The following is a 50595-nucleotide window of genomic DNA, read 5'->3' on the forward strand; positions in this document are numbered from 1 at the left end:
CCGATCTCCTGTTCTGTGGAGTGTTTTGGCCGGCGCCTCTGAACGCGGACACCAACGCAGGCGGCTGTCCATTCCGTTCACAACCACGTCATTCCTCCATTTTTGGACCGGAATTCGCTTTTGCGGGCTTTTCCCCGGCACCATCCCGCCCTAGGCAGACGAGCAAGACGACCATTCCGGCGTCCGGAAGGAACTGGCAGGTCGTCCGGATGGGCACTTCACGAAACAAATTGCAGAGCCGGCCGCACCGCATCCGTGCCGCGCACCGCCCCCTGACAGCACGGTGCGCGTCGCCATGAGCGCGCTTGCGGCCTATGGCGGCCTTTTCCTCGCGGCCTTTCTTGCCGCAACCCTTGTTCCCGCGCAGTCCGAGGCCGTGCTCGCCGGCCTGCTTGCCATCGGCCACTATTCGCCCGCCGCACTCATCTTCGTCGCCGGCACCGGCAACGTGCTCGGCTCCGTGGTCAACTGGCTGCTGGGACGCGGCATCGAGCGGTATCGCGAAGCGCGCTGGTTTCCCGTCAGTGCCAAAAGCCTGGAGCGCGCCGGGGACTGGTATCGCCGATACGGCTGGTGGAGCCTGCTCTTGAGCTGGCTGCCCATCGTCGGTGATCCCCTGACGCTCGCCGCCGGCATCATGCGCGAGCCTTTCCCGCGCTTCCTTCTGGTCGTCACCATCGCAAAATTCGGCCGCTACATCCTCCTCGCCGCAGTGGTCCTGTAGTGGCTTTGATTTTTTTGCCGTGATGATGGAATGAGCGCCGCGCAGCTTTCGTATACTGGGTCATGAACGGAAAGACACCCGGCTTCAACGTGATCGGACAGCTTGCGGCGCTCAGGCGCTATGCCCTGTCGCTCGTCCGCAATCCGGACGAGGCGGAAGATCTGGTGCACGATGCCCTGGTAAAGGCCTACGAGCGCCAATCGAGCTTCCGCACCGGCGCCAATGTGCGCAACTGGCTGATGTCGATCCTGCACAATGCGCATATCGACCGCCTGCGCCAGCGCCGCTCGCTGGAGCGACGCCACGATGCGGCCGCTGAGCTCGCCGAGCGCGCGATGCCGGCGAACCAGGACCATTCGGTGCGGCTGACGCAGTTGCGCGACGCCTTTTTCGGCTTGCCGGAAGACCAGCGCGCGGCGCTGCACCTCGTTGCCATCGAAGAGCTCTCCTACCAGGAGGCGGCCGATACGCTGAAGATCCCGGTGGGCACGCTGATGTCGCGCGTCGCCCGCGCCCGCGAGCGGCTGCGCACCTTCGAACAGAGCGGCCCATCCGCGACCGTAACCCATCTCAAAATCGTCGGAGGCACTGGCGATGACAAGCAATGACCCCATCCTCGAGGCCGATCTCAACGCCTATGTCGACGACCAGCTCGCCGTCGGCCGGCGCATCGAGGTGGAAGCCTATCTTTCCGAGCGTCCGGAAACCGCCGCGCAGGTCATGAAGGATCTGCGGGTGCGTGACGAGCTTCGCCTGGCGCTCGCCGATCATCGCACGGTGACGCGTCAGGAAACGCGCGAGGCCGCCCGCCTGCTCGAGCGCGCACTGTCGCGCCGCCGCGTCTTCGGTTTCCTTCGCCGCGCCGCGACCATCGCGCTGTTCGTCGCCGCCGGCTGGGTGGCGCACGCGGCTTTCGGTCCCTTCGGCGCAACCGAGGTCGTGGCATCGACGCCGCCACCCGCCTTCGTGGAGGAGGCGGTGCGGGCGCACAAGACCACGCTCCTGCGCGATTCCATGGCGTCGCAGCCGGAAACCGAAAGCTTCGACCCCGCCGAGATCCGTTCTGCGACGGCAATCGTGCTGCCGGACCTGCCGAAGGGTTGGGGTGTCGTCGATACGCAGGTCTTCCCCTCGGCCTATGGCCCGAGCGTCGAGCTGGTGCTGGAGCCCCGTAAGGACGAGCGCCTGTCGCTCTTTGCCGTGCGCCCCGGCTCCTTTGCCGTGCAGCACGTGCTGCTCTTCCACGCCGACAATGCCCGCGCCGCCTATTGGCAGATCGGCGATGTTGCCTATGCGCTGGTGTCGGAAAGCCGCAAGGCCGACGACCTGGCCGAAACCGCGCGGGATCTTTCCCGCACGCTCTACTGATCAACCGTTTCCAGAAGGAGATTTCAGATGGAACCCGTACAACAGCGATTTGGCTATGGCGCGCAGGCGCAGTCGGCCGCCCTCTTCGACGAGGGCCTGCGCCAGCACATGCTGCGCGTCTACAACTACATGGGCGCCGGCCTCGTCATCACCGGCCTCGTCGCCTTCATCGTCGGCTCGACGCCGGCGCTCTACGTGCCGATCTTCTCCTCCCCGCTCAAGTGGGTGGTGATGCTCGCCCCGCTCGCCTTCGTCTTCTTTTTCTCGTTCAAGATCCAGACGATGTCGGCCAGCACCGCACAGATGACCTTCTGGGCCTTCTGTGCCGTCATGGGCCTGTCGCTCGCCTCGGTGTTCCTCGTCTTCACCGGCATGAGCATCGCGCGCACCTTCTTCATCGCCGCCTCGATGTTCGGCGCCACCAGCCTCTACGGCTATGTGACGAAGCGTGACCTGTCGAAGGTCGGTTCGTTCCTGATGATGGGCCTGATCGGCGTCGTCATCGCCTCGATCGTCAACATCTTCCTCGGCTCGTCCGCCCTGCAGTTCGCGATTTCCGTGATCGGCATCGTCGTCTTCGTCGGCCTGACCGCCTGGGACACGCAGAACATCAAGGAACAGTATGCCGAAAACATCGATCAAGAATCGAGCCAGAAGATGGCCGTATTCGGTGCGCTCTCGCTCTACCTGAACTTCGTCAACATCTTCCAGCTGCTGCTGAATTTCACGGGCGAACGCGAATAGTTTTCGTGAATGAATTCAAAGGGTACGGCGGAGCTTGTCTCCGCCGTTTCTTTTTCCGCGCAGCGCAAAAACCGTAAGAAACTACTTACATAAACCAACCCCGTTGACAAATCGCCCCGCAGCGTTTTTGCTTAAGGCATTCACCAGGGGGGTCCCGACAAGGGGCTGAGATACTGCTGGCTTTCGCAGCGCAGTGACCCGTTGAACCTGATCCAGTTCATACTGGCGTAGGGACGGTGCAAGCGCTGTGGCAGGACATCCGAAAACCCGGAGTCCGCGTCCGGCGTCCTTCCATCATTCCGGCTCTAGGACTGGGTCTCCAAACGAAAACTTGGAGCCTTACGATGAATATTGCCGCCCAAAAGCTCACCCCAAGCGTCACGACCGGCCCCCTGCCCGCCTCCCGCAAGATCCACATTGCCGGTGAAGCGCATCCCGACATCCGCGTGCCGATGCGCGAGATTTCCCTGCACCCGACCTCTGGCGAACCGCCGGTCATCGTCTACGACGCCTCCGGCCCCTATACGGACCCGAACCACGTCGTCGCCATCGATGCCGGCCTGCCGCGGCTGCGCGAAAGCTGGATTGTCGCCCGCGGTGACACAGAGGGTTACGAGGGCCGACATGTGCGCCCCGAGGACAACGGTTTTGCCACCGGCGAGCGCCTGACGCCGGAATTTCCCGTGCGCAACCAGCCGCGCCGGGCAAAGGACGGCAAGGCGGTGACGCAGCTCGCCTATGCCCGCGCCGGCATCGTCACGGCGGAGATGGAATTCATCGCCATCCGGGAAAACCTCGGCCGAAAGGCAGCCAAGGAAGCACTTGCCCGTGACGGCGAAAGTTTCGGCGCGCATATCCCCGATTTCGTCACGCCGGAATTCGTCCGCCAGGAGGTCGCGAGCGGCCGGGCGATCATCCCCGCCAACATCAACCATCCGGAAGCCGAGCCGATGATCATCGGCCGCAATTTCCTGGTCAAGATCAACGCCAATATCGGCAACTCCGCCGTCACCTCCTCCATGGCGGAAGAGGTCGAAAAGATGGTCTGGGCGATCCGCTGGGGCGGCGATACGGTCATGGACCTCTCGACCGGCCGGAACATCCACAACATCCGCGAATGGATCATCCGCAATGCGCCGGTGCCGATCGGCACCGTGCCGCTCTACCAGGCGCTGGAGAAGGTCAACGGCATCGCCGAGGACCTGACCTGGGAGGTCTTTCGCGATACGCTGATCGAGCAGGCCGAGCAGGGTGTGGACTATTTCACCATCCATGCCGGCGTGCGGCTGCACTACATCCCGCTCACCGTCAACCGCGTCACCGGCATCGTCTCGCGCGGCGGCTCGATCATGGCCAAGTGGTGTCTGCATCACCACAGGGAAAGCTTCCTCTACGAGCATTTCGAGGAAATCTGCGACATCTGCCGCGCCTATGACGTGTCCTTTTCGCTGGGCGACGGTCTGCGCCCCGGTTCGATTGCCGACGCCAACGATGCCGCACAGTTCGCCGAACTGGAGACGCTGGGCGAACTGACCCAGATCGCTTGGAAAAAGGACTGCCAGGTCATGATCGAAGGCCCCGGCCATGTGCCGATGCACAAGATCAAGGAGAACATGGACAAGCAGCTGAAGACCTGTGGCGAGGCTCCGTTCTACACGCTCGGACCGCTGACGACGGACATCGCGCCGGGCTACGACCACATCACCTCGGGCATCGGGGCGGCGATGATCGGCTGGTTCGGTACCGCCATGCTCTGCTACGTCACGCCGAAGGAACATCTCGGCCTGCCCGACCGCAACGACGTGAAGGTCGGCGTGATCACCTACAAGATCGCCGCGCACGCGGCCGATCTCGCGAAGGGCCATCCGGCCGCGAAGATCCGCGACGACGCGCTTTCCCGCGCCCGCTTCGAATTTCGTTGGGAGGATCAGTTCAACCTCTCGCTCGACCCGGAGACGGCCCGCGCCTTCCACGACGAGACCCTGCCCAAGGAGGCGCACAAGGTCGCGCATTTCTGCTCCATGTGCGGCCCGAAATTCTGCTCCATGCGCATCTCGCACGATATCCGTGCTGAAGCGCAGAAGGAGGGGCTGGAGGCGATGGCCCAGAAATTCCGCGAGGGCGGCGATCTCTACATGCCGCTTGCGGGAGAATGACCATGCGCATCCTCGTCAAGGGCGCCGGCGTTGCCGGCCTGACGGTCGCCTGGCAGCTTTACCGCCACGGCTTCGACGTCACCATTCACGAACGGGCCGAGAAGGTCGGCCAGGGCGCCTCCGGTTTTGCCGGCGGCATGCTCGCCCCCTGGTGCGAGCGGGAAAGCGCCGAGGAACCCGTGCTGACGCTCGGCCGTCTCGCCGCCGACTGGTGGGAGGCGGCCCTCCCCGGCCATGTGCAGCGCCGCGGCACGTTGGTCGTGGCGAGCGGGCGCGACGCCGGGGAACTGGAGCGTTTCGCAGGGCGCACGAACGGCTGGGAATGGCTGGACGAACAGGCCATCGCAGCGCTGGAGCCCGATCTTGCCGGCCGCTTCCGCAAGGCGCTGTTCTTCCGGCAGGAGGCGCATCTCGATCCGCGCAAGGCGCTCTCCGCGCTGACGGCGGGGCTGGAGGAGGCGCGCATGTGCTTCCTCTTCGGCCCCGGCAGCCATGCTGCCCGCTATGACAGGATCGTCGACTGCACAGGCGCCGCAAAGATCGGGCGGCTTGCCAATCTGCGGGGCGTGCGCGGCGAAATGCTGCGGCTCGAAACCAGCGACATCACCCTTTCCCGCCCCGTCCGCCTGCTGCATCCGCGCCATCCGATCTACATCGTACCGCGCGAGCGCAATCGCTTCATGGTCGGCGCGACGATGATCGAAAGCGACGATGCCGGCCCTATTACCGCGCGGTCGCTGATGGAACTGCTGAACGCCGCCTACGCCCTGCATCCCGCCTTTGGCGAGGCCCGGCTGATCGATACAGGTGCCGGCATCCGCCCCGCCTATCCCGACAACCTTCCGCAGGTGACGGAAGACGGCGACACCCTGCATGTGAACGGCCTCTACCGGCACGGCTTCCTGCTCGCGCCGGCCATGGCGGGTGAAGTCGCCCGCCGGCTTCTGGCCGAACACGCGTCACCGGAAAGGATGGCCTCATGACCCTCATCATCAACGGCGAGGAACAGGAGGTAACCGCAGCAACCCTCGCCGACCTGCTGCACGCGCTCGACTACGAAGGCGACTGGCTGGCGACGGCGGTCAATGGCGAACTGGTGCACCGGGAGGATCGCGCCGTCTTTCCGCTGAGCATGCATGATCGCATTGAAATCCTCTCGCCCATGCAGGGGGGCTGACATGCTGAAGCTCTACGATACCGAGTTACAATCGCGCCTGCTGCTCGGCACTGCCCGTTACCCCTCTCCAGCGATCCTCGCAGAGGCGGTGCGGCGCTCGAAGACCCAGATCGTCACCGTCTCGCTGCGCCGTGAGACATCGGGCGGCAAGTCCGGCGGCGCCTTCTTCGAGCTGATCCGCGATCTCGGCGTGCGCGTGCTGCCCAACACGGCCGGTTGCCACAGCGTGAAGGAAGCGGTGCTGACCGCAAAGATGGCGCGCGACGTCTTCCGCACCAACTGGATCAAGCTCGAAGTCATCGGCCATCACGATACGCTCCAGCCCGATGTCTTCGGCCTGGTCGAGGCGGCCCGCATCCTCACCGGCGAGGGCTTTCAGGTCTTCCCCTATACGACGGATGATCTCGTCGTCGCCGAAAAGCTGCTGGAAGCCGGTTGCCGCGTGCTGATGCCCTGGTGCGCGCCGATCGGCTCGGCCATGGGGCCGGTCAACCCCACGGCGCTCCGGAGTTTTCGCGCGCATTTCCCTGACGTGCCGCTGATCGTCGATGCCGGCATCGGCCGGCCCTCGCATGCCGCCGACGTCATGGAGCGCGGCTATGATGCCGTGCTGCTCAACACCGCCGTCGCCGGTGCCGGCGATCCCGCCGCCATGGCCGAGGCTTTTGCGCTGGCCATCGCCGCCGGCCGGCTGGCGCACAAGGCCGTGCCGCTGGAGCCGCGCGACATGGCCGTTCCCTCCACGCCCGTCATCGGAAAGGCAGCCTTCTCGTGAAGCTCGACCCCTTCTATCTCATCGTCGATAGCGCCGACTGGATCGACCGCCTCGTGCCCGTCGGCGTCAAGCTCGTGCAGCTGCGTATGAAGCACGTGCCGGAGCACAGCCTGCGCAACGAAATCCGCCGCGCCAAGGCGACCTGCGCCGTGCACGGCTGCCAGCTCATTGTCAACGACTACTGGCAGATCGCCATCGAGGAGGCCTGCGATTTCGTGCATCTCGGCCAGGAGGATCTTGCGGAGGCCGACATTGCCGCCATCCGTGCTAACGGGCTGAAGCTCGGCCTCTCCACCCATGACGAAGCCGAGCTCGAAACGGCGCTTGCGGCAAAACCCGATTATATCGCGCTCGGCCCGATCTGGCCGACGATCCTCAAAAAGATGAAATGGGCGCCGCAAGGGGCGGAAAAGCTGCGAGACTGGAGGGAGCGGATCGCGCCGATCCCGCTCATCGCCATCGGCGGCCTCAACCCGGATCGCCTGCAAGCCGTCTTTGAAAACGGCGCCGACAGCGCGGCCGTGGTGACCGACATCACGCTGAACGCCGACCCGGAAGCGCGCACCCGCGAATGGATCGCCCGCACCGCGTGCTGGCGCTGATCAGAGCTTCCACAGCCGCCGGGCGTTTTCAGAAAACACGCGGCGCTTCTCCTCCAGGCTGACACCGGAGAGGAGCGCCTGCGTCGCGCCGATCCAGGTGGACAGGCCGCCGCCCAGCGTGCAGACCGGCCAGTCGCTGCCCCAGACCATGCGGTCAAAGCCGAAATTTTCCGCGACATGGGCGAAATAGGGTTTCAGGTCCTCCAGCGTCCAGTGTTGCGAGCCATAGGCCGGGATGCCCGAGAGTTTCACGGTCATATTCGGCCGGCGTGCTATCGCCGCAACCGGCCCTTTCCAGATATCGAAACCGCCGCCCTTGATGTCGGGCACGCCGCAATGGTCGAGAACGAAGGAGACATCCGGCGCGAGATCGGCCAGCGCGATCGCCCTGTCGATCTGGTGCGGCAGGACGCACAGATCGAAATTGAGGTCGGTGCCGGCCAGACGCTTGATGTTTTCGCGAAACAGCGCGCCTTCGGACAGAGCGTCCGGCACGACATGCAGCACGCGACGGAAACCGCGCACGAAGGGATTGGCGAGAACCGTCTCGAGATAGGCCGGGAATTCCGGTGATTCCGGCCGGCAGGCGGCGATGGCGCCGACAAGCAGGCTGCCCTCCGCGCCGGCCAGGTCCTTCACCATCGCCGTCTCGCGCGCAATGTCGCTTTCGGCCACATCGACTTCCATATGCAGCGCCGCGACGATGCCCAGTCGCCGCGCCTCGCGCGCATAAAGGTCCTGTGTGAAATCCGCATCGAGCGGCGGCACGCCGGAAAGCCAGGGATAGGAGAGCCGGTCGCGGTAGATGAGATGCAGGTGCGTGTCGACGATCATTCGGGCCTCCTCCGGAGCGCGAACACTGGCACAGAAGAATGATCCATTCAAATACGAATTACACAGATGTTCTGGCAATCGACCTGAGCCCCGCTAGATATTTCACAAACCAGAGGAGACCATCATGAAGATCAGCGCACGCAACCGCCTGAAGGGCAAGATTGTCGAAGTCATTCTCGGTGCCACCACCGCTCATATCCGCATCGATGTCGGTGGCTCCATCGTCACCGCCGCCATCACCAATGATGCGGTGAACGAACTCGGCCTCGCCGCGGGCCAGGAGGCCTATGCGGTGATCAAGGCTTCGGATGTGATGGTGGCCGTGGACGACTGAGGCGCTGAATAGCCATTAGTCCACCTTCTTGCACATATGCACCGCGCCGGTCTCGTCGTCGCCCTTCTGGCGCGGCGCGATCGGCTTGAAGAGCGTGCGATCCGGCTTGAGGTCGATCAGCGGCGTGCCGTCGAGGCAATCGAGGCCGCGCACAAAGAGCCTGTTGCCCTCGATTTTTTCCAGAAGCGTAATCGAGGTGCCTATCGGATTGGGTCGCACGGGCGAACGCAGCGAAAACGTGCCGTGCACCTCGCCGTTCGAGGCCGGGCTTTGCAGCACGAGGTCGCGGCGCGACTGGTGCAGCCAGTAAAGCACTTCCAGCCGTTCGTACCGATCGACGCCTGCCAGCGCCGGCACCCAGGGCTCAAAAACCTCGATCATGCAAACCGGCCCGTCCGGGCGCCCCTGCCGCGGTGTTTCCATGCGCGAGGTCCAGGGCGTCGAAATGCGGCCAATGAAGACGATCTCCGCATCGGCAGCCTCCGGCGCTGCAATTGCCACCTCGTTTTCGCGGATTTCGTTCAGCCGAACCACACGCATCTCCATCGCTGTATTCTTCTAAATACGACGATAGCGGCCCGCGAAATCTTTTGAAAGATATAAATCTCGATATATCTTGATTTCCGATATATCGAGATTTATATCGGAACCATGAAACACAGAATGGGATGCGGCCCTCACCGCCACTTTTCACCGCCCGACGATCGTTCGGGTTCCTTTCATCGCGGCCGGCACCATGGGCCCGGCCGGGGCGGCCGTCATGGCGGACGCCTCTTCGACTATGGCGAGCTGCGCCTTTTGCTGCTCGCCATCATCTCGGATGCGCCGAGCCACGGCTATGAGCTGATCAAGACCGTCGAGGATCGTTTCGGCGGCAGCTACAGCCCGAGCCCCGGCGTCATCTACCCGACGCTCTCCTGGCTCGACGACATGGGCTATGCGGCCATCGAACCGGCCGAGGGCGGGCGCAAGCGCTACAGCATCACGCCGGAAGGCAAGGCCTTCCTGGCTGCCAACCGCGCCGCCATCGACGACCTGATGGCACGGGCCGGCGGCGGAGGCCCCGGCGGCCGCGAGGGCGTGCCCGCCCCCGTGGTGCGCGCCATGGAAAACCTGAAACTCGCCTTGCGGCTGCGGCTCAGACGCGGCGATCTCGATGCGGCCTCGGCCGAAGCCATCGCCGCCGCCCTCGACCTTGCCGCCCAGACCGTGGAGAAAAGCTGATGACATCGAGCACGACCGCCATCCCGACCGAGCATGCCAGCAAATACCTGCAGCAGCTCTGCAAGCACTTTGCCCATAAGCTCGCCGTCACCTTCGATGAGCATGCCGGCTCGATCACCTTCTCCATCGGCGAATGCCGGTTGAAGACGGAGGACGGCGCGCTGCGCATCGACCTCACGGCGCCCGATGCCGAAGATATGCAGCAGCTGAAGGACGTGGTGATCCGCCACCTCGTGCGCTTCGCCTTCCGCGAAGAGCTGTCGCCGACCTGGCAGGATGCCTGATCAGATCGCGCCGGCGGCTTCCGAGTTCCGCCGGCGCCAATCCGAAGGCGAGGCCCCGGTGCGCTTGCGGAAGAACCGCGAAAAATAGGCCGGGTCCTCGAAACCGATCTCCCGGCCGATATCCTCCATGGGGCGAATGGTGAAGCGTAGTAGCCGCTTGGCTTCCAGCAGGCGCCGCTCCAGCACCATGTCCTTCACCGTCTGCCCGAAAACGATGCGCGCCGCCTTGTCGAGCAGATGCGGCGTCGTCGCCAGGGTCTCGACATAGCGCCCGACCGGCCAGTCATCGCGATAATGCCGGTCGATGGCACGGCGCAGCTCCAGCCCCAGCGCGACAACGGGTTCCGCCGCCGCAAAGCCGGCGTTGCCGCCGAGCCGCGCCATCAGCGACAGCACGACGCCGATCAGCCCCGCCATGATCCGCTCGCTCGCCCCCGCCCCGCCGCGATACTCATCCATCACCATGGAAAGCAGCGCGCCGATACGCGAAAACCCCGGCGCTTCGGCCTCGCCGGAGAGCAGCACGGGTGCTGCAAGCGACAGATCCACCTGCGATGCCATGGCGCGCAGCAGGTCGTCCGAGATCGACACGACGATGGCGTCGGATTGTTTGTCCACTTCGAACCCATGCACCACGTTGCTTGGCACGAAGCTGATCGCGGGAGCGGAAAAATTCCAAGTCCGGTCTTCGATCCGGTAGCGCCCCGCGCCCTTGAACCAGTAGGTGATCTGCCCCATCAGCGGATGTTTGTGCGGCGCCACCCGCCCGAAGTGCAGGCTCCTGCGCTCCATCACGGTTTCGACATGCAGGAAACCGACATCGAGCGCGCGGCTCGGCTCGCCGTAGACGAAAAAGGCTGGGACATCGCGGCTGGCGGTCATGCTGGAAAAAGTACCAGCGAATTACCCGCTTTGTCCATGGCGCATCTGGTGTCCCCGACCTAGCATTTGTCAGGATTTTTCAGGAGGAGACCACCATGCGCGCGGAAGATCATCGCAGCGAAAAGACCCGGCCGTTCACCGGCGCCGAATATCTCGCAAGCCTTCGGGACGGGCGCGAGGTCTATATCAACGGCGAACGCATCGCCGACGTCACCACCCACCCTTCCATGCGCAATTCCGCCCGCTCCATCGCCCGCATGTATGATGCGCTGCACGATCCCAAGCGTCAGGAACGGCTGACCTCGCCGACCGACACCGGCTCCGGCGGCTACACGCACAAATATTTCCGCGTCGCCCATTCCTCGGCCGATCTCGTCGCCCAGCAGGGCGCCATCGCCGACTGGGCGCGCATGTCCTATGGCTGGATGGGCCGCACGGCGGACTACAAGGCCGCCCTGATGAACACGCTCGGCGCGAATGCCGATTGGTACGGCCCCTTCAAGGACAACGCCCTTTCCTGGCATAAACGCGCGCAGGAAAGCGTGCTCTTCATGAACCACGCCATCGTCAACCCGCCCATCGACCGCCACAAGCCGGCGGACGCGGTGAAGGACGTCTTCGTGCACATCACCAAGGAGACGGATGCCGGCATCTATGTCTCCGGCGCCAAGGTCGTCGCCACCTCCTCGGCGCTGACGCATTACAATTTCCTTGCCCAGAGCTCGGCGACCGTCACCGAGGACCCGTCGCTCTCGGTCATGTTCATCCTGCCGATGAATGCGCCGGGCGTGAAGATGTTCTGCCGCGTCTCCTACGAGCAGACGGCCAATACGGCGGCCCATCCCTTCGACTATCCGCTCTCCTCGCGCTTCGACGAGAACGACGCGATCCTCGTGCTCGACAATGTCTTCGTGCCCTGGGAAGACGTGCTGGTGCTGCGCGATGCGGCCAAGATCCTGTCCTTCCACCCGGCGTCGGGCTTCATGCACGGCTATTGTTTCCAGGGTTGCACGCGCCTGGCGGTGAAGATGGACTTTTTGGCCGGGCTGCTCGCCAAGGCGCTGCGCGCCACCGGCGGCGATGCATTCCGCGGCAACCAGGCCATGCTGGGCGAGGTCATCGCCATCCGCCACCAGTTCTGGGCCTTCTCCAACGCCATGGCCTATAATCCGATCCCTTGGGCGAACGGCGCCGTGCTGCCGAACCTCGAAGCAGCCCTCTGCTACCGCACCTTCATGTCGGAGGCCTATCCGAAGGTCATCGACATCGTGCGCCGCACGGTGGCCTCGGGCCTCATCTACCTGCCCTCCTCGGCCAAGGATTTCGCCAATCCCGACATCGACCGCTATCTCGCGCAATATGTCCGCGGCTCCGACAATATGGGCCATATCGAGCGCATCAAGATCATGAAGCTGCTGTGGGATGCGACCGGCACGGAATTCGGCGGCCGCCATGCGCTCTACGAGCTGAACTATGCCGGAGCGCCGGAAGAGGTGCGCCTGCAGGTGCTGAAGGGCGCCGAACGCGGCGGGCGTCTGCGGGAAATGGAAGCGCTCGTCGACCAGTGCATGGCCGATTACGACGAGAGCGGCTGGACCGGCGACACCTGGCTGCCGCCGCTCGGCGACGACGCCCTGCCCAACGCTGCCGAATGAGGACCATGCCATGGACATCGGCGTTTCCAAGACCGAATTCCGCAACGCGATGGCCCGCGTCTGCGCGCCCGTCAATGTGATCACAACCAACGGAGCCGCCGGTCGCGGCGGCTTCACCGCCACCGCCATGTGCTCCGTGACGGACGAGCCGCCGACGCTGCTCGTCTGCATGAACAGCCGCTCGGCCCAGACCGGCCTGTTCATCGAGAACCGCCGTTTCTGCGTCAACGTACTGACCCAGGAGCACAAGGCGCTCGCCGCCTCCTTCGCCGGGCAGCAATCCGACATGGAGGCACGCTATGCCGATGCGACATGGCTCGACCTGCCCTCCGGCAACCAGGCGCTGACCGATGCGATCGTCTCCTTCGATTGCCGCCTGACGGAGGCACGCCTTGTCGGCACGCACAATATCCTGATCGGCGAGGTCATGGACATCCGCTGCCGGCGCGATGGGCATGCGCTCCTCTACTTCGACCGCAACTATGTGCATGTTCCCACGCAGGCCGGCAGCTTCGGGGGCTGACGGCAGCACAAACCGCTTGACAAGCCGCCTTCTATTTAACATGTTAAATAAAAGATCGCATGTCGGGAGGAACAATGCCGCATCTCACCGTCGAATATTCGGCCAATCTCGAAGGCCGCACCGACCTTGACGCGCTCTGCGTGGCGCTGCTCGAAACGGTGCTGGAAACGGGCCTCTTCGAAGTCGGCGCCATCAGGGTGCGCGCCCTCAAGGCCAATCACTATGCCATCGCCGACCGGCTGGCGGAAAACGCCTTCATCGATCTGAACTTCCGCATCGGCAAGGGCCGCAGCGCCGAGGAGAAGAAGCGCACCGGCGAAGCGCTGTTCGCCACGGCCGGCAGGCTGCTCGCTCCCCTTTTCGAGACGCCGCATTTCGCGCTCTCGCTCGAGATTCGCGAGATCGACACGGAGCTGAGCTGGAAGAAGAACGCCATTCATCCGCGCCTGCGCGGCAAATAACAGGAAACCCCATGTCGAAACTTCAGGAAAACATCGCGAAGGCAAACGCCTATCTCGCCCGCTTCAAGGAACAGGGCGTGCTGAACCGCATCGCCGGTGAGGATGTGGCCGGCGGCGACGGTGCGACCTTCGAAAGCATCTCCTCCATTGACCTGAAGCCGCTGGCGACGGTGGCGCGTGGCACGGCAGCCGATATCGACCGTGCCGCCAAGGCCGCCAAGGCCGCCTTCGCGGACTGGTCGGCGATGCCGGGCGACACGCGCAAAAAACTCCTGCACAAGGTCGCCGACGCCATCGTCGCGCGCGCCGAAGAGATCGCCTTCGTCGAATGCATGGATACCGGACAGTCGCTGCGCTTCATGGCCAAGGCGGCACTGCGTGGCGCGGAAAACTTCCGCTTCTTCGCCGACCGCGCGCCGGAGGCCCGCGACGGTAAGACGCTGCGCACGGAAAACCAGGTCAACATGACGACCCGCGTGCCGATCGGCCCCGTCGGCATCATCACGCCCTGGAACACGCCGTTCATGCTTTCCACCTGGAAGATCGCGCCGGCGCTGGCCGCCGGCTGCACCATCGTGCACAAGCCGGCCGAATTCTCGCCGCTGACGGCCCGCCTGCTCGTCGAGATTGCCGAGAGCGCCGGCCTGCCGAAGGGCGTCTGGAACCTCGTCAACGGTTTCGGTGAGGATGCCGGCAAGGCGCTGACCGAACATCCCCTCATCAAGGCCATCGGTTTCGTCGGCGAAAGCCGCACCGGCTCGATGATCATGAAGCAGGGCGCCGACACGCTGAAGCGCGTGCATTTCGAACTCGGCGGCAAGAACCCCGTCGTCGTCTTCGCCGATGCGGATCTGGAGCGCGCTGCGGATGCCGCCGTCTTCATGATCTATTCGCTGAACGGCGAGCGCTGCACCTCCTCTTCCCGCCTCCTGGTGGAAGAGAGCGTCTACGACACATTCACCGCGCTGGTCGCAGAAAAGGCCAAGCGTATCAAGGTCGGCCACCCGCTCGACCCGGAAACCGTCGTCGGCCCGCTGATCCATCCGGTGCACGAGAAAAAGGTTCTCGAATATATCGGGATCGGCAAGTCCGAGGGCGCGACGGTTGCGGCCGGTGGCGAGAAGTTCGATGGTCCGGGCGGCGGCTGCTATGTCTCGCCGACGCTCTTCACCGGCGCCAACAACCAGATGCGCATCGCCCAGGAGGAAATCTTCGGCCCCGTGCTGACGGCTATTCCCTTCAAGGACGAGGCCGAGGCGCTGGCACTTGCCAACGACGTCCAGTACGGCCTCACCGGCTATCTCTGGACGGCTGACGTCACCCGCGCCTTCCGTTTCACCGATCATCTCGATGCCGGCATGATCTGGGTGAATTCGGAAAACGTCCGCCACCTGCCGACGCCCTTCGGCGGCGTCAAGAATTCCGGCATCGGCCGCGATGGTGGCGACTGGTCCTTCGATTTCTACATGGAAACGAAGAACATCGCCTTCGCCACCCGCGCCCACGCGATCCCGAAGCTCGGCGGTTAAGCCGCCGGCCCGAAACTCGGCGGTTGATCCCGCTTATTCCACAAGACTGCGCCCGTCCTCGTATCACGAGGCGGGCTTGAGGAGGACACCATGCCCGTACCGCAGCCCAATCTCTACCCGCCCTTCAACATCGTGCGTCTCAGCCATGTCGAATTCGGCGTCACCGACCTCGCCAAGTCGCGCGCCTTTTATGTCGATACGCTCGGCCTGCAGGTGACGGACGAGGACAAGGACACGATCTATCTGCGCGCCATGGAGGAGCGTGGCCACCATTGCATCGTGCTCAAGAAATCCGACAAGCCCGAGGCCCGCGACCTCGGCTTCAAGGTGTTCGACGAGGACGACCTCGACAAGGCCGTGCACTTCTTCAAGGGCAAGGGCCTGCCGGTGGAATGGGTCGAGCGCCCCTATCAGGGCCGCACCTTCCGCACGCGCGACCCGATGGGCATCCCGCTCGAGTTCTACACCAGGATGGACCGCCTGCCGCCGATCCATCAGAAATACGCGCTCTATCGCGGCGTGAAGCCGCTGCGCATCGATCACTTCAACTGCTTCTCGCCCGATGTCGACGCCTCCGTCGGCTTCTACAACGAGCTCGGCTTCCGCGTGACCGAATATACCGAGGATGCCGAAACCGGCCGCCTCTGGGCCGCCTGGACGCACCGCAAGGGCGGCGTGCACGACATCGCCTTCACCAACGGCCGTGGACCCCGCCTGCACCACACCGCCTTCTGGGTGCCGACGCCGCTCAACATCATCGACCTGCTCGACCTGATGGCGACGACCGGCTGGGTGTCCAACATCGAGCGCGGCCCCGGCCGCCACGGCATTTCCAATGCCTTCTTCCTCTACATCCTCGATCCCGATGGCCACCGCATCGAGATCTACTGCTCGGACTACCAGACCGTCGATCCGGACCTCGAGCCGATCAAGTGGGATCTCACGGACCCACAGCGCCAGACACTGTGGGGTGCAGCGGCGCCCAAATCCTGGTTCGAGCACGGCAGCCTCTTTGCCGGCGTCGAGCCGCAGGATGCCGTCCTCAAGGCCCAGCCGATCATCGCACCCTGAAGGATGGATCGAACCATGACAGACGTGAGCCATCCCCGGTTTTCCAGCTTCTCCGTCAACGGGCGCAAGGCCTATGGCCTCGTCACCGATGGCGGCGTGATCGACCTCTCGGCGCGTTTCAGCGCACGTTTCCCGACCCTTCGGGAGGTGGTCGAGGCCCATGCCTTCCATGAACTCACGGAAGCCGCCGCCGGCCGCACGCCGGACTTTTCCCTCGCCGAGATCGCCTATGAAATCCCGATCCCGGCACCGGAGAAGATCATCTGCGTCGGCGTCAACTTCCCGGATCGCAATGCGGAATACAAAGACGGACAGGAGGCACCCGCCAACCCCTCGCTGTTCATCCGCTTCCCGCGCTCCTTCACCGGCCACGACCGGTCGCTGATCCGCCCGCCAGAGAGCCCGCAGCTCGATTACGAGGGCGAGGTCACCATCGTCATCGGCAAGGGCGGTCGCCGCATCGCGGAAGTCGATGCGCTCGATCACATCGCGGCGCTCACCCTTTGCAACGAGGGCACGATCCGCGACTGGGTGCGGCATGCGAAATTCAACGTCACCCAGGGCAAGAATTTCGACGCCACCGGCTCCATCGGCCCCTGGCTGGTGCCCTACAGGGACGAAAGCCAGCTCGCCGACATCAAGCTCGAAACCCGCGTCAACGGCGAGGTGCGCCAGCAGGATCGCACCAGCCGGATGATCTTCTCCTTCCGCAAAATCATCAACTATATCTCGACCTTCACGACGCTCACGCCCGGCGATGTCATCGTCTGCGGCACGCCGACGGGGGCCGGCGCGCGCTTCGACCCGCCGATCTGGCTGAAGCCGGGCGACGTGGTAGAAGTGGAGGCCGAGGGCATCGGCCTTCTGCGCAACACCATCGCCGACGAGGTTTTCCGACCATGATGACGCAAGACGAGATCCGCGCCGCAGCGCTTGGCCTCGACGAGGCCGAGCGCACGCGCGTCCAGATGGGCCTGCTCTCGCTGAAGCACCCTGGCATCACCATGGACGACGCCTATGCGATCCAAGGCGCCTGGGTGAAGAAGAAGATCGCCGATGGCCGCAAGGTCATCGGCTGGAAGATCGGCCTCACCTCCAAGGCCATGCAGTATGCCTTGAATATCGACATTCCCGATTCCGGCGTGCTGTTCGACGACATGGTCTTCGAGGACGGCGCCACGGTGCCGGCCGACCGTTTCATCCAGCCGCGCGTCGAGGCGGAAATCGCCTTCGTCATGAAGGCGCCCCTGAAAGGCCCCGGCGTGACGGCGTTCGACGTGCTGAACGCCACGGATTACGTGACGCCGGCACTCGAAATCCTCGACACGCGCATCCTGCGCGTCGATCCCGAAACGAAGAAGGCGCGCGGCATCTGCGATACGATCTCCGACAATGCCGCCAATGCCGGCATCGTCACGGGCGGTCGCGCGGTGCGTCCCGACCAGATCGACATGCGCTGGATGGGCGCCATCGTCAGCCGCAATGCGGAGGTGGAGGAAACCGGTCTTGGCGCCGGTGTGCTCAACCAGCCCGCCCGTGGCGTCGCCTGGCTCGCCAACCGCCTCGCGCAATATGGCGACGGGATCGAAGCGGGGCAGATCGTGCTCGCCGGCTCGTTCATCCGCCCGGTCGAAGCCCGCCATGGCGATACGATCGTTGGCGATTTCGGCCCCTACGGCACGGTGAGCCTATTCTTCGCATAGGAGTTTTCGATGCCCGCCCCGAAAAACCGCTTCAAGCAAGCGCTGAAGGAAGGCCGTCCGCAGATCGGCCTCTGGCAGGCGCTTGCCAATCCCTACACGGTCGAGATCTGCGCCGAGGCCGGTTACGACTGGCTGCTGCTCGATGCCGAACATGCGCCCAACGACGTGCCGCTGCTCGTCTCCCAGCTTCAGGCGATGAAGGGGACTTCCAGCCACGCCGTCATCCGCCCGCCGATCGGCGAGACCTGGATCGTCAAGCAATTGCTCGATATCGGCGCGCAGACATTGCTGATACCGATGGTCGACAGCAAGGCGATGGCGCAGACGATGGTGAAGGCCGTGCGGTACCCGCCGCATGGCGTGCGTGGCGTCGGCGCCGCACTCGCCCGTGCCTCCGCCTTCAACCGCACGGTGGATTATCTCCAGACGGCCAATGACGAAGTCTGCCTGCTGCTGCAGGTCGAAAGCCGCGCCGGCCTCGAAGCACTCGACGACATCGCGAGCACGGACGGCGTCGATGGCGTCTTCATCGGCCCGGCCGACCTTGCCGCCGACATGGGATTCCTCGGGAAACCCGGTGCACCGGAGGTGCAGACCGAGGTGGAGAAGGCGCTGAAAAAGATCCAGTCGCATGGCAAGGCGGCCGGCATCCTGATCGGCGATCTCGGCCTCGCCAAACGTTATCGCGAGCTCGGCGCCACCTTTGTGGCCATCGGCAACGATGTGACGCTGCTCGCCAATGCCACGACAAAACTGCTGAAAGACTTCAAGGCCGCCGAACCGGCCGAGGCGCCAACAGGCGCAAAGGTCTACTGAACCAGAGGCGGCCCCAGCGGGCCGCCTTTTTGTTTGCAAGGGCCGCACGCCCGGCAGCGAGCGGGTGCAGCCCTGGACAAAAGAATGTGCAGAACCGGACGCGACGACCGCGCGCTGGCGCTGCATGATCGATCCGGAAAAGGGAGGAAACCATGCGTTTTGACAACAAGGTTGCCATCGTCACGGGCGGCGGCACGGGCATTGGTGCCGCCGTCGCGCGGCGCATCGCCGCCGAGGGCGGCAAGGTGGCGCTGGTCGGGCGACGGCCGGAGCCGTTGCAGGCCGTCGCCGAAGAGATCGGTGCTGCCGTTTTCGCCGCGGATGCGGCCGATACCCAGAGCATGAAGGCCGCCGTCACGGCCACCGCTGAAAAATTCGGCGGCATCGACATCCTGATCGCCAATGCCGGCGGCCATGGCGTCGGCCCGACGGTCTCGATGAGTGACGAGACCTGGGAGCTCGCCGTCCGCCTCAACCTCAACACCGCCTTCGTTTCGGCACGCGAAAGCCTGCCGCATCTCATCCGCTCCAAGGGCAATATCGTCGTGCTGTCCTCGATCGCCGGCCTCTTTGCGGGGCCGGATGCCGTGGGCTACGTCACGATGAAACACGGCTGCATCGGGCTCGCGAAATCACTCGCCCGCGACTATGGCCGCCTCGGCGTGCGCACCAACACGGTCTGCCCCGGCTGGGTGACGACAGCGATGGCCGACGAGCAGATGGAAATGCTGGTCGAGAAGCACAAGCTCGCCTCGATCGCCGAGGCCTACGCGCTCGTCACCAAGGATGTGCCGCTCGGGCGCCCGGCTAGCGCCGAAGATGTTGCCAATGCAGTCTGCTTCCTCGCCTCCGGCGAGGCCGCGATGATCAACGGCGCGATCCTGACGGTCGACGGCGGCGCCGGCACCGTCGATCTGCCGACCCTTGCCTTTGTGGAATAGGAGGAACCCGACATGGCTCAGCAAAACCCCAAGGACTGGAAGACCTACGACCAGTTCGCCTATGGCATCGACACCAACCGCCTGCCTTTGACCGAAGCGCTGGCCGGCACGAAACACACCGTCCATTTCGACGACGGCCGCGAACTCGCGCTCGATTTCACCAAGGACAAGGTGACCTGGTCGGATGCTTCCGGTTCGGGCAGCGACAGCGTCGAGGTGGTCGAGGTCGCGCCCGACACCTATTTCGTCGAGATCGCCTTCGCCGGTAAACCGCTCGAGGCCGAGACCATCATCCTCAATCTGGCCTCCCGCCGCGCGCTGTCGATCCTTTCGATCGTGCGCTCGAAGGAGGAGACAGTGGGCGAACCGCAGGTCGGCCAGATTTTCCGGCCGGGCGTGATTGCCGGCGGAGAAGCGAGCGGCATGGTGCCGGAGGAAACGCGCGACCTGATCGGCCTGCGCGCCCATTTCACCTACAGCCCCAACCATGTCTATGAGCACACCTACCTGTCTTCCAAGCGTTATGCCTGGCAGTGCCTGGTCGGCGTGCAGCGCGGCCATGGCGACGTGGACCTCGCCACCACCTACAAATTCGCCGAGGGGCAGTACGTCTTCACCTTCCGCGAGTTCAAGATCCCGGTCGCCTCGACCTTCTTCTACAACTTCGCCGACATGCGCTCGACGGGCAAGTTCCTCGGCATCAACGGTGAGGGCGCGATCCAGAACAGCAATGCCGGCGCCTTCATCCGCAAGGCTTCCGTGACCTTCTACCAGCCCGGCGAGGCACCCGTCTGATGCGCACCGCTTACGAGATCGTCAAAGCCCATTACGACGCCAATGCCCGCCGCGACATGGCCGGCATGCTCGCCGATATCGCCGAGGATTGCCGCTGGACGGAGATGGACGGCTTTCCCTGCGCCGGCACCTATGTCGGCCCCGATGCCATCGTGCAGAACGTCTTCGCAGCGCTGGGTGCGGCCTGGGATGGTTACACCTTCACGCTGGAGCGCCTTCTCGATGCCGGCAACGACGTGGTCGCCATCGGCAACTACACGGCCACCTACAAGGCGACCGGAAAAGCGATGAATGTGCGCGTCGTGCACATCTGGGGCGTGGCGGACGACAAGATCCGCCGCTTCGAGCAGTTCACCGACACGTTGCGCGTCGCAGAGGCGATGCAGGCCTGAGCCACCCACGGAGGCGGCGGGATCACTCCGCCGCCTCCCGCCATTGCGACGGCGTCTGCTCGTAACGCTGGCGAAAGAGCCGCGAAAAATGCGCGCTGGAGGAAAAGCCGAACTCGAAGGCGACTTCGGCGATGGAGCCGGGACGGACCGGACGATTGCGCAAGGTGTCAGCCGCCGTCTGAAGACGCTGTTCCCAGATGAAATCGGCCGGTGTGAGGCCCTGCGCCTCAAAAGCCCGATAGACATAGCGCACCGAGCAACCCATGCGCCGCGCGATATCCGAAGCGTCGAGATCGCTGCGCTGGATATTGTCCGCCACGTAAGCCTTGATACGGTCGAACAGCAAAGCCAGCGGCGGCGCATCGGCCGAATGGTCGGCCAGCGAGCAATCGGTGATGATGGTGCGCGTCAGGTCCGCCATCGCCCGGCCGAGGCTTTCACGGCCGGCGGCGTCGAGCCGGTCCATCTCCACCACGGCCCCCTGCATCATCGAGAGCAGGATGTTTTGCAGCCCGCCGGGCGCGAGCGGCGCCGCCATCGGCCGGCGCAGGCGCCCGACCACCACGCGCGGCAGCGTCTCGCGCGGCACCTGCAACATCAGCACTTCGACGGGCATGGGATTGTCGAGCCGGTAGCTATAGGCGGGATCGTAGATCACCAGCGCCTGCGAACTGACGGTGAGATCGCAGCCGCCCTGGTGGAAGACGGAGCGGCCGTGCGGCTGGATGATCAGCTTGATCATATCCGGCCGGTTGCCATCCGACAGCACACGGCTGCCATCCACCAGATGCGCTTCCGCATTCAGCCGCGTCAGCCGGCACTGGCCGAGTTTTGCCGAAACGATACGGCTCGCCCGCTCCCGCCCCTCGGAAAAATGCAGCCGCACGGAGCCGAACAGCCGGCGGGCGACGAAGCGGACATCCGTACCGGTTGCGGCTTCAAGCGGCGAAAGCGTGCCCATGGCTCACACCGCCAGATAGGCGCCGTGCAGGATATCCGGCTGCTGGCGCAGGACCTGCGAGGATCCGTCGAAGACGATGCGGCCGCGCTCCATCACCAGCGCATGGCTGGCGAGACCGAGCGCCAGATTGGCGAACTGCTCGATGAGCAGCACACCGATGCCGTCCCGGGCGGCAAGAGTGAGCGCTTCCGCCAGGCGCTTGACGATAGCGGGCGCGAGGCCGAGCGAGAGTTCGTCGACGATCATGAAGCGCGGCTTCGCCAGAAAGGCCTGCGCCATCGCTACCATCTGCTTCTGGCCGCCCGAGAGGTCGCCGGCAAGCTGGTGACGGCGGGCTTCGAGTTCCGGGAAGATAGCGAAGGCCCGCGCCAGCCCGTCGCGCCGCGCGGCAGCCCCCCGCTCCAGCACCGAAACGAGCAGATTGTCCTCGACGCTCATCTGGCCGAGCACGCGGTGCCCTTCCGGCACCATGGCCACGCCGCGCCGGCGCACCGCATCGGGCGAAAGCCCCGTCAGCCTGAGATCGCCGAGCGAGACGGTGCCCGATGCCGTGGGAATGGCGCCGGAGAGCGCCATGACGGTGCTGGATTTGCCGGCACCGTTCGCGCCGAGAAGGGTGCTGATCGCCCCCGGCTGGAGCGCGAAGGAGATGCCGTGCAGCACACGCTTGCCGCCGCGCTCGACGACGAGATCGTCGACGGTGATGGTATCATTGCTCATCACAGTTCTCCCAGATAGGCGCGGCGGACATCGGGATCGGCCAGCACCGTTTCGGTGCGGCCGAGCGCCAGGCGCTTGCCATAGTCGAGCACCAGCGTTTCCGCGCACATGGCGCGGATGAGCTCCACGTCATGATCAATGACGATGACCTGCGCGCCAAAAGCATCGGGAATGGCGAGCACGAGGTCGCGCAGCCGCGCGCCCTCCTCGTCCGTCAGGCCGGCGGCGGGTTCGTCGAGCAGGATCAGGCGCGGCGTGCCGATCAGGCATTTGCCGAGTTCCACCAGCCGACGCTCGAAGAGGTTCAGCCGTGCGCCGAGGCGGTGGGCGACGCTGCCGAGACCGACGAAATCCAGCGCGCGGTCCGTCGTGCGGCTGCGCTCGCCCACGGCAGCGACATTGTCGGCAAGCGCCGAGAGATTGTCGCGGGCGGTCAGATCTTCCACCACCTGCTCCGTCTGGAAGGAGCGGCGCAGGCCGGCCCGCACCCGTTGCAGCGGCGAGAGCGGCAGCAACGGGCGGCCATCCAGCCTGATGGCCCCCTCGACAGGACGCACGAAGCCGGAGAGCACGTTGAGCAGCGTCGTCTTGCCGGCACCGTTGGGGCCGATCAGACCGGAGACGGGGGCACTCAGCCTGGCGGTCAGCTGGTCGATCGGCTTGATACCGCCGAAACGGACCGAGAGCGTTTCGATTTCGATCATCGCTCGCCTCCCCTGGTGACGCAGGCAAGCAGGCTGGCGATCTTGCCGGCGATGCCGGTCGGGGCCGTGGCCAGCGCATGGAACAGTGCGACGCCGAAAATGCCGATGGTGACATAGCCGTCGATGCCGAGATCGGTGAGCAGGGCCGGCAGCGCTCGGAGCAGCAGGCCGGCGATGACGGCGCCGTACCAGTGGAAGGCGCCGCCGACCGTTGCCAGCGCGAAGAGATTGAGGCTCTCAAAGGCGGAGAAGGCGCGGCCTTCCAGCTGGCCGACATTACCGGCGAGAAGCCCGCCTGCGATACCCGCGAGGAAACCCGAAAGCGCGAAGGCCCAAGCCTTGTAGGCGAGCACATTGACGCCGGAGGCGATCGCCACCGTCTCGCCCTTGCGGATCAGCGCCCAGGCGCGCCCCGGCCGGGTGATCTTGTGTGCCTGCACCAGCATCAGGCCGAGCGTCGCGATGACGGCGCAATAGAGGAAATACGGCACCGCTTCGGTTGCAAGCGCCGGACGCGTCAACATGGAGCGCCCCACCCCATCGGCACGGCCGAGGAAGCCGGGGCCGCCATCGGGAAAACCCCAGGCGGAAATGACGATCTGGAAGGCACCGGCCAGCATCAGCGTCACCAGCGCGAGATAGAGGCCGCGCAGGCGCAACGCCGGCACGCCGAACAGCAGGCCGAGAAGCGCCGCGACCACACCGCCGGAAAGCAGGCTCACCTCGAAGGGCGGCGCAAAACCATGGCCGATGCGCAGCGTCACCCAGCCGCCGACGCCGACCAGCGCGAACTGGCAGAGCGAGACGAGCCCGAGCTGGCCATAGAGCACGGCGACACCGGCGACGGAAAGCGACAGCGCCATGGCCGAGGTCAGCGCCGACAGCCAGAAGGCATTGGCGAAAAGCGCGACGGCAGCGGAAAAGACGGCCATGGCAAGGGCTACGGCAAGCAGCGGGCGCGGCTTTCGGAGAGTGGCTTCCGGGGCGAGCGGCACAGCGACCGGGACAAGGGTTCTCTGGGTGTTCATCGATCCCTCATCGAGGCACGAGAGGTGCTACCGAGGATCGTCACGGCGATGAGCGCGATGACGAAGGGGGCGGCGGCACGATAGGGCGAGATCAGCGTGATCGGCGTCAGCACGGCCTCGGCAAGGCCGATGCCGACACCGGCGATCGCGGTGATGTAGAGCGAGCGGAGCTGGCCGAGGATTGCGGCGGCAATGGCCGGGATGACGACGAAGGTCAGGAACGTGCCCTGCAGGCGCACGAGATCGGCCAGTAGCAGGCCGGCAAGGCCGGAGAACAGGCCGGTGATGACCCAAGCCGCCGTTTCCGTATGCAGCACGCGCACGCCGAGAATGGCGGAGAGATCGCGGTCATTGGCAAGCGCGCGCATGTCGAGGCCAAGGCGGGTGCGGTTCAGGAGCAGCGTGATGGCGCCGACCATGGCGAGCGACAGGACGAGTGCGATCAGCCGGGTGAAGGTGAGCCGCACACCGAAGACGGTGAGATACATCTGGTCGGTCGGGAATTGCAGGCGGCGCGGCAGCTCGCCCCAGATGACGCCCATGGCGGCGATCAGCACCAGTGCGGGCGCCAGCGTGCCGACGGCGCGCACGACGATGTCGCGGTGGGAGAGCAGCGGCGCGAAGAGGCGGCCGTAGAGAAAGCTCACCAAAGTCGAGGTGAGCACGCCGAAGAGAATGGCCAGCGCCAGCGGCCAGTTCCATTGCAGGACCTGCCAGGCGACATGCGCACCGAGTGCGCCGAAGGCGCCGAAGGCGAAATTGAGCACGCCGGTCGAGCGGTAGAGAATGACGAGACCGACGCCGGACAGCGCGTAGACCGCGCCGATCCCGAGGCCGGAAATCAGAAATGGCAGGAGAGACATGAGGCCCTCGATCATGCGGGAAAGGAGACCCTGCGGGCGCGATGCCCGCAGGGTCGGTCGATCACTTCAGGCTGGCTTCGAAGGCGCGCACATCCTTCAGCTCCGGATCCGGCGACGGCGCGCAATCCGAAACGACCTTCCACTTGCCGCCTTCGCTGATCGCCATGCGCGTCGTCGAATTGGCATTGTGGCGCGGCTGGCCGTCACCGAAATACCAGGGCGCGCAGAAGATATCGCTCTTGAAGTCCTTGACCCCGCGCACCGCGGCCGAAACGGTCTCGCGGGTGATGTCCGCGCTGTCGAGGCTCATCAGAGCCTTTTCGGCGATACGCGCGGCGAGGTAACCGGCCTGGGCGAAGGTGTCGCGCGGGTCGGAGGCCTGGCCGTATTCGTCCATCACGGCAAGCCAGTTGGCATTGTCGGGCGTCGTGGCTTCGAGATCGTTGAATTCCATGTTGACGTAGAACTTGCCATCCCAGCCGGCGCCGAGCGTTTCCGGCACGGAGAGGTCATAGGCGGACGCGGCCGAGAGGAACTTGATCTGTTCGTTCAACCCCTGCTCCTCGGCAGCGACGAGCAGCGGAATGGCGACGCCCTTGGACATGCCGAGCACGATGACATCAGGCTTGCTGGCGGCGGCTTGCAGCATGATCGAGGTGGCGTCGGCACTGCCCGGATCCATCAGGATCGTCTCGGCGGCAAAGCCCTTTTCCTTGGCAAGCAGCATCACGCCGTCGCAGGACCAGGTGCCGACATTCGGAATGTTCGGGCCGATGCAGACGACCGACTTGGCAGCAAGCTGGTCGAGCGCATAGCCCATGGCGGCGAGCATGGAGACGCGCGGGCCGGCATTGGTCGGCGCGTAGTTTTCGGCAAAGAAGCATTCGCGCGGCACGCCGACGCCGGCCACGACATAGATGCCGCTCTTCTTGTAGTAGTCGGCGTTCGCCCCGCATTCGACATAGCTCGAATTGCCGACCATCAACACGGCCTTCTCGTCATCGACAAGCTTCGCCGCAAGCTGGGCCGCCTTTTCCGGATCCCACTGGTCGTCCTCGACGAGGTATTTCACCGGACGGCCCTTGATGCCGCCATTGGCGTTGAGGCAATCGAAATAGGCCTTGGCCGCCTTGGTCGAGTTCGAAAAATCGTCCGGCCCGGTCTTGCCGGTGATCGCGCCGATGACGATCGGCTCACCGGTCGCGGTCGTGCCCGTACCCTCGCCGCAGGATGCGGCCGCATATGCGCCTGCCGTGCCGGCAAGGCTGAACGCCAGGCCGACCAGCAGTCCCTTCAACACTTTCATCATGATTTCCTCCTCCTTGGTTTTTGACCGGCCGGCGCTCCTCCGCGCCGGCCGTTTTTCAGCGTGCCGTCATGAAGGCCGCCGCGCGGGCGCCGATCATCATGCAGGGCGCATTGGTGTTGCCGGAAACGAGCGTCGGCATGACCGAGGCATCGGCGACGCGCAGGCCCTCGACGCCGCGCACCTTCAACTCCGGCGTCACGACGGCCATCGGGTCGTCGTCGCGGCCCATCTTCGCCGTACCGGCCGGATGGAACACGGTTTTGGCGCTCTGGCGGATGTAGTCCTCAAGTGCCGTCGCATCGTTCTCGACACCGGGACGCGGCAAAACACGGCGCTTGACGATCGCCTGCATCGACGGCGTATCGAGAATGCGGATCGCCGCCTTGACGCCGCGCACCAGCGTTTCGACATCCTCCCGGTCGGAGAGCACATTGGCGTTGAAATCGACCTTCGCTGCGGGATCGGCGGCGGTAATACGAATCGAGCCGCGCGAGCGCGGCCGCAGATAGCAGGGACCGATGGAAAAGCCGTGGCCCGGCTCCGGTTCACGATCGACGAAGCCGATCAGCACCGGCAGCACATGGAACTGCACATCCGGCTGGCCGACGCCCAGCGTGTCGACGAAACCGCCGCACTCCACCACATTCGAGGTCAGCAGCCCCCGCTTCGACGTGAGATAGCGCAGCATATGTCCGACGGCCTTCAGGCCCGTATCGTGCCCGAGGATGGAGATCGGCGCGCGCGTCTCGGCCTGAACCGGCACCTCCATATGATCTTGATAGTTCTCGCCAACGCCCGGCAGGTCCGCCACGATATCGATGCCGAGCGAGGCCAGATGTTTGCCGTTGCCGATGCCGGAGAGCTGCAACAGCCGCGGCGTCGCGATAGCGCCGGCGGCAAGCACGATCTCGCGGCTCGTGCGATAGACCATGCCGTCGGTGAGTTCGACACCGACAGCCTTGCGGCCGTCGAACAGCACGCGCGCCACCTTGCGCTCGGTCAGCACGGTCACATTCGGCCGCCTTTCCGCCTCGCGCAGGAAGGCCATGGCCGAGCTCCAGCGCCGGCCGTTTTTGGTGGTGCTCTGGTAGAAGCCGACGCCTTCCTGGTCCGCGCCGTTGAAATCGGCATTCGGCTTCAGGCCGGATTCAACGGCCGCCTTGACGAAGGCTTCCGACAAGGCATGGCGATGGCGGGCATTGGAGACGCTGAGCGTGCCATCCTGCCCGTGATACGGACCGTTGAAGGCCTGATTGTTCTCCAGCGCCTTGAAGACCGGCAGCACCTCGTCATAGGACCAGCCGCGGCAGCCCATCTGCGACCAAGTATCGTAGTCGTTGCGATGACCGCGGATATAGATCATCGCATTGAGCGACGAACCGCCGCCCAGCACATTGCCCTGCGGCACGATGCTGGGGCGGCCATTCAGGCCCGGCTGCGGATCGGAGGCATAGGGGTGGATATCGATGCCCTTGCCGAGCACCTTAAAGAAGGTCGCGGGAATATGGATCCACGGATCCTTGTCGCGCCGGCCGGATTCGATCAGCAGCACCCGGTTCGCGGGATTTTCCGACAACCGGTTGACGATCACGCAACCCGCCGAGCCGCCACCGACGATGATGTAATCGTAGGTCGCGCTCATCAGCTCAGCACCGTCTGGATCGTGGTGAACTCCTTGAGACCATCGACGCCGAATTCGACGCCGACGCCGGACTGCTTGACGCCGCCGAAGGGGGCATTCGGCTGGATGGCGCCGTGTTTGTTAATCCAGACCGAGCCGCACTCGAGCTGAAGGGCCACGGCGCGCGCCTTGTCCGGATCGCCGGACCAGACCGAACCGCCGAGGCCGGCGGGATTGTCATTGGCGCGGCGGATGACCTCGTCGAGATCGCTGTAGCGAATGATCGGCAGGACGGGGCCGAACTGCTCTTCGTCCACCAGCCGCACGCCATTATCGACATCGGCGACCAACGTGATCGGGTAGAAATAGCCATCGCCAGCAGGCGCCTCGCCGCCGATCAGGATGCGGCCGCCCTTCGCCTTGGCGTCCTCGACCAATTCGCGCACCTTGTCGAACTGCATGGCGTTCTGGACGGGGCCGAGAATGCTCTTCTCGTCGAGGCCGTCGCCGACGGGGATGTTCGCCGCATAATCGGCGAGCCGCTGGCAGACGTCATCATAGAGGCTGTCATGCACGTAGAGCCGCTTCAGCGCCGCGCAGGTCTGGCCGTTGTTGATGAACGCGCCCCAGAACAGGCCCTCGGCGATCCGCGCCGGATCGGCATCGGGCAGCACGATGCCGGCATCGTTGCCGCCGAGTTCCAGCGTCAGACGTTTCAGGGTGGCCACGGCCGAGGCCATCACCTTCTTGCCCGTCTCGGTGGAGCCGGTGAAGGTCATCTTGGCAATGCCCGGATGGGCCGACAAAGCGGCACCGATGGCATTCTCGCCGGTCACGACATTGACGACGCCGGGCGGCAGGACCTCGTTGATGATCTCGACCAGGCGGATGGTGGAGAGCGGTGTCAGCGGCGACGGTTTAATAACGACGGTGTTGCCGGCGCGCACGGCCGGAATGATGTGCCAGCAGGCGATCATGACCGGCCAGTTCCACGGCGTGATCGACCCCGTGACGCCGACCGGCTTGCGGTGAATTTCGACACGACCCTCATTGTCGTCCTGCACCAGTTCGACAGGCAGACTGAGTTCGGCGGTGTGGCGCGTCCAGGCGAGCGCGCCGCCCAGCTCGAAGCGCGAGCCGAGGCCATTGAGTGGCTTGCCCTGCTCCAGCGTCAGCAGGCGGGCAACCTCTTCGGCATTCTCGGCAAGCTTTTCCGCGATGGTGCGGCAGGCGTTTGCGCGCAACGCGTCATCCGTCTTCGACCAGGCCTCGAAAGCAGCGGCGGCAGCGGCCACCGCGCGGTCCAGATCGGTCTCGCTCGCCAGCGGCATCAGGCCGACGACCTCACCGGTCGACGGATTGCGCACCTCGGCATGATGGGGCGTGGCGACGCGTTCGCCGCCGATGAGCAGCGTGTACTGCTTCAAAGTCATGTCCTCCCTTGACTGTCGGAAGGAGTATCGCCGGGCAGCTCACGGCCGTCTTGGGGAGAAGCGCGCGCCGGCTTGGACCGGAGCGCAGATGCCTATCGTTCCGCGCCCTTCAGCAGGTCCGTCGGCGCGCAGTCGAACAGTTCCTTGAAGCTGCGGTTGAAATAGGAAATGTCGTTAAAGCCCGCGGAATAGGCGACCTCGGCGATGGTGCCGCCGGATTTCTGCTCCTTCAACTGCTCGATCTTTTCCTTGGCGAGCCGAAGGCGCTTATCGCGGATGATCGTGGTGCAGGTCACCCCCATGCCCTGGAAATCCTGTTGCAGCGTGCGGATCGAGACCCCGAGCCGTGTTGCCAGCCAGCGGGCGGAGAGATCGTTTTCCGTCAGGTGCCGGTCGATCAGCATGTCGACCATTTGCAGGCGTTTGCTGGCGCTGTCGTGCAGCGCATGCAGCGGCTCCGTCTCGCGGCTGGAATGGAAGGCCTGGCGCGTTGCGGTGAACATCAGCTGGCGCAGATGCGGCGAGGCCGAATCCGATTCCGCCGTCGTCATGATCTTGGCGATCAGCGCATGCAGCATCTGCGCCATCGGATCATAGGCAAAGAGCTTGCGCGCCACGTCGAAATGAATGCGGCTGTCGGAATACATCATCTGGCGCGGCAGGTGCAGCGAGATGTGGTTGGAGAAATGCCCGCCGAAATGAAAGGTCGTCGGCCTCGTGGAATCGACGAGGATGCATTCCCCGACATCCAGCACGTTCTGCCGGTCGCCATGCTCCAGCCCGCAGCTGCCCTCGATCTGCACGATGAGGAAGAGGTGCTCCTTCGGGTCGCGGCGGATATCGTCCCAACCGCGGCGAACATATTGGAGATCGTTGGAGATATGGGCGAATTCCATGCCGCAGACATCGATGCGCCGCGCCGCGCCCAGCACGTCGTCACCGCGCTCCATGGTCTTCGGATTGAAATTGCCGCAGATCGAGCGCAGGTCGTCCGCCCATTGATCATAGGATACCGGCGCCCAGGCCTCCGGCACGAGGGTCTTGTGCTGAACGAGATCCAACTTTGCCTCCCAACAAGGTCGGTCGCGCCGCACGGGTCGTGCGGAACGGACGGCAAGAATGCGCCGCCCTTGCCGCCGAGTCAATGTCGTTCACCTGTTAAGCAAATCAGGCCGCGGCGTCGCCGAGATAGAGCCTGTGCAGATGCGCCGGGTCCCTCGCCAGCGCCGCACAGTCGCCGTCATAGACGATCTGGCCGCGGCGCAGCACATAGGCGCGGTTGCCGATGGCAAGTGCCAGGGCTGCGAACTGCTCCACCAGCACCACCGCCATGCCGTCGTCGGCAAGCTGCCGCACCGCCCGCATCAGGCGGCTGACGATGACGGGCGCGAGGCCCGAGGACATCTCGTCGATGAGGATGACGCGCGGCCGGTTGACGATGGAGCGGGCGATGACGACCATCTGCTGCTCGCCGCCAGACAGCATGCCGGCCTCGACATTGCGGCGCTGCAAAAGCTCAGGAAAGAGGTCGTAGGCCTCCTTCAGGTCCGCATCGGGATGCAGCGCCACCTTGAGGTTTTCTTCCGTCGTCATGGCCGGGAATACGGTGCGGCCCTGCTCGACATGGCTCAGCCCCGCCTTGGCGCGGGCGCCGGGGCGCAGCTTGGCAAGCTCGGCGCCGTCGAGATTGATGAAGCCCGAGCGCACCGGAATGATGCCGGAGAGGCTTTCGAGAAAGGTCGTCTTGCCGGCGCCGTTGGAGCCCAGCAGCACGCTGATCTCGCCGCCTTTGGCTTCGAGATCCACACCGCGGATGACGGGAATGCCGGACCGATCGACCTGTAGCGCACCGATGGAAAACGTGGTCACTCTGCGGCCTCCTCGAATTCGACGCCCATATAGGCTTTCTGCACCACGGGCAGGTCCAGCACCGCCGCAGGGGCGCCCGCAGCGATCACGCGCCCGAAATCGAACACCGTGATCGCCGAGCAGGCCCGCCGCACGAGATCCATATCGTGCTCGATGAGGAGCACGGCACTGCCGAAGGTCTGAGGAATGGCGGCGATGCGCTCACCCAGTTTCAATGCCTCGTCATAGGAGACGCCGGCCGCCGGTTCGTCGAGCAGGATGACCGGTGCGCGGGAGGCGACCGCACCCGCGACGTCCAGCAGGCGGCGCGTGCCGACATCGACGGTCGAGATCGGCGTTTGCGGGCCGGGGCAGCCGAACCAGGCAAGCAGGCTTTCCAGCTCGCTTTCGCCGATCGGACCGGCGGCAAGGCGGATATATTCGCCGACGCGCAGTTCCGGCGCGATGCGCGTCGTTTGCCAGGTGCGGCGGATGCCGAGCTTGGAGCGGGACGTCGCGGAAACGCCTTCGAGCGGGCTGCCATTGAGCAGGATCGAGCCGTCGTAGCGATAGAGGAAGCCGGCAATGGCATCGACCAGCGTCGATTTGCCCGCCCCGTTCGGGCCGACGAGGCCGACGACAGTGCCCGAGGGCACCTTGAGGTTCACCTTATCGAGCGCCGTCACGGTGCCGTAGCGCACGGTGAGGTCGCGCACTTCCAGCGCGGTGCCGGCGGGATGGCTGGTCTTTTCCGGCAATGCGCCAGCAAAGGCCGCCGCTTCCACCGCCCGCTTCGGCCGCAGCTTGCGGGCAAGCCGCATCCAGGTCTCGGCGACCGTCTCGCCGGTCGAGAGCGCCTGCACGGCGCCGAGTGCGAAGAAGACGTTGCCGACATCCTGCGGCAGGTTGAGCCGGCGCAGAAGCTCCGGGAACAGCACGATCATCATGCCGCCCGCAATGGCGCCGAGCGCGAAATGCGCGCCGGCCATGGTGGCAACGGCAAACAGCGCGAGCGACTGCATCATCGAGAAGTTTTCCGACACCAGCGTGCCGAGATAACCGGCCAGCAGGCCGCCGGAAATGCCCGAGATAAAGGCGCTGATGGCGAAGGCGCTGAGCTTGGCGCGCGGAATGCTGATGCCGTTTGCGGCGGCGGCACGCTCGGAATGGCGCACGGCAAGCCAGGCGGCACCAAGACGCGAGCGGCTGACGAATTCCAGCACCACGGCAATGACGCCGTAGGTCAGGAGCACGAAGAGGAAATAGCCCTTGTCGCTGTCGAAGGCCTCCGGGCGGGCAACCTGGGTGAAGGTCGTCTGGCCGGGAAAGGTGATGGTGGCAAGCACCGTATCGAAGGCCGCCGCAAAACCGAGCGTGACGATGGCGAGGTTGATGCCGCGCAGCCGCAGCGCCGGAAGGCCGATGGCGATGCCGACCGGCACGGCGGCAAGCCCGCCGACCAGCATCCAGACGGCAAGCCCGCCCGGTGCGCCGATCAGGTTCAGATAGCCCGTCACCCAGGCGCCGACGCCGGCGAAGGACATCTGGCAGAGCGAGATCATGCCGGTGCGGCCGGTGACGAGGCCGAGGCTTTGCAGCGCGATGCCGACGATGAAGACCGCGGTGATGAGGAACACCCAGTATTTCGGCAGCAGGAAGAAGATGAGGGCGCCGAGAACGGCGAGCGACAGGGCCGTAGTGGCGGCGGCGCGGAAACTAGCGTGCTTCATCCCAGCGGGCTCCTCTTTGCGACCAGAGCAGGACGGCAAGAATGACAAGAAACGGCACGGCGCCGCGATACTGGCTGACCGGCCCGATGGCGCTGACGCTGCCTTCGATGAGGCCGATCATCACGCCGCCGATCAGGGCGGCGCGGAAACTGGAGAAAGCGCCGATCAGCGCGGCAGCCAGCGCCGGTACGACGAGCAGGCTGACCGAGGCGAAATCCGGCGAGCGCAGCGGCGCGATGATCATCAGCGCAAAGGCCGTGACGCCGCCGGTGACGGCCCAGACGCCGAGCGCCAGCAGCCGCACGCGAATGCCGATCAACTCCGCCGCCATCGGCCGCTGCGAGAGCGCGCGCAATTGCAGCCCGGTGCGGGTGCGGGCGAGGAACTGCTCGGTCAGCAGGGTGAACGCGACGGAAAGCACGAGCGTCGTGACGGCGGCCCAGGTCACCTCCACGCCGGCAAGGCGGAAGGCGGAACCGGGGATGATCTCCGGGAAATAATGCGGATGCTGGCCGCCGGTGAGGCGCAGGCCGACCGCGATGATGCCGACGAGCAATGCTGCCGTCACGGCCGCCTTGGTCGAGGCATTGCTGCCGGCAAACCATGTGGTCATGACGAGGCCGATCGCCAACCCGGCAAGCGCACCGGCGGCAACACCGAGAAGCACGGCCGGCAGCAAGGGCATGCCCAGCTCGAACAGCGCGACCATCGCGAAAGTACCCGCAGCGCCGATGGCGGCACCGGTGAAGTTCACCACGGCGACGAGCCGGTAGGTGAAGATGGCGCAGACGCCAAGGATGGCGTAGGCCCCGCCGGCCGATAGTCCGGCAACGGCGGCAGTGAACAATGAATCCATTCCGGAACTCCGGGTCGATGCGCGCGGCGCACCGCGTCAGTCACTCATGGTCTCCGGTCCCATGCATGGGATCCGTCACTTTCAACGATGCCGCTCCAGCCATCTGCACGATGGTAAAGCCGCCGTTTGCCCTTCTCCCCCGCAGGGGAGAAGGAAATCGTAATGGCATAGGCCAAACGTGGCCGCGTTGCCTCACTCAGCCGCCGGCAGGACGAACCAGTCCTTGGTCTTCACCGTCCACTTGCCGTCGACGAGCTGCATGATCTTGGTGGCCTGCATCGGCGAATGGGCTTTCGCGTCACCGAAGGAATAGGCATTGCCGGCGATCGGATAGGTCATTTCCTTGCCTTCCTTGAGCGCCGCCGTCACCGTTTCGCGCGTGACTTCGCCTTCGATGCCGGAGATCGTGTCGATCAGCACCTTCGCCGCCATGTAGCCGCCCTGCGAGAAGGCCGTCTTGGCGAGGCCGGCCGTCTCCATGGTCTTGGCCCAGTCGGCATTGGCTTCGGTCGCCTCGGTATAGGGCTCCCATTCCGTGCCGACATAAATCGGCTGCTTGCTGTCGGCGAGCGCCTTGGAAACACCCTCCGTGTAGCCGGGGGCGAGGAACAGCCAATTGATGCCGGTGATCTTCTGGGCATCGGCCGTCTTGATCCACTGCACGACGCCGGGCTCGACCTGGTTGGTCAGCACCGCATCACAGCCGGCATCACGCGCCTTGACGAGATAGGGCGTCAGGTCGCCCTGCAACGGCAGCGTCATGTCGCTGAGCGTGATCTTGTTGCCGCTGATCTTCTCCCAGCGCGCCACGGCCGCGGCATAGGCTTCCTGCGTGCCGCCAATGATCGAGAAGAAGGTGCAGAGCTTCTTGGCGCCGAGATCCTTCGTGGCATAGTCGAGCACGGCGGTGGTCAGCGTGTAGGGGCCGACATTGACGGGTGCGACGCTCGGCGCGTTGAAGCACAGCGGATCGACGCCGACGCCCTGCACGGCCAGTACGTCGTTGCGGTCATAGGTCGCCGCGTTGACGGCGCAGTCGAGCAGGCTCGCACCGCCGGCCAGCGCCACGACGCCCTTGTTGTCGATGAGGTCGCGCGCCGCCTGGGCGGCGACCTGCGGGTCGCCCTTGTCGTCGGCGATGGTGAACTCGACCTTGCAGCCATTGATACCGCCGGCATCGTTGAGCTGCTGGAAGACGGCTTGGGTGGCGCGCGGCGCGTCGGAGAAGTCGACGACGCCGGTCACGGTGGAGACGGCGCCGATCTGGATCGGGCCGTTTTCGCAGGTCGGCGCGGCCTTGGCCGAGGCGGTGGCGGCCAGGAGGATCGCCGCGGAGGCGAGGAGGAGGTTACGGGTGTTGGTCATGCTGCTCCCTTTCTTGTTGTCGTCGGCGAAGGCCTAGCGCCGGTAGACGGCGCGGCCTTCGAAATAGGTGGTGAGGACCTTGGTGGCGGCGATGCGCTTCGCGTCGACATCGAAGAGGTTCTGATCGAGAACGATGATATCCGCCGACTTGCCGGGCTCGATGGAGCCGGTCTCCTCGCCAAGGCCCATGGCGATGGCGGAATTCAGCGTGTAGATGCGAATGGCAGTGGCGAGATCGATGGCTTGCTCCGGCCAGAGCGAAACGCCCGGGAAGGCGCCCGACGGGTTCTGGCGGGTCACCATGCCTTCGATGCCGTTCAGCGGATCGGGGATCGGGATGACCGGCCAGTCCGACCCGCCGGCCAGCAGCGCGCCGGTCTTGGAGAGGTCGGCGATCGGCCAGAAGCGGGTGGCGCGCTCTTCGCCCATCGCTTCCTTGTGACCTTCGAGGAAGGTCGTCGGATACCAGATCATCGGGCAGAGATCGGCCACCACATTCAGCGATGCGAAACGGGCGATATCGGCCGGCAGGACATAGCTGGCATGGGCGATGTGGTGCAGAACCTTGGTCGGGCCGTTGAAATGGCGCACCGCCTCGACAGCATCGAGCATTTCGGTGACGGCATAGTCGCCGGCACAATGGATTTTCAGGCCCATGCCGAGCTTTTCCGACTTGTCGATATATTTGACGAGATCGGGATAGCTGACCAGAACCTCGCCGCGATAGCCGTGCGGATGCGCGGCGTCGTCGATATAGGCGTCATGGAACGCGCCGGTGCGCGCGCCCGGCACGCCGTCGAGGAAGATCTTCGTATAATTGGGATGGACATGCCGCGAGCGATAGTCGTCGCGCAGCGCCAGCAGCTCGTCGCCCGAAAGCCCGAACATGAAGGACGGCTCGATCAGCGGCAGTGAAGTCACGGCCCAGGCCGTCAAATCGCCCTTGTCGTCCAGGCCCTTCAACGCCTTGAGGATGGGGAGAACGGAGGCGGCATCCTGGAAGGCGGTGACGCCGTAGGAATTGACGATCTGGACGGCGCGCGCGACGGCGGCCTCGCCCATCGCCTCGGTGAAATGATCGGCGGCGACGCGCTCGACGATGCCGGCTGCGGCTTCGATAAGGAGGCCGGTCAGCCTGCCGGTCACCGGATCGCGGCCGAAGGCGCCGGCCGGCGGATCGGGCTGGTTGTCGGAAATGCCCGAGAGACGCATCGCTTCGCTGTTGACCCAGCGGTTATGCATGGTCTCGTCACGCAGCAGCGCGGGATGGCCGAGGCCAGCGGCATCGAGTTTCGCAAGCGCCGCTTCCGAGTTGAGCGCGCTGATCATGTCGGCGCCCCACTGGTTGGCAACGATCCACTGGCCGGGAGCGGCAGCTTCCGCCTGCGCCTTCACATGCGCGCAGATCGCCTCGACAGAGGCGCCGGCGGGAAGCTGGGTCTCGAAGAGATCGGCCTGCCCGCCCATCATGATGTGGTTGTGGATATCGACGAAACCCGGCATCGCCATGCGGCCGGCAAGATCGACGATCTCCGTCGCTGCGCCCCGATAGGCCTCGATCTCGGCGGCACTGCCGACGGCAAGGATGCGCCCGCCGGCAATGGCGACGGCCTCCGCCCAGGAATTGGCGGGGTCGACCGTATAGATGCGGCCACGGGTCAGGATGAGGTCAGCGTACGACGTCCCAGTCATGATAGCGATGTTCCCTTGTGGTTCATTATTCGAACCTACTATTCAATAAGAGAGTGCCGCAGTCGGAGACGGCTGTCAACATAGTTCACACGTTAAATATATTGACCGTATGGACAAGGTTTCCAGTGACGCGCCAGCACCGCCCCAAAAACAGAAACCGCCGCAGATGCATTCGGCATCGCGGCGGTCTGGGAGCGCGCTCGGCACGGTTATCCTAGAGCTGGATCCACGCCGTTTTCAGGTCGAGATATTTGTCCAGCGCGTGCAGCGACTTGTCGTGCCCGTTGCCGGACTGGCGCACGCCGCCGAGCGGCACCGTGTTGTCCGCGCCGCCATAGGTGTTGACATGCACGACGCCAGCGCGGATGCCGCGCACCATGCGATGCGCCCGCGAAAGGTTGGATGTCCAGACGGCGGAGGCGAGGCCGTAGTCGGTGCCGTTGGCGATGGCGAGCGCCTCCTCCTCGGTGTCGAAGGGAATGATCGACAGGATCGGGCCAAACACCTCTTCGCGGGCAAGTGTCATGCCCGGCGTGACGTCGAAGACCGTCGGCTCCATGTAGAAGCCACCGGTATCCGTAAGAACACGCTTACCGCCCGTGCGCAGTGTCGCGCCCTCGACCAGCGCCTGTTCGGCAAAACCGAGATCCTTGCGCAGCTGCATCTCGCTGGAGATCGCGCCGGCCTCGGTGGACAGCAGCAAGGGATCGCCGACCTTCATGGAGGCGGCGATGGCCGCCACCTTCGCGGAAAAGTCCTCGACGATCGAGCGCTCGACCAAGAGGCGCGAACCGGCGACGCAGACCTGGCCGGAATTGCGGAAAATGCCGTAGGCCGAGGTTTTCGCCGCTTTTTCGAGATCGGGCGCATCGGCAAAGACGACATTCGGCGACTTACCGCCGAGTTCGAGATAGACGCGCTTCAGGTTGGACCGCGCGGAATATTCCAGAAGACGCCGTCCGACCGGGCCGGAGCCGGTGAAGACGAGCACATCGATATCCGGATGCAGGCCCATCGCCTCGCCGGTGACGGCGCCGCGGCCGGTGACGACATTGAGCACGCCTTCGGGAAGGCCGGCCTCGGCGCACAGCTCGGCAAGCCGCAGCAGCGACAGCGACGCCACCTCCGCCGGTTTCAGCACCACGGAATTGCCGGCGGCGAGCGCCGGCGCGATCTTCCAGGCGCCGATCATCAGCGGAAAATTCCACGGCACGATGGCGCCGACGACACCGACCGGCTCGCGATGCACGAGGCCGAGAATATCGCCCGCCGTCGGCGCGATCTCGCCATAGACCTTGTCGATCGCCTCAGCATAGTAGCGGAAGCTGCCGGCTGCGCTGCCGGGCTCGGCCTTCAGCGCCATGGCGATTTCCGTGCCGTTGTCGCGCACGCCGAGCACGGCGAGTTCCAGGGCGTTTTTCTCGATCAGCTCGGCGATCTTAAGCAGCACCCGCTTGCGCTCGGCCGGTGCGGCCTTCGACCAGCGGCCTTTTTCGAAAGCCGCACGTGCAGCCTTCACCGCCCGGTCGACATCGACGGTGCCTGCATCCGCAATGCTCGTAAGCCGCTCGCCGTTGATCGGCGAGATGACATCCAGCGCCGCCCCTTCGGCCGGTTCGCGCCAGCTGCCGTCAATGAACAGCGCCTGCGGAGCGATGGTAAGGTTGCGAAGCGCTTCGATCTTTTCCTGCATGTTCTTCCCTCGGAGGGCCGGATAGGCGGTGCCGAAGCACCGCCCGTTTTTCAAACTTCGCGGCCGACGCCCAGCCGAGCGAAGGCAATGGCGTCGCCGGACTTCAGGCGCAGCGCGCAGAGCACACCGATAACCGCTGCGATCAGTACGAGGCCCGGCAGGAACACGGCCAGCGGCCCTTCCGCACCGGCGAGCGCGCCGAAATTTGTGGCAATATAGACCACCAGCGCGGCGAGGATCAGCCCTGTCAGGACGGGCAGCACAACCGTTACCAGCTTGTTGCCTTCGAGGCCGGGATTGCGGCCGAAGAAGGCAACGATGGAGAAGGCGGTGAGCGCCATCAGGAGAATGATCGCCAGCGTGCCGACATTCGTCAGCCACGAGAACAGCGCCAGCACCGGATCCTGCCCCGTGAAGGCGAAGAGCGCGACGACGAGAACGGCGATGACCGTCTGCACGACCGAGCCGGCATGCGGGCTCTGGAACACCGGATGCGTGACGCCGAGCGCCTTGGGCAGCAGGCCCTCGCGACCGGCGACATACATGTAGCGGGCAACGCCGTTATGGAAGGCGACCACACCGGCAAACAGGCTGGTGATGAAGAGCAGGCCCATGACGGTGGTGATGCCATTGCCGACATAGCGGTCCGCCAGACCGAAGAGGAAGGTCGTCGGATCGGCAAGGCCCTTGATTTCCGGCACGAGCTTGTCGACGCCGGCACCGTTGACCATGAGCCAGGAGGTCAGCATGTAGAACAGGCCGATGATCAGCACCGAGATATAGGTGGCGCGCGGCACGGTCTTTTCCGGCTCGCGGGCCTCTTCCGAATAGATGGTCGTCGCTTCGAAGCCGATGAAGGCGGCAAAGCAGAACAGGATGCCGATGGCCGGCGTGCCGCTCATGAAGGCCGACGGCGTGAAGGGCGCGGCGGAGAGCCCGCTGTCGCCGCCCTTGACGAGGATGGCTGCATCGATGACCAGCACGACGAGATATTCGAGGATAACCAGCACGGCGAGCACGCGGGCGGAGAAATCGACCCGACGATAGCCGAAGACTGCGACGAGCGCGATGCCGATATAGGTCCAGACCCACCAGGGCAGGTCGATGCCGTAGCCGGCGAAGAAGCCGGCCGTCGCGGCGCCGAACAGGCCGAAGACGCCGATCTGCATAGCATTATAGGCAAGGATGGCGATGAGCGCGGCCGCCCCGCCGGCAAGCCCGCCGAGGCCCTGTGCGGTATAGGCATAGAAGGCGCCGGCATTGCTGATATGGCGCGCCATCGCGACATAGCCGACGGCAAACAGCAGCAGCACGGCCGTGACGAAAGCGAAGGTCAGTGGAATGCCCGGGCCGTTGCCAAGCATCATCGACAGCGGCACGCCGCCGGCAACGGCCGTCAGGGGCGCGGCGGCCGAGACGACGAGAAAGGTGACGGCCCCGACACCGAGGCTGTTCTTGCGCAACTGGTTCGCGCCGCCAGACGGCACGGTTTCATTGGTCATGATCTTGCTCCCTCCTGACGGCCCACCCCACACGGCTGCCGCCTTTCAATGCCGTGCGCGCGGCGCCCGGCGGTTCCCATTCTGAAAAGCGTCTTGCGGTTCATTATTTGAACCTGTATTTTAATTATAGACTTGCAAAAGCCCGCCCCGCCGTCAAGTTATTTCTCATGTTAAGTATCTCGACAGAGATGCGTTGCGTGTGAGAGGCTGGACGCGGAGAAATGGCCGTGCAGGAGACCCCACACGGCATGGTCCATCACGAAAGGTCCGGAAGAGACACATGAGCACCATCGGCAAGGCCCTCTCGCTCCTCGACGTCATTTCCCAACTGGACAAGGATATAGGGCTGACCGACGTTGCGCGGCTGGCCGCACTCGACAAGGCGACGGCACGGCGCTTTCTGGTGGAGCTCGAGAAATACGGCTTCGTGGAGCAGGACGAGGAGACGCGAAAGTATCGGCTGGGCGCGGGCCCGGTACGGCTCGCGCGCATCCGCCAGGCACGTTTTCCCTTCGTTTCCGTCGCCGCCCCCTTCGTCAAGGCGCTGGCGGACGAGGTGGGCGAGACGGTGCATCTCTCGGAATTCAGCGGCGGCCGGCTTTGCACCATTCATGTCGAGGATTCCTCGCAGGCGCATCGCGTGATCGTCGACCTCGGCACGCCGCTGCCCTTCCACGCCACGGCCTCCGGCCTCGCCTACCTTGCCTTCCTGCCGGCCGACGAGATCGAGCGCACGCTGAAACGGCCGATGGAGCGGTTTTCCGACGAGACGGTCACGGAGCCGGAAGCGGTTCGCCTTCTGGTGAAGGAGACCGCCCGGCGCGGTTTCTCGATCAACCAGCAGGGGTTCGAAATGGGCGTCATCAGTGCCGCGGCACCGGTCCTCGCACCGAGCGGAAAACCCATTGGCGCACTTGCCGTTGCGGCCCCGACGGCGCGCACGACCAGAGCCCGCATGCTGGATATCGGCCAGCGGACCATGGCCGCCGCCGCCGGCATCGCGCAGAAATATTATGGGGCGAAAACCTGACCGGCCGGCGCGCAGAGGCCCTTCGAAGGATTTTTCCTCCGGCAGGCACACTATAATACATAATATCTATCGATTTTATTTTTTGATGCGAAACTCTCCTCAAACCAACCGGAGAGCTTCGCCATGGGAATTATCGAAAAACAGCCGATCGACTACACGCAGCATCCGCGGGTGAATTCCGACGATCCGGTGCCGCCGCGCCCGCGCCCGCAGACCCCCGCCCACATCATCAAGAGCGATGAGGAGGCGATCGCCGTCGCCAAGCGTCTCGCCGCCGATTTTGCGCAAGGGGCGGCACTGCGCGACCGCGAAGGCCTTCTGCCGCTGAAGGAAATCGACGCTTATTCGCAGAGCGGGCTGTGGGGCATCAACGTGCCCAAAGCCTATGGCGGTGCAGGCGTGTCCTACAGGACGCTGGCCCGCGTCATCGCCATCCTCGCCGCAGCCGATTCCTCGATTGCCCAGATCACCCAGAACCACCTCGCCATCAACGGCCATATCGACCTCGACGGCACGGAAGAGCAGAAGAAGGAGTTCTTCGGCTGGGTTCTCTCCGGCCTGCGCTTTGGCAATGCTTTTTCTGAACTCAACAGCAAGACCGTCGGCGCCTTCGAGACGCGCGTCTCGCATGAGGGCGACGAGGCGGTGGTGAACGGCGAAAAGTTCTATACGACCGGGGCGCTCCTCTCGCACATCATCCCGATCGTCGCCGTCGATGCCGAGGAAAAGGGCTATCTCGTCTTTACCGATCGCGATGCGCCCGGCATCACCGTCACCAACAACTGGTCGAGCTTCGGCCAGCGCACCACGGCCTCCGGCGCGGTGAAGATCGAGAATGTCCGCGTGCCGAAGAGCCGGCTCCTGCCGGTCGCCGCCTTCGACCGGCCGACCATTGCCGGCCCCGTTTCGCAGATCATCCAGGCCGCCATCGATGCCGGCATCGCGCGCGGCGCCATCGACGACGCTATCGCCTTCATCAAGACGCAGAGCCGCCCCTGGATCGACAGCGGCAAGGAGACGGCGGGCGAGGACCCCTTCACCATCGCCGCCGTCGGCGACCTGAAAATCCGGTTGCATGCGGCCGAAGCCCTGCTCGACATCGCCGGCGAGGCGATCGACGCTGGCCTGAAGAGCGCGACGGAAGAGACGATCAACGACGCGACCATCAAGACCGCCGAAGCCAAGGTGCTGACGACGGAGATCGCGATCCTTGCCACCAACAAGCTGTTCGAGCTGGCCGGCACGCGCTCCACGCTCGCCAAGCACAATCTCGACCGCCACTGGCGCAATGCGCGTGCCCATACGCTGCACGATCCCGTACGCTGGAAATTCTTCCACGTCGGCAATTTCTACCTCAACGGCATCAACGCCCCGCGCCATGCCTGGAGCTGAGCCGTCCATCCGGGTGGCGGTCCGTCCGGCACCCGCCTTCCCCGGATATCCGACCATGCCGCTGCGCCGCCACATCGTTGCCAACGCCGCCCCGCCACCGAAAACCGCGCGTTATGCGCATGCGGTGGAAGCGGGCGGGTTGCTCCATGTCACCGGCCAGCTGCCCATCGATCCCGATCAGCCCGACGCGCCGCTGCCCGCATCGATCGAAGCCCAGACCGAGCTCGTTTTCCAAAACTTGCTCCGCATTCTCGACGCCACGGGATATCGGCTGGAAGACACCGTCTTCGCCCGGATTTACCTCACCCATTTCGCCCGCGATTATGCGGGCCTCAATGCGGTCTATCACAGGCATTTCAGCGCGGATGCGCACCTGCCGGCCCGCACCACGGTCGGTGTTGCAGCACTCGGGCGCGATGCGCTGGTCGAGATCGACCTCGTCGTGGCGAAGGCCGAGGCGTGACAGGGCGGAAAACTTCTTCCATAAGAACGGGATCCGAAGCACCCATCGCCGAAAGCCCCCGTGAGCCTCGAAGACGACACGCAAGCCGATGTGCCCACCCCGCGCATGTTCTCCTGGGCACGCAATTCGACGATCTACCGCATCGAACGGCGCATGCACACGGAAAAGCAGCTCTTCGACGCCATAACCCGCAAGGCGCGGGAAAAGTTCGAGGATATCAGCGACGCGCAGGTCAAGGCGCTGGCCGATGCCGCGGTGAAATTCGCCTATGACAACAAGGCGCTCGACGACACGGCCTTTGCCGAGATGAGCAGCCGTTCGGGCATGCGCAGCGGCCGCTCGAAGCGCGCGGTCGTGCAGAAGCTGTCGCAGAAAGGCATCGCCAAGGAAACGGCCGCCGCAGCCGTGGCCGAGATGGACGACCTCTACGCCGCCGTCGTGCTCGCCCGCAAGCGCGCCTTCGGCCCCTTCCGCAAGGTGGAGTTGGATGACAAGCGAAAGGCCAAGGAATTCTCCGCCTTCGCGCGCGGCGGCTTCAGCTTCGATATCGGCAAAAAGGTCTTCGCCATGACGCTGGAAGAGGCCGAAGAGGTGCTGGACGCCGGCCGTCATCTCTGATGGCCGGCGACGCTCAGGTCACCCGTTAGAAAGCCGCCTTCGCCAAGGTACTCACGCCGTCGGTGATCGGGATGACTTCGCGCACAGCGACGACGAGCGGAGACGCGATCTCCGCCTCGATGCGTATGACAAGCTCCAGCCCTGGCTGGTTCCTCTCCGCCATGATTTCCTCTCCTCAAAGCCCAAGCGCGATGCCGTCCTTGCGCGATTCCGACCCGCCGATCAGCGTGCCGTTTTCCCAATCGATGCGGATCGCCTGCGCCCCGCCGATCGGCCCTTCAGCCGGAACGAGCGAGAAGCCGCGCCGCTCCAGTTCGCTTGCCGTTGCGGCCGGCAATGTGTGCTCGGCCTCGACGAGCGTGCCTTCGGACTTGGGAATGAGGCGCGGCAGGTCGATCGCCTCCTGCAGGTCCATGCCGTAGTCGAAAACCTTGGAGATGAGATGCGCATGGCCCATCGCCTGATAATAACCGCCCATGACGCCGAAAGGCATTTCCACCCGGCCGCCCCGCGTGACCATGCCGGGAATGATGGTGTGCAGCGGCCGCTTGCCCGGCGCCACGACATTGGGATGGCCGGGCTTCAGCGAAAAACTCTGGCCGCGATTGTGCAGCACGACGCCGGAGCGCGGCGCGACGAGGCCGGTGCCGAAACTGTCGAAGACCGAATTGATGAAGCTGACGGCGTTGCGGTCTCGGTCCACCACGGAAATATAGACCGTGTCGCGATGCAGCGGCATGTCGAAGGCCGGAAGGTCCGTCAGCGCGCGGCGAAGGTCGATCATGCCGGCCAGCCTGTCGGCAAGATCGCCCGATAGCAGCTCTTCGACGGGCACATGCGCCTTGTCCGGGTCGGCGATCCAGGCGTCGCGCGCGGCATAGGCGAGCCGCGTCGCCTCGATTTCCAGATGCAGTCTGTCTGGCGATTGCGGATCGCCCTTGGCCTCGAAACGGCCGAGGATATTGAGGATCAGGAGCGCGATGATGCCCTGTCCGTTCGGCGGGCATTCATGGATCGTATGGCCACGGAAATCCGTCGTGACGGGCGTGACGTAATCGCCTCGCGCCTCCGCAAAATCCTCCAGCGTGTGCAGGCCGCCGAGCGAACGCAGATAGGACACCATGTCCTCCGCCACCGCCCCGGTATAGAACCCGTCCCGCCCTTCGGCGGCGATGCGCTTCAGCGTGGCGGCAAGCTCCGGCTGACGGTGCACCTCGCCGATCTTCGGCGCCCGTCCCTTGGGAAGGAAGATGCGCGCGGCGGTCGGCTCCGAGGCCAGCAGCTCCTCCTCGATCGACCAGTCGCGATGAACGCGCGGGCTGATCGCATAGCCTTCCTCGGCAAAACGGATGGCCGGCGCCAGCACGTCGGCGAAGGGCATGCGGCCATGGTCGGCATGCAGCCGCGTCCAGGCATCGATGGCGCCGGGAATGGTCACGGCGGAGGGCGATTGCCGCGGCACTTCGGCGAGACCCCGCTCGGTGAACCAGTCGAGCGTCAGCGCTGCCGGCGTGCGGCCGGACCCGTTATAGGCGACGACTTTGTCGGACCCGCCGGCGGCATAGAGCACGAAGCAATCGCCGCCGATGCCCGTCGAGCCGGGCTCGACGACGCATTGCATGGCGGACGCCGCAATCGCCGCATCCATCGCGTTGCCGCCAGCCTCCAGGATTTGCAAGGCGGCGAGCGTCGCGGACGGATGCGACGTCGCCGCCATGGCATGGCGGGCGACGGCGACGGAGCGGGTCGGCCTTTCGAAATTGCGCATTCGGTCGTTCTCCTCGGGTGGTTTTATGCCGCCGGAGCGGCAGGTTTTATCGTTTGATGTCAGGGGCCTGCGCTGACGGCAAAACCCTTGCCGAAACGCTCGCGCACCTTGCGCGAAAAGGCGGAAACGGTGGCGTGGTCGGCCGAGCTTGCCGTGACCAGCACGAATTCGACATCCTCCAGCGCCGGCAGCAATGGCGGGGGGATCTCACGGAGGCCTGACGGCGCCAGGCTGCGCGGCTGCACCAGCACGCCCATGCCTGCCCGCGCCGCCGCCGTCAGCCCGCTCAGGCTCTGGCAGGAGCAGACGATGCGCCAGGACGTGCCTGCATGCTCCAGCGCTTCCATCAAAAGCGCCCGCGTCAGGCTCGGCGGCGGAAAAACGATCAGCGGCAACACGGGCTTGGCCAGGATCGCCTCGGGATCGCTCGCCAGCCATACCAACGGCTCGCGCAGAATGGCGTCGCCGCGTTGCTCGCCGATCCGGCGCTTGGCCATGACGAGATCGAGCTCGCCGCGATCCTGCATGTCGGCCAGCGTCTTGGAGAGCGCGACCGAAAGCTGGAGGTCGACGGACGGATGATCGGCGATGAAGTCTTCCAGCAATCCCGGCAGCTGCCCGCTCACCAGATCCTCGGAAATGCCGAGCCGGAAGGGGCCGCGCGGCGCATCGGCATCGAAGCGCGCCACGGTCTGGCGCTCCAGCGCGAGGAGCTGGCGGGCGTTCGGCAACAAGGCCTCGCCGTCGCTTGTCAGGCGCACCGCATGGGTATCACGGTCGATCAGCCGCCGGCCGAGGCTGCGTTCGAGGCGTTGAAGATGCTGGCTGACCGTCGACTGACCGAGATTCAACCGCTCCGCCGAAAGCGTGAAACTTTTTGTCTGAGCCACCATGACGAAGCTGCGCAGCTGGGCGAGATCGAGCATATCACGTTTCTCGATAAGCATTATCGATTGCATCGTAAAACAGGATATCGCATTTTAAAGGCCTGTCGAGCCCTCTCCGGACCGTGACCGATGAAACGCCTCCTGCCCGATACATTCACTTTGCTGCTGGTCGGCGCCGTGCTGCTCGCCTCGCTGCTGCCGATTTCCGGCGAGCCGGCGGAATGGTTCGGCATCGCCACCAATATCGCGATCGCGCTCCTGTTCTTCCTGCATGGTGCACGCCTGTCGACGGACACTGTCGTGGCCGGTTTCCTGCACTGGCGCCTCCAGCTCTTCATCCTGGTGACGACTTTCGCGATCTTCCCGCTGCTCGGCCTCGGGCTCGGCCTTTTCTCGCCCTGGCTGATCGACCAGCCGATCTATCTCGGCCTGCTCTTCCTCTGCGTACTGCCATCCACAGTGCAGTCTTCGATCGCCTTCACCTCGATTGCCGGCGGCAATGTGCCGGCCGCGATCTGCGCGGCATCGACATCGAACATTCTCGGGATCTTCCTGACGCCGGCGCTGGTAGCGCTGCTCTTCTCGACGGGAGGCAATGCCGGTATTTCCTTCGACATGATCTGGAAGATCATGCTGCAGCTCTTCCTGCCCTTCGTCGCCGGCCAGATATTGCAACCCTTCATCGGCAACTGGATCCGCTCGAAGAAGACGCTGCTCAATCCCTTCGACCGCGGCTCGATCCTGATGGTCGTCTATCTCGCCTTTTCCGAAGCGGTGACGGAGGGCATCTGGCACCGGCTGGCCATCGGGGATCTCGCACTGCTTATCCTGGTCGATTGCCTGCTGCTCGCCGCCGTTCTTCTCATCACCAGCCTCGGCGGAAAGCTCCTGGGCTTCAACCGGGAAGACCGCATCACCGCCGTCTTCTGCGGCTCGAAGAAGAGCCTTGCCAGCGGCGTGCCCATGGCAAGCGTCATCTTCGCCGGACAGTCGATCGGCGCCATCGTGCTGCCGCTGATGCTCTTCCACCAGATCCAGCTGATGGTCTGCGCCTGGCTGGCGCGCGTCTATGCCGACCGGCAGAAAACGCTCGACGCGGAGCCGGCACAAGCCAGCTAAGGCAAATCCGGCAGCGCCTTAAAACAGAGCGTCGTCGAACAGATCGTCGTCGCTCATGGCTGCAGGCTGGGCGGGTGCCGCCTCGACCATGCCGCCGAAGTAGCGGACGTGAATTTCCCGTTCCGAAGCCATGGTATAGACCCGTGCGATACGGCTGCCGAGATCGACCATCGCCTCCTTAAGTCCAGACGTATCGGGCACCGCGTCATCGGCCAGATCACCGGCACTTGCCGCGCAGTCGGCGAGCACGTCGCCAAGCTCGGCGTTGAAATCGAGGCCGGCAATCGTCCGGCCCGCCTTGGCGGAAACATCCGCGCCGCAATCGCGCAGGGCGGCCATATCCTCTTCCATCCGGTCGCCGGCGCGGCGGATATGATCCAGCACCTCTTCGAGATGGGCGTCGAGGGAGCCACCCGCCGCAGCGCCGGTCTCGCCAAGCTTGCCGGCATCGCCCTCTAGCGATTGCAGCGCGGTCAGGATGCGTTCGGCCGTCTCGTCGAGCTGGGCGGAGAAGGTGCGCAGCTCCGCCGTCACCACGTTGATCGCCCGCCCCTCTTCGCCGAGCTTGCTGCAGCGCAGGTTGGTGTTCAGTGCCATGTAGTGGATATCGGTGCGGACGAGCTGGATCGTCTTCACGCCCTTCAGCAGCTCCTGCACGGTCTCCACCGTGCTCGAACCCAGGGCATTGGCCTTGCCGGCCGCCTGCTCGATCTCGCGCACGACGGCGCGGGCGGCAACGATATCGGCTTCCAGCGTGCGCATGGCGCGGTCGGCGGATTGGCCATCGGTGGCGGCCATGTCGCCGTAAAGCGCCATCAGGCCATCGATATCGGCACCGAAGCTGCGGATCGTTCCGACGACGGTCTTGCATTCGCGCCCGAAGTCATGGGCGACTTCGACAAGCTGGTCGTGCACGAGATGGCGGACCAGCGCTGTCAGGCGCCCGGCTGCGTCGCCATCCAACGTGCCGGCCGCCAGATGCTCGTCCAGGAAGGTGAAGGCGGACTGGCAATGTTCGATGCGCTGGCGCGTGATGTCGCCAATCTGCATGGCGGAAAGCGTCGTCGCGACCTTCGTCTGTACGAGACGCGCGGAGCTGCCGACCTTGCCGGCGAGCTGCGAAAGGTGCTTGCGCTGCGCCGTGAGGTCGGCCGCATTGCGCGAGAGGTTGCCGGCGATATCGGGCACGCTGCGGCGGAAGCGCTCCAGGGCCTCCTCCCCGCCGGACGAGGCCGCGTCGATCACGCCGCCGAGCGTGCCGATCTTCACACCGAGCGCATCGACTTCCTTCCTGCCAAACTGGATGCGTTCGAGGATTTCTTCGGCAAAGCCCGAAAAGTCCGGAATGGCCGCACCGGTGATCTTGGCCGTCGTCGCAAAGGTGCGCAGATAGCGCAGCGTCTCCTGCATGTCGGCGATATGGGTGCCGAGCGATTTTTCCGTCACCGCTACACTGGCAAGGCGCTGCTGACGGGTTTCCTCTATCGCCGGAAGCGCCGTCAGCTGGTCGACGGTCGCCGTAAGCCGGCCGATCGTCGTCTGCGCGGTTTCGTCATCGAGCGAACGAGACAGATTTTCCAGCGATGCAACCAGGCGGTTGAGCACGTCGAGAACCGAGAGCAGCACCACGCCGCCGTCAAGAAAGCGTTGCTCGATGCGGGAACGGGCCCCTTCGAGACGGGAAACGAGTTCCGTCTCGGTCGTCTGCCGCTCCACGCGGACTGCGCTCGCTGTTCCTGACACGCCATACCCCACTTTCAAGAAACCTTGGCCAGACCCTAGGGGGAACAATGTAACGCGCAGTAAATTCGCTCTTTCTTATGAAGCAAAAACAGGCCGTTCGGAGCCGTTTTCCACGCCACTACCCGAGGATGCAGCATCCCTAGAATTAGGGATTTATAAATAATATTCCTAATGCCTTATTTTGTAATTTAATTATGAAACTCAGATACTTATTGAATTTATCTCCCGTGGCGTAAGCCGGTGCATCAATATCACAAAAACTACCAATAGGCGAATTTAGCAACCGCGCTTTACCCTTCGTTAAGGCTATCGGTGAATTCTGGCGCGGGGAATACTCCCTTGCAAAACGTTTATCGGGGCCTGCATGTCCTCCACCTTGTCCGGCGACGCATCGTTAACCTTACTAAATGCGCTGACCATCAAGAATATAGTGACTGTTCAGGAGATCATCCTGGACCATCTGGCCAATAACGCGACGGCGATACTTGATATCGACGCCGAGGCGCAGGTCGACCTCAGCTTTGTCCAGCTCGTGACGGCGGCGCGCAAGCACGCGGAAACGCGTGCAGGCCGGCTTGTACTTGCCCGTCCGGCGGCAGGAGACCTTTACGACGTGCTGAAGCGTGGCGGATTTCTCGACGAGATGACGCCGGACGCCGCACATTTCTGGTTGCATCAGGAGAAAAATTGATGACCGCGAAGATCTTGACCGTGGACGATTCCGCCAGCATCCGGCTGACGACACGCGTCACCCTGAGCAATGCCGGCTACACCGTGACCGAAGCTGTCGACGGGCTCGACGGCCTGAGCAAGCTTCAGGCAGGTGAATACGACTTGGTGATCACCGACCTCAACATGCCGAATATGGACGGCCTGACCATGATCCGCGAGCTGCGCAAGTTGCCCGCGCATACCGGCGTGCCCGTCATCTTCCTCACCACCGAATCCGACGGCGAGATCAAGGCGCAGGCCAAGGCCGCCGGCGCCACCGGCTGGCTGACCAAGCCGTTCGATCCGGAAAGCCTCGTCAAGATCGCCAGGAAGGTTCTCGGCAAATGAGCAATCCGGACCCGATCTCAGTTTTCCGGACAGAAGCGGCCGAACTGCTGGAACAGATCGAGTCCGGCCTTCTCGACCTGACGCGCAGCCTTGACGACCGCGACCAGATCGATGCCGTCTTCCGTGGCCTGCACACGCTGAAGGGCTCCGGCGCGATGTTCGGCTTCGAGGCGCTGGCCGCCTTCACGCACCATTGCGAAA

54 protein-coding genes and 1 riboswitch are annotated in these 50595 nt (G+C 64.7%); of the genes, 31 read left to right on the forward strand and 23 right to left on the reverse strand.

Annotated elements, in window-relative coordinates; translation table 11 throughout:
- Positions 1-295: 295 nt before the first annotated feature.
- The 9 genes from ACOZKU_RS18845 to ACOZKU_RS18885 all read left to right on the forward strand — a co-directional run bounded on the left by ACOZKU_RS18845 (position 296) and on the right by ACOZKU_RS18885 (position 7546).
- A complete protein-coding gene (locus ACOZKU_RS18845) occupies positions 296-724 on the forward strand; it encodes a YqaA family protein (protein ID WP_421580161.1) in 429 nt (142 codons plus the stop codon).
- A gap of 62 nt (positions 725-786) precedes the next feature.
- The gene (locus ACOZKU_RS18850) at positions 787-1332 is read left to right on the forward strand and encodes a sigma-70 family RNA polymerase sigma factor (RefSeq protein WP_421580162.1); all 546 of its coding nucleotides are present in this window, start codon (positions 787-789) and stop codon (positions 1330-1332) included.
- Positions 1319-2092, forward strand: a complete 774-nt coding sequence (locus tag ACOZKU_RS18855; RefSeq protein ID WP_314086798.1) for an anti-sigma factor — start codon at positions 1319-1321, stop codon at positions 2090-2092. The genes ACOZKU_RS18850 and ACOZKU_RS18855 overlap by 14 nt, the downstream gene beginning before the upstream one ends.
- A 27-nt stretch (positions 2093-2119) precedes the next feature.
- Positions 2120-2836, forward strand: coding sequence for a Bax inhibitor-1/YccA family protein (locus ACOZKU_RS18860; RefSeq protein WP_314086801.1), 717 nt, complete (start codon positions 2120-2122; stop codon positions 2834-2836).
- A gap of 135 nt (positions 2837-2971) precedes the next feature.
- Positions 2972-3088, forward strand: a riboswitch (TPP riboswitch).
- Positions 3089-3180: 92 nt separating this feature from the next.
- Positions 3181-4992 carry a phosphomethylpyrimidine synthase ThiC gene (thiC, locus tag ACOZKU_RS18865; RefSeq protein ID WP_421580163.1) on the forward strand — a complete coding sequence of 604 codons (1812 nt, stop codon included), beginning with the start codon at positions 3181-3183 and terminating at the stop codon, positions 4990-4992.
- Positions 4993-4994: 2 nt separating this feature from the next.
- Positions 4995-5975: a glycine oxidase ThiO gene (gene thiO, locus ACOZKU_RS18870; protein WP_421580164.1), complete on the forward strand. Its 981-nt coding sequence runs from the start codon at positions 4995-4997 to the stop codon at positions 5973-5975.
- A complete protein-coding gene (gene thiS, locus ACOZKU_RS18875) occupies positions 5972-6169 on the forward strand; it encodes a sulfur carrier protein ThiS (protein ID WP_421580165.1) in 198 nt (65 codons plus the stop codon). The genes thiO and thiS overlap by 4 nt, the downstream gene beginning before the upstream one ends.
- A 1-nt stretch (position 6170) precedes the next feature.
- Complete coding sequence (locus tag ACOZKU_RS18880) at positions 6171-6944, forward strand: thiazole synthase (RefSeq protein WP_421580166.1); 774 nt, start codon at positions 6171-6173, stop codon at positions 6942-6944.
- Positions 6941-7546, forward strand: coding sequence for a thiamine phosphate synthase (locus tag ACOZKU_RS18885; protein WP_421580167.1), 606 nt, complete (start codon positions 6941-6943; stop codon positions 7544-7546). The genes ACOZKU_RS18880 and ACOZKU_RS18885 overlap by 4 nt, the downstream gene beginning before the upstream one ends.
- Here the strand turns inward: ACOZKU_RS18885 and ACOZKU_RS18890 are convergent, their stop codons facing one another.
- The gene (locus ACOZKU_RS18890) at positions 7547-8380 is read right to left on the reverse strand and encodes an amidohydrolase family protein (protein WP_421580168.1); all 834 of its coding nucleotides are present in this window, start codon (positions 8378-8380) and stop codon (positions 7547-7549) included.
- A gap of 124 nt (positions 8381-8504) precedes the next feature.
- On the opposite strand from ACOZKU_RS18890, the gene ACOZKU_RS18895 reads away from it, so the two are divergent.
- On the forward strand, positions 8505-8714 hold the full coding sequence (locus tag ACOZKU_RS18895; protein ID WP_314086816.1) for a molybdopterin-binding protein: 210 nt from the start codon (positions 8505-8507) through the stop codon (positions 8712-8714).
- Positions 8715-8729: 15 nt separating this feature from the next.
- Here ACOZKU_RS18895 and tsaA read toward each other — a convergent pair whose 3' ends face one another.
- A complete protein-coding gene (tsaA, locus tag ACOZKU_RS18900) occupies positions 8730-9248 on the reverse strand; it encodes a tRNA (N6-threonylcarbamoyladenosine(37)-N6)-methyltransferase TrmO (RefSeq protein ID WP_421580169.1) in 519 nt (172 codons plus the stop codon).
- Positions 9249-9377: 129 nt separating this feature from the next.
- Here tsaA and ACOZKU_RS18905 point away from each other — a divergent pair, with 129 nt between their 5' ends.
- Together ACOZKU_RS18905 and ACOZKU_RS18910 are read left to right on the forward strand one after the other, a co-directional pair.
- Positions 9378-9938, forward strand: coding sequence for a PadR family transcriptional regulator (locus tag ACOZKU_RS18905; protein ID WP_421580170.1), 561 nt, complete (start codon positions 9378-9380; stop codon positions 9936-9938).
- A complete protein-coding gene (locus ACOZKU_RS18910) occupies positions 9938-10222 on the forward strand; it encodes a DUF2218 domain-containing protein (protein ID WP_421580171.1) in 285 nt (94 codons plus the stop codon). The genes ACOZKU_RS18905 and ACOZKU_RS18910 overlap by 1 nt, the downstream gene beginning before the upstream one ends.
- On the opposite strand, the gene ACOZKU_RS18915 is transcribed toward ACOZKU_RS18910, so the two are convergent.
- Positions 10223-11104 carry a helix-turn-helix domain-containing protein gene (locus tag ACOZKU_RS18915; protein WP_421580172.1) on the reverse strand — a complete coding sequence of 294 codons (882 nt, stop codon included), beginning with the start codon at positions 11102-11104 and terminating at the stop codon, positions 10223-10225.
- Between the two features lie 95 nt (positions 11105-11199).
- On the opposite strand from ACOZKU_RS18915, the gene ACOZKU_RS18920 reads away from it, so the two are divergent.
- The 11 genes from ACOZKU_RS18920 (at position 11200) to ACOZKU_RS18970 (ending at position 20990) form a co-directional block, all read left to right on the forward strand.
- On the forward strand, positions 11200-12759 hold the full coding sequence (locus ACOZKU_RS18920) for a 4-hydroxyphenylacetate 3-hydroxylase N-terminal domain-containing protein (protein ID WP_421580173.1): 1560 nt from the start codon (positions 11200-11202) through the stop codon (positions 12757-12759).
- A gap of 10 nt (positions 12760-12769) precedes the next feature.
- Positions 12770-13282: a flavin reductase gene (locus ACOZKU_RS18925; RefSeq protein WP_421580174.1), complete on the forward strand. Its 513-nt coding sequence runs from the start codon at positions 12770-12772 to the stop codon at positions 13280-13282.
- Between the two features lie 74 nt (positions 13283-13356).
- Positions 13357-13743, forward strand: coding sequence for a 5-carboxymethyl-2-hydroxymuconate Delta-isomerase (locus tag ACOZKU_RS18930; RefSeq protein WP_421580175.1), 387 nt, complete (start codon positions 13357-13359; stop codon positions 13741-13743).
- Positions 13744-13754: 11 nt separating this feature from the next.
- A complete protein-coding gene (hpaE, locus tag ACOZKU_RS18935) occupies positions 13755-15272 on the forward strand; it encodes a 5-carboxymethyl-2-hydroxymuconate semialdehyde dehydrogenase (protein ID WP_421580176.1) in 1518 nt (505 codons plus the stop codon).
- A 90-nt stretch (positions 15273-15362) separates the two neighbouring features.
- On the forward strand, positions 15363-16343 hold the full coding sequence (gene hpaD, locus ACOZKU_RS18940; RefSeq protein ID WP_421580177.1) for a 3,4-dihydroxyphenylacetate 2,3-dioxygenase: 981 nt from the start codon (positions 15363-15365) through the stop codon (positions 16341-16343).
- Positions 16344-16358: 15 nt separating this feature from the next.
- On the forward strand, positions 16359-17246 hold the full coding sequence (locus ACOZKU_RS18945) for a fumarylacetoacetate hydrolase family protein (RefSeq protein ID WP_421580178.1): 888 nt from the start codon (positions 16359-16361) through the stop codon (positions 17244-17246).
- The gene (hpaH, locus tag ACOZKU_RS18950) at positions 17243-18046 is read left to right on the forward strand and encodes a 2-oxo-hept-4-ene-1,7-dioate hydratase (RefSeq protein WP_421580179.1); all 804 of its coding nucleotides are present in this window, start codon (positions 17243-17245) and stop codon (positions 18044-18046) included. The genes ACOZKU_RS18945 and hpaH overlap by 4 nt, the downstream gene beginning before the upstream one ends.
- A 9-nt stretch (positions 18047-18055) precedes the next feature.
- Positions 18056-18862, forward strand: a complete 807-nt coding sequence (gene hpaI / locus ACOZKU_RS18955; RefSeq protein WP_421580180.1) for a 4-hydroxy-2-oxoheptanedioate aldolase — start codon at positions 18056-18058, stop codon at positions 18860-18862.
- 152 nt (positions 18863-19014) lie between these two features.
- On the forward strand, positions 19015-19803 hold the full coding sequence (locus ACOZKU_RS18960; RefSeq protein WP_421580181.1) for an SDR family NAD(P)-dependent oxidoreductase: 789 nt from the start codon (positions 19015-19017) through the stop codon (positions 19801-19803).
- A gap of 12 nt (positions 19804-19815) precedes the next feature.
- On the forward strand, positions 19816-20598 hold the full coding sequence (locus ACOZKU_RS18965) for a MoaF C-terminal domain-containing protein (protein ID WP_421580182.1): 783 nt from the start codon (positions 19816-19818) through the stop codon (positions 20596-20598).
- A complete protein-coding gene (locus ACOZKU_RS18970) occupies positions 20598-20990 on the forward strand; it encodes a nuclear transport factor 2 family protein (protein WP_421580183.1) in 393 nt (130 codons plus the stop codon). Before ACOZKU_RS18965 ends, ACOZKU_RS18970 begins: the two co-directional genes overlap by 1 nt.
- A gap of 22 nt (positions 20991-21012) precedes the next feature.
- Here the strand turns inward: ACOZKU_RS18970 and ACOZKU_RS18975 are convergent, their stop codons facing one another.
- From ACOZKU_RS18975 to ACOZKU_RS19050, 16 genes are all read right to left on the reverse strand, one after another.
- Positions 21013-21951 (reverse strand): helix-turn-helix domain-containing protein, encoded by a 939-nt coding sequence (locus ACOZKU_RS18975; protein WP_421580184.1) that lies wholly within the window; start codon positions 21949-21951, stop codon positions 21013-21015.
- A gap of 3 nt (positions 21952-21954) precedes the next feature.
- Complete coding sequence (locus ACOZKU_RS18980; protein WP_421580185.1) at positions 21955-22671, reverse strand: ABC transporter ATP-binding protein; 717 nt, start codon at positions 22669-22671, stop codon at positions 21955-21957.
- Positions 22671-23375 carry an ABC transporter ATP-binding protein gene (locus tag ACOZKU_RS18985; RefSeq protein ID WP_421580186.1) on the reverse strand — a complete coding sequence of 235 codons (705 nt, stop codon included), beginning with the start codon at positions 23373-23375 and terminating at the stop codon, positions 22671-22673. Before ACOZKU_RS18985 ends, ACOZKU_RS18980 begins: the two co-directional genes overlap by 1 nt.
- Entirely contained in the window at positions 23372-24403 is a 1032-nt protein-coding gene (locus tag ACOZKU_RS18990) for a branched-chain amino acid ABC transporter permease (RefSeq protein ID WP_421580187.1), read from the reverse strand. The genes ACOZKU_RS18985 and ACOZKU_RS18990 overlap by 4 nt, the downstream gene beginning before the upstream one ends.
- A complete protein-coding gene (locus tag ACOZKU_RS18995) occupies positions 24400-25266 on the reverse strand; it encodes a branched-chain amino acid ABC transporter permease (protein WP_244762629.1) in 867 nt (288 codons plus the stop codon). Before ACOZKU_RS18995 ends, ACOZKU_RS18990 begins: the two co-directional genes overlap by 4 nt.
- A gap of 61 nt (positions 25267-25327) precedes the next feature.
- Complete coding sequence (locus tag ACOZKU_RS19000; RefSeq protein ID WP_421580188.1) at positions 25328-26575, reverse strand: ABC transporter substrate-binding protein; 1248 nt, start codon at positions 26573-26575, stop codon at positions 25328-25330.
- Positions 26576-26630: 55 nt separating this feature from the next.
- Positions 26631-28217, reverse strand: a complete 1587-nt coding sequence (locus tag ACOZKU_RS19005) for a GMC family oxidoreductase (protein ID WP_421580189.1) — start codon at positions 28215-28217, stop codon at positions 26631-26633.
- Positions 28217-29623, reverse strand: a complete 1407-nt coding sequence (locus ACOZKU_RS19010) for an aldehyde dehydrogenase family protein (RefSeq protein WP_421580206.1) — start codon at positions 29621-29623, stop codon at positions 28217-28219. Before ACOZKU_RS19010 ends, ACOZKU_RS19005 begins: the two co-directional genes overlap by 1 nt.
- A 98-nt stretch (positions 29624-29721) precedes the next feature.
- Positions 29722-30690, reverse strand: a complete 969-nt coding sequence (locus ACOZKU_RS19015) for a helix-turn-helix domain-containing protein (RefSeq protein ID WP_314086871.1) — start codon at positions 30688-30690, stop codon at positions 29722-29724.
- Positions 30691-30796: 106 nt separating this feature from the next.
- Entirely contained in the window at positions 30797-31498 is a 702-nt protein-coding gene (locus tag ACOZKU_RS19020) for an ABC transporter ATP-binding protein (protein ID WP_421580190.1), read from the reverse strand.
- Positions 31495-33207: an ABC transporter permease subunit gene (locus ACOZKU_RS19025; protein WP_421580191.1), complete on the reverse strand. Its 1713-nt coding sequence runs from the start codon at positions 33205-33207 to the stop codon at positions 31495-31497. The genes ACOZKU_RS19020 and ACOZKU_RS19025 overlap by 4 nt, the downstream gene beginning before the upstream one ends.
- A complete protein-coding gene (locus ACOZKU_RS19030) occupies positions 33194-34063 on the reverse strand; it encodes a branched-chain amino acid ABC transporter permease (RefSeq protein ID WP_421580192.1) in 870 nt (289 codons plus the stop codon). Before ACOZKU_RS19030 ends, ACOZKU_RS19025 begins: the two co-directional genes overlap by 14 nt.
- Positions 34064-34255: 192 nt before the next feature.
- Positions 34256-35428: an ABC transporter substrate-binding protein gene (locus tag ACOZKU_RS19035; RefSeq protein WP_421580193.1), complete on the reverse strand. Its 1173-nt coding sequence runs from the start codon at positions 35426-35428 to the stop codon at positions 34256-34258.
- Positions 35429-35461: 33 nt separating this feature from the next.
- Positions 35462-37120, reverse strand: coding sequence for an amidohydrolase (locus tag ACOZKU_RS19040; protein WP_421580194.1), 1659 nt, complete (start codon positions 37118-37120; stop codon positions 35462-35464).
- A gap of 214 nt (positions 37121-37334) precedes the next feature.
- The gene (locus ACOZKU_RS19045; protein ID WP_421580195.1) at positions 37335-38813 is read right to left on the reverse strand and encodes an aldehyde dehydrogenase; all 1479 of its coding nucleotides are present in this window, start codon (positions 38811-38813) and stop codon (positions 37335-37337) included.
- Between the two features lie 50 nt (positions 38814-38863).
- Positions 38864-40315, reverse strand: coding sequence for an APC family permease (locus tag ACOZKU_RS19050; protein WP_421580196.1), 1452 nt, complete (start codon positions 40313-40315; stop codon positions 38864-38866).
- A 280-nt stretch (positions 40316-40595) separates the two neighbouring features.
- Here ACOZKU_RS19050 and ACOZKU_RS19055 point away from each other — a divergent pair, with 280 nt between their 5' ends.
- The 4 genes from ACOZKU_RS19055 to recX all read left to right on the forward strand — a co-directional run bounded on the left by ACOZKU_RS19055 (position 40596) and on the right by recX (position 43818).
- The gene (locus tag ACOZKU_RS19055; RefSeq protein ID WP_421580197.1) at positions 40596-41345 is read left to right on the forward strand and encodes an IclR family transcriptional regulator; all 750 of its coding nucleotides are present in this window, start codon (positions 40596-40598) and stop codon (positions 41343-41345) included.
- Between the two features lie 123 nt (positions 41346-41468).
- On the forward strand, positions 41469-42737 hold the full coding sequence (locus tag ACOZKU_RS19060) for an SfnB family sulfur acquisition oxidoreductase (RefSeq protein ID WP_421580198.1): 1269 nt from the start codon (positions 41469-41471) through the stop codon (positions 42735-42737).
- Between the two features lie 55 nt (positions 42738-42792).
- On the forward strand, positions 42793-43200 hold the full coding sequence (locus ACOZKU_RS19065) for a RidA family protein (protein ID WP_421580199.1): 408 nt from the start codon (positions 42793-42795) through the stop codon (positions 43198-43200).
- Positions 43201-43260: 60 nt separating this feature from the next.
- A complete protein-coding gene (gene recX, locus ACOZKU_RS19070; RefSeq protein WP_421580200.1) occupies positions 43261-43818 on the forward strand; it encodes a recombination regulator RecX in 558 nt (185 codons plus the stop codon).
- Between the two features lie 25 nt (positions 43819-43843).
- On the opposite strand, the gene ACOZKU_RS19075 is transcribed toward recX, so the two are convergent.
- The 3 genes from ACOZKU_RS19075 to ACOZKU_RS19085 are packed head-to-tail and all read right to left on the reverse strand — an operon-like array spanning position 43844 to position 46512.
- A complete protein-coding gene (locus ACOZKU_RS19075; RefSeq protein ID WP_421580201.1) occupies positions 43844-43981 on the reverse strand; it encodes a hypothetical protein in 138 nt (45 codons plus the stop codon).
- A gap of 12 nt (positions 43982-43993) precedes the next feature.
- Positions 43994-45586, reverse strand: a complete 1593-nt coding sequence (gene ggt, locus ACOZKU_RS19080) for a gamma-glutamyltransferase (protein WP_421580202.1) — start codon at positions 45584-45586, stop codon at positions 43994-43996.
- A gap of 59 nt (positions 45587-45645) precedes the next feature.
- Positions 45646-46512 carry a LysR family transcriptional regulator gene (locus tag ACOZKU_RS19085; protein WP_421580207.1) on the reverse strand — a complete coding sequence of 289 codons (867 nt, stop codon included), beginning with the start codon at positions 46510-46512 and terminating at the stop codon, positions 45646-45648.
- Between the two features lie 90 nt (positions 46513-46602).
- Between ACOZKU_RS19085 and ACOZKU_RS19090 the strand changes: the two genes are divergently transcribed.
- A complete protein-coding gene (locus ACOZKU_RS19090) occupies positions 46603-47592 on the forward strand; it encodes a bile acid:sodium symporter family protein (protein WP_314086907.1) in 990 nt (329 codons plus the stop codon).
- An 18-nt stretch (positions 47593-47610) separates the two neighbouring features.
- Here the strand turns inward: ACOZKU_RS19090 and ACOZKU_RS19095 are convergent, their stop codons facing one another.
- Positions 47611-49335, reverse strand: coding sequence for a type VII secretion target (locus ACOZKU_RS19095; RefSeq protein WP_421580203.1), 1725 nt, complete (start codon positions 49333-49335; stop codon positions 47611-47613).
- A 364-nt stretch (positions 49336-49699) separates the two neighbouring features.
- Here ACOZKU_RS19095 and ACOZKU_RS19100 point away from each other — a divergent pair, with 364 nt between their 5' ends.
- The 3 genes from ACOZKU_RS19100 to ACOZKU_RS19110 all read left to right on the forward strand — a co-directional run.
- Positions 49700-50026 (forward strand): hypothetical protein, encoded by a 327-nt coding sequence (locus ACOZKU_RS19100; protein ID WP_421580204.1) that lies wholly within the window; start codon positions 49700-49702, stop codon positions 50024-50026.
- Positions 50026-50394, forward strand: a complete 369-nt coding sequence (locus ACOZKU_RS19105; protein ID WP_244762952.1) for a response regulator — start codon at positions 50026-50028, stop codon at positions 50392-50394. Before ACOZKU_RS19100 ends, ACOZKU_RS19105 begins: the two co-directional genes overlap by 1 nt.
- On the forward strand, positions 50391-50595 hold a 205-nt coding region (locus ACOZKU_RS19110; RefSeq protein ID WP_421580205.1), incomplete at its 3' end, for an Hpt domain-containing protein. The genes ACOZKU_RS19105 and ACOZKU_RS19110, both read left to right, overlap by 4 nt.

The organism is Shinella sp. M31, from assembly GCF_049199205.1.
Taxonomy (GTDB): Bacteria; Pseudomonadota; Alphaproteobacteria; order Rhizobiales; family Rhizobiaceae; genus Shinella.

Bases quoted from the DNA above. Each gene is read 5' to 3' on its own strand.
- ACOZKU_RS18845 (WP_421580161.1), top strand. From the start codon at position 296: ATGAGCGCGCTTGCGGCCTATGGCGGCCTTTTCCTCGCGGCCTTTCTT.
- ACOZKU_RS18850 (WP_421580162.1), top strand. From the start codon at position 787: ATGAACGGAAAGACACCCGGCTTCAACGTGATCGGACAGCTTGCGGCG.
- ACOZKU_RS18855 (WP_314086798.1), top strand. From the start codon at position 1,319: ATGACAAGCAATGACCCCATCCTCGAGGCCGATCTCAACGCCTATGTC.
- ACOZKU_RS18860 (WP_314086801.1), top strand. From the start codon at position 2,120: ATGGAACCCGTACAACAGCGATTTGGCTATGGCGCGCAGGCGCAGTCG.
- thiC (WP_421580163.1), top strand. From the start codon at position 3,181: ATGAATATTGCCGCCCAAAAGCTCACCCCAAGCGTCACGACCGGCCCC.
- thiO (WP_421580164.1), top strand. From the start codon at position 4,995: ATGCGCATCCTCGTCAAGGGCGCCGGCGTTGCCGGCCTGACGGTCGCC.
- thiS (WP_421580165.1), top strand. From the start codon at position 5,972: ATGACCCTCATCATCAACGGCGAGGAACAGGAGGTAACCGCAGCAACC.
- ACOZKU_RS18880 (WP_421580166.1), top strand. From the start codon at position 6,171: ATGCTGAAGCTCTACGATACCGAGTTACAATCGCGCCTGCTGCTCGGC.
- ACOZKU_RS18890 (WP_421580168.1), bottom strand. From the start codon at position 8,380: ATGATCGTCGACACGCACCTGCATCTCATCTACCGCGACCGGCTCTCC.
- ACOZKU_RS18895 (WP_314086816.1), top strand. From the start codon at position 8,505: ATGAAGATCAGCGCACGCAACCGCCTGAAGGGCAAGATTGTCGAAGTC.
- ACOZKU_RS18905 (WP_421580170.1), top strand. From the start codon at position 9,378: ATGGGATGCGGCCCTCACCGCCACTTTTCACCGCCCGACGATCGTTCG.
- ACOZKU_RS18910 (WP_421580171.1), top strand. From the start codon at position 9,938: ATGACATCGAGCACGACCGCCATCCCGACCGAGCATGCCAGCAAATAC.
- ACOZKU_RS18915 (WP_421580172.1), bottom strand. From the start codon at position 11,104: ATGACCGCCAGCCGCGATGTCCCAGCCTTTTTCGTCTACGGCGAGCCG.
- ACOZKU_RS18920 (WP_421580173.1), top strand. From the start codon at position 11,200: ATGCGCGCGGAAGATCATCGCAGCGAAAAGACCCGGCCGTTCACCGGC.
- ACOZKU_RS18925 (WP_421580174.1), top strand. From the start codon at position 12,770: ATGGACATCGGCGTTTCCAAGACCGAATTCCGCAACGCGATGGCCCGC.
- ACOZKU_RS18930 (WP_421580175.1), top strand. From the start codon at position 13,357: ATGCCGCATCTCACCGTCGAATATTCGGCCAATCTCGAAGGCCGCACC.
- hpaE (WP_421580176.1), top strand. From the start codon at position 13,755: ATGTCGAAACTTCAGGAAAACATCGCGAAGGCAAACGCCTATCTCGCC.
- hpaD (WP_421580177.1), top strand. From the start codon at position 15,363: ATGCCCGTACCGCAGCCCAATCTCTACCCGCCCTTCAACATCGTGCGT.
- ACOZKU_RS18945 (WP_421580178.1), top strand. From the start codon at position 16,359: ATGACAGACGTGAGCCATCCCCGGTTTTCCAGCTTCTCCGTCAACGGG.
- hpaH (WP_421580179.1), top strand. From the start codon at position 17,243: ATGATGACGCAAGACGAGATCCGCGCCGCAGCGCTTGGCCTCGACGAG.
- hpaI (WP_421580180.1), top strand. From the start codon at position 18,056: ATGCCCGCCCCGAAAAACCGCTTCAAGCAAGCGCTGAAGGAAGGCCGT.
- ACOZKU_RS18960 (WP_421580181.1), top strand. From the start codon at position 19,015: ATGCGTTTTGACAACAAGGTTGCCATCGTCACGGGCGGCGGCACGGGC.
- ACOZKU_RS18965 (WP_421580182.1), top strand. From the start codon at position 19,816: ATGGCTCAGCAAAACCCCAAGGACTGGAAGACCTACGACCAGTTCGCC.
- ACOZKU_RS18970 (WP_421580183.1), top strand. From the start codon at position 20,598: ATGCGCACCGCTTACGAGATCGTCAAAGCCCATTACGACGCCAATGCC.
- ACOZKU_RS18975 (WP_421580184.1), bottom strand. From the start codon at position 21,951: ATGGGCACGCTTTCGCCGCTTGAAGCCGCAACCGGTACGGATGTCCGC.
- ACOZKU_RS18980 (WP_421580185.1), bottom strand. From the start codon at position 22,671: ATGAGCAATGATACCATCACCGTCGACGATCTCGTCGTCGAGCGCGGC.
- ACOZKU_RS18985 (WP_421580186.1), bottom strand. From the start codon at position 23,375: ATGATCGAAATCGAAACGCTCTCGGTCCGTTTCGGCGGTATCAAGCCG.
- ACOZKU_RS18990 (WP_421580187.1), bottom strand. From the start codon at position 24,403: ATGAACACCCAGAGAACCCTTGTCCCGGTCGCTGTGCCGCTCGCCCCG.
- ACOZKU_RS18995 (WP_244762629.1), bottom strand. From the start codon at position 25,266: ATGTCTCTCCTGCCATTTCTGATTTCCGGCCTCGGGATCGGCGCGGTC.
- ACOZKU_RS19000 (WP_421580188.1), bottom strand. From the start codon at position 26,575: ATGATGAAAGTGTTGAAGGGACTGCTGGTCGGCCTGGCGTTCAGCCTT.
- ACOZKU_RS19005 (WP_421580189.1), bottom strand. From the start codon at position 28,217: ATGAGCGCGACCTACGATTACATCATCGTCGGTGGCGGCTCGGCGGGT.
- ACOZKU_RS19025 (WP_421580191.1), bottom strand. From the start codon at position 33,207: ATGAAGCACGCTAGTTTCCGCGCCGCCGCCACTACGGCCCTGTCGCTC.
- ACOZKU_RS19030 (WP_421580192.1), bottom strand. From the start codon at position 34,063: ATGGATTCATTGTTCACTGCCGCCGTTGCCGGACTATCGGCCGGCGGG.
- ACOZKU_RS19035 (WP_421580193.1), bottom strand. From the start codon at position 35,428: ATGACCAACACCCGTAACCTCCTCCTCGCCTCCGCGGCGATCCTCCTG.
- ACOZKU_RS19040 (WP_421580194.1), bottom strand. From the start codon at position 37,120: ATGACTGGGACGTCGTACGCTGACCTCATCCTGACCCGTGGCCGCATC.
- ACOZKU_RS19045 (WP_421580195.1), bottom strand. From the start codon at position 38,813: ATGCAGGAAAAGATCGAAGCGCTTCGCAACCTTACCATCGCTCCGCAG.
- ACOZKU_RS19050 (WP_421580196.1), bottom strand. From the start codon at position 40,315: ATGACCAATGAAACCGTGCCGTCTGGCGGCGCGAACCAGTTGCGCAAG.
- ACOZKU_RS19055 (WP_421580197.1), top strand. From the start codon at position 40,596: ATGAGCACCATCGGCAAGGCCCTCTCGCTCCTCGACGTCATTTCCCAA.
- ACOZKU_RS19060 (WP_421580198.1), top strand. From the start codon at position 41,469: ATGGGAATTATCGAAAAACAGCCGATCGACTACACGCAGCATCCGCGG.
- ACOZKU_RS19065 (WP_421580199.1), top strand. From the start codon at position 42,793: ATGCCGCTGCGCCGCCACATCGTTGCCAACGCCGCCCCGCCACCGAAA.
- ACOZKU_RS19075 (WP_421580201.1), bottom strand. From the start codon at position 43,981: ATGGCGGAGAGGAACCAGCCAGGGCTGGAGCTTGTCATACGCATCGAG.
- ggt (WP_421580202.1), bottom strand. From the start codon at position 45,586: ATGCGCAATTTCGAAAGGCCGACCCGCTCCGTCGCCGTCGCCCGCCAT.
- ACOZKU_RS19085 (WP_421580207.1), bottom strand. From the start codon at position 46,512: ATGCTCGATCTCGCCCAGCTGCGCAGCTTCGTCATGGTGGCTCAGACA.
- ACOZKU_RS19090 (WP_314086907.1), top strand. From the start codon at position 46,603: ATGAAACGCCTCCTGCCCGATACATTCACTTTGCTGCTGGTCGGCGCC.
- ACOZKU_RS19100 (WP_421580204.1), top strand. From the start codon at position 49,700: ATGTCCTCCACCTTGTCCGGCGACGCATCGTTAACCTTACTAAATGCG.
- ACOZKU_RS19105 (WP_244762952.1), top strand. From the start codon at position 50,026: ATGACCGCGAAGATCTTGACCGTGGACGATTCCGCCAGCATCCGGCTG.